Annotated in this window: 52 protein-coding genes, 2 tRNA genes, 1 pseudogene and 1 riboswitch (1 of these 56 only partly in view); of the genes and pseudogenes, 20 read left to right on the top strand and 35 right to left on the bottom strand. The window is 65.5% G+C overall.

All coding sequences use genetic code 11. The annotated features are described in order from the left end of the window. From J0M27_RS13770 to J0M27_RS13740, 7 genes are all read right to left on the bottom strand, one after another. On the bottom strand, nucleotides 1-480 hold the 5' portion of the coding sequence (locus J0M27_RS13770) for an Lrp/AsnC family transcriptional regulator (protein ID WP_294992674.1). Its footprint begins 528 nt before the window's first position; only the first 480 of its 1008 coding nucleotides appear in the window; it begins with the start codon at nucleotides 478-480; its stop codon lies beyond the left edge, outside the window. A 2-nt stretch (nucleotides 481-482) separates the two neighbouring features. Beyond that, on the bottom strand, nucleotides 483-1658 hold the full coding sequence (locus tag J0M27_RS13765; protein ID WP_294992672.1) for a cytochrome D1 domain-containing protein: 1176 nt from the start codon (nucleotides 1656-1658) through the stop codon (nucleotides 483-485). Further along, entirely contained in the window at nucleotides 1655-1984 is a 330-nt protein-coding gene (locus tag J0M27_RS13760) for a cytochrome c (RefSeq protein WP_294992669.1), read from the bottom strand. Before J0M27_RS13760 ends, J0M27_RS13765 begins: the two co-directional genes overlap by 4 nt. Next, a complete protein-coding gene (locus tag J0M27_RS13755; RefSeq protein WP_294992666.1) occupies nucleotides 1974-2264 on the bottom strand; it encodes a plastocyanin/azurin family copper-binding protein in 291 nt (96 codons plus the stop codon). Before J0M27_RS13755 ends, J0M27_RS13760 begins: the two co-directional genes overlap by 11 nt. Before the next feature lie 54 nt (nucleotides 2265-2318). Next, a complete protein-coding gene (locus J0M27_RS13750) occupies nucleotides 2319-3143 on the bottom strand; it encodes an ethylbenzene dehydrogenase-related protein (protein ID WP_294992662.1) in 825 nt (274 codons plus the stop codon). A 61-nt stretch (nucleotides 3144-3204) separates the two neighbouring features. After that, the gene (locus tag J0M27_RS13745) at nucleotides 3205-3795 is read right to left on the bottom strand and encodes a NapC/NirT family cytochrome c (RefSeq protein WP_294992659.1); all 591 of its coding nucleotides are present in this window, start codon (nucleotides 3793-3795) and stop codon (nucleotides 3205-3207) included. Between the two features lie 93 nt (nucleotides 3796-3888). Further along, nucleotides 3889-5568: a cytochrome D1 domain-containing protein gene (locus tag J0M27_RS13740; RefSeq protein ID WP_294992656.1), complete on the bottom strand. Its 1680-nt coding sequence runs from the start codon at nucleotides 5566-5568 to the stop codon at nucleotides 3889-3891. Nucleotides 5569-5782: 214 nt separating this feature from the next. Beyond that, a riboswitch (cobalamin riboswitch) is annotated at nucleotides 5783-5995 on the top strand. A 124-nt stretch (nucleotides 5996-6119) separates the two neighbouring features. Between J0M27_RS13740 and J0M27_RS13735 the strand changes: the two genes are divergently transcribed. From J0M27_RS13735 to J0M27_RS13715, 5 genes are all read left to right on the top strand, one after another. After that, a complete protein-coding gene (locus tag J0M27_RS13735; RefSeq protein ID WP_294992653.1) occupies nucleotides 6120-8087 on the top strand; it encodes a TonB-dependent receptor in 1968 nt (655 codons plus the stop codon). A gap of 55 nt (nucleotides 8088-8142) precedes the next feature. Beyond that, nucleotides 8143-9144, top strand: a complete 1002-nt coding sequence (locus J0M27_RS13730; protein WP_294992650.1) for an iron ABC transporter permease — start codon at nucleotides 8143-8145, stop codon at nucleotides 9142-9144. Next, nucleotides 9141-9923, top strand: a complete 783-nt coding sequence (locus tag J0M27_RS13725; RefSeq protein WP_294992648.1) for an ABC transporter ATP-binding protein — start codon at nucleotides 9141-9143, stop codon at nucleotides 9921-9923. Before J0M27_RS13730 ends, J0M27_RS13725 begins: the two co-directional genes overlap by 4 nt. Nucleotides 9924-10073: 150 nt before the next feature. Further along, complete coding sequence (gene dksA, locus J0M27_RS13720) at nucleotides 10074-10496, top strand: RNA polymerase-binding protein DksA (protein ID WP_294992646.1); 423 nt, start codon at nucleotides 10074-10076, stop codon at nucleotides 10494-10496. 12 nt (nucleotides 10497-10508) lie between these two features. Then, nucleotides 10509-11243 (top strand): helix-turn-helix transcriptional regulator, encoded by a 735-nt coding sequence (locus tag J0M27_RS13715; RefSeq protein ID WP_294992644.1) that lies wholly within the window; start codon nucleotides 10509-10511, stop codon nucleotides 11241-11243. A 73-nt stretch (nucleotides 11244-11316) separates the two neighbouring features. Here J0M27_RS13715 and J0M27_RS13710 read toward each other — a convergent pair whose 3' ends face one another. Then, nucleotides 11317-11730 (bottom strand): VOC family protein, encoded by a 414-nt coding sequence (locus J0M27_RS13710; RefSeq protein ID WP_294992643.1) that lies wholly within the window; start codon nucleotides 11728-11730, stop codon nucleotides 11317-11319. A gap of 42 nt (nucleotides 11731-11772) precedes the next feature. Further along, nucleotides 11773-12678, bottom strand: a complete 906-nt coding sequence (locus J0M27_RS13705; protein ID WP_294992640.1) for a cobalamin-binding protein — start codon at nucleotides 12676-12678, stop codon at nucleotides 11773-11775. A gap of 152 nt (nucleotides 12679-12830) precedes the next feature. Between J0M27_RS13705 and J0M27_RS13700 the strand changes: the two genes are divergently transcribed. From J0M27_RS13700 to J0M27_RS13690, 3 genes are all read left to right on the top strand, one after another. Next, nucleotides 12831-14042 (top strand): hypothetical protein, encoded by a 1212-nt coding sequence (locus tag J0M27_RS13700; RefSeq protein WP_294992638.1) that lies wholly within the window; start codon nucleotides 12831-12833, stop codon nucleotides 14040-14042. Between the two features lie 76 nt (nucleotides 14043-14118). Beyond that, the gene (locus J0M27_RS13695; RefSeq protein ID WP_294992635.1) at nucleotides 14119-15783 is read left to right on the top strand and encodes a long-chain-fatty-acid--CoA ligase; all 1665 of its coding nucleotides are present in this window, start codon (nucleotides 14119-14121) and stop codon (nucleotides 15781-15783) included. A 19-nt stretch (nucleotides 15784-15802) separates the two neighbouring features. After that, the gene (locus tag J0M27_RS13690) at nucleotides 15803-16084 is read left to right on the top strand and encodes a polyhydroxyalkanoic acid system family protein (protein WP_294992633.1); all 282 of its coding nucleotides are present in this window, start codon (nucleotides 15803-15805) and stop codon (nucleotides 16082-16084) included. Nucleotides 16085-16156: 72 nt separating this feature from the next. Here the strand turns inward: J0M27_RS13690 and J0M27_RS13685 are convergent, their stop codons facing one another. After that, a complete protein-coding gene (locus J0M27_RS13685) occupies nucleotides 16157-16414 on the bottom strand; it encodes an acyl-CoA-binding protein (protein ID WP_294992630.1) in 258 nt (85 codons plus the stop codon). Between the two features lie 169 nt (nucleotides 16415-16583). Between J0M27_RS13685 and J0M27_RS13680 the strand changes: the two genes are divergently transcribed. Then, complete coding sequence (locus tag J0M27_RS13680) at nucleotides 16584-18155, top strand: wax ester/triacylglycerol synthase family O-acyltransferase (protein WP_294992627.1); 1572 nt, start codon at nucleotides 16584-16586, stop codon at nucleotides 18153-18155. Between the two features lie 3 nt (nucleotides 18156-18158). Here the strand turns inward: J0M27_RS13680 and J0M27_RS13675 are convergent, their stop codons facing one another. From J0M27_RS13675 to J0M27_RS13635, 9 genes are all read right to left on the bottom strand, one after another. Next, on the bottom strand, nucleotides 18159-18956 hold the full coding sequence (locus J0M27_RS13675) for a hypothetical protein (protein ID WP_294992625.1): 798 nt from the start codon (nucleotides 18954-18956) through the stop codon (nucleotides 18159-18161). A gap of 7 nt (nucleotides 18957-18963) precedes the next feature. Continuing rightward, a complete protein-coding gene (locus J0M27_RS13670; protein WP_294992622.1) occupies nucleotides 18964-19611 on the bottom strand; it encodes a TetR/AcrR family transcriptional regulator in 648 nt (215 codons plus the stop codon). Nucleotides 19612-19680: 69 nt separating this feature from the next. Beyond that, nucleotides 19681-20919: a patatin-like phospholipase family protein gene (locus J0M27_RS13665; RefSeq protein WP_294992619.1), complete on the bottom strand. Its 1239-nt coding sequence runs from the start codon at nucleotides 20917-20919 to the stop codon at nucleotides 19681-19683. Between the two features lie 51 nt (nucleotides 20920-20970). After that, nucleotides 20971-21459: a phasin family protein gene (locus J0M27_RS13660; RefSeq protein ID WP_294992616.1), complete on the bottom strand. Its 489-nt coding sequence runs from the start codon at nucleotides 21457-21459 to the stop codon at nucleotides 20971-20973. Between the two features lie 169 nt (nucleotides 21460-21628). Next, nucleotides 21629-23926 (bottom strand): hypothetical protein, encoded by a 2298-nt coding sequence (locus J0M27_RS13655; RefSeq protein ID WP_294992613.1) that lies wholly within the window; start codon nucleotides 23924-23926, stop codon nucleotides 21629-21631. A gap of 59 nt (nucleotides 23927-23985) precedes the next feature. Beyond that, nucleotides 23986-25311, bottom strand: a complete 1326-nt coding sequence (locus J0M27_RS13650) for an iron-containing alcohol dehydrogenase (RefSeq protein WP_294992610.1) — start codon at nucleotides 25309-25311, stop codon at nucleotides 23986-23988. Between the two features lie 94 nt (nucleotides 25312-25405). Beyond that, nucleotides 25406-27004: a GMC family oxidoreductase N-terminal domain-containing protein gene (locus tag J0M27_RS13645; protein WP_294992608.1), complete on the bottom strand. Its 1599-nt coding sequence runs from the start codon at nucleotides 27002-27004 to the stop codon at nucleotides 25406-25408. 43 nt (nucleotides 27005-27047) lie between these two features. After that, nucleotides 27048-27974 carry an alpha/beta fold hydrolase gene (locus tag J0M27_RS13640; RefSeq protein ID WP_294992605.1) on the bottom strand — a complete coding sequence of 309 codons (927 nt, stop codon included), beginning with the start codon at nucleotides 27972-27974 and terminating at the stop codon, nucleotides 27048-27050. 9 nt (nucleotides 27975-27983) lie between these two features. Next, a complete protein-coding gene (locus J0M27_RS13635; protein WP_294992603.1) occupies nucleotides 27984-29429 on the bottom strand; it encodes a coniferyl aldehyde dehydrogenase in 1446 nt (481 codons plus the stop codon). A gap of 116 nt (nucleotides 29430-29545) precedes the next feature. On the opposite strand from J0M27_RS13635, the gene J0M27_RS13630 reads away from it, so the two are divergent. Both J0M27_RS13630 and J0M27_RS13625 read left to right on the top strand, forming a co-directional pair. Then, on the top strand, nucleotides 29546-30307 hold the full coding sequence (locus J0M27_RS13630) for a hypothetical protein (protein WP_294992600.1): 762 nt from the start codon (nucleotides 29546-29548) through the stop codon (nucleotides 30305-30307). 76 nt (nucleotides 30308-30383) lie between these two features. Beyond that, the gene (locus tag J0M27_RS13625) at nucleotides 30384-31196 is read left to right on the top strand and encodes a universal stress protein (RefSeq protein ID WP_294992597.1); all 813 of its coding nucleotides are present in this window, start codon (nucleotides 30384-30386) and stop codon (nucleotides 31194-31196) included. Nucleotides 31197-31235: 39 nt separating this feature from the next. Here J0M27_RS13625 and J0M27_RS13620 read toward each other — a convergent pair whose 3' ends face one another. After that, the gene (locus J0M27_RS13620; protein WP_294992595.1) at nucleotides 31236-32171 is read right to left on the bottom strand and encodes a LysR family transcriptional regulator; all 936 of its coding nucleotides are present in this window, start codon (nucleotides 32169-32171) and stop codon (nucleotides 31236-31238) included. A 131-nt stretch (nucleotides 32172-32302) separates the two neighbouring features. On the opposite strand from J0M27_RS13620, the gene J0M27_RS13615 reads away from it, so the two are divergent. From J0M27_RS13615 to J0M27_RS13600, 4 genes are all read left to right on the top strand, one after another. Beyond that, nucleotides 32303-33292 carry a TAXI family TRAP transporter solute-binding subunit gene (locus tag J0M27_RS13615; protein ID WP_294992592.1) on the top strand — a complete coding sequence of 330 codons (990 nt, stop codon included), beginning with the start codon at nucleotides 32303-32305 and terminating at the stop codon, nucleotides 33290-33292. A 60-nt stretch (nucleotides 33293-33352) separates the two neighbouring features. Beyond that, nucleotides 33353-35275, top strand: coding sequence for a TRAP transporter fused permease subunit (locus J0M27_RS13610; RefSeq protein ID WP_294992589.1), 1923 nt, complete (start codon nucleotides 33353-33355; stop codon nucleotides 35273-35275). After that, complete coding sequence (locus J0M27_RS13605) at nucleotides 35272-36594, top strand: sulfatase-like hydrolase/transferase (protein ID WP_294992586.1); 1323 nt, start codon at nucleotides 35272-35274, stop codon at nucleotides 36592-36594. The genes J0M27_RS13610 and J0M27_RS13605 overlap by 4 nt, the downstream gene beginning before the upstream one ends. A 72-nt stretch (nucleotides 36595-36666) precedes the next feature. Further along, nucleotides 36667-37131 carry a DUF3237 domain-containing protein gene (locus tag J0M27_RS13600; RefSeq protein ID WP_294992584.1) on the top strand — a complete coding sequence of 155 codons (465 nt, stop codon included), beginning with the start codon at nucleotides 36667-36669 and terminating at the stop codon, nucleotides 37129-37131. Nucleotides 37132-37160: 29 nt separating this feature from the next. Here the strand turns inward: J0M27_RS13600 and J0M27_RS13595 are convergent, their stop codons facing one another. From J0M27_RS13595 to phaC, 12 genes are all read right to left on the bottom strand, one after another. After that, nucleotides 37161-38273: an NADH:flavin oxidoreductase/NADH oxidase gene (locus J0M27_RS13595; RefSeq protein WP_294992582.1), complete on the bottom strand. Its 1113-nt coding sequence runs from the start codon at nucleotides 38271-38273 to the stop codon at nucleotides 37161-37163. 13 nt (nucleotides 38274-38286) lie between these two features. Next, on the bottom strand, nucleotides 38287-39486 hold the full coding sequence (locus J0M27_RS13590; protein ID WP_294992579.1) for an MFS transporter: 1200 nt from the start codon (nucleotides 39484-39486) through the stop codon (nucleotides 38287-38289). 52 nt (nucleotides 39487-39538) lie between these two features. Further along, complete coding sequence (locus J0M27_RS13585; protein WP_294992577.1) at nucleotides 39539-39919, bottom strand: VOC family protein; 381 nt, start codon at nucleotides 39917-39919, stop codon at nucleotides 39539-39541. Between the two features lie 133 nt (nucleotides 39920-40052). Continuing rightward, complete coding sequence (locus J0M27_RS13580) at nucleotides 40053-40904, bottom strand: MaoC family dehydratase N-terminal domain-containing protein (RefSeq protein ID WP_294992574.1); 852 nt, start codon at nucleotides 40902-40904, stop codon at nucleotides 40053-40055. Nucleotides 40905-40994: 90 nt separating this feature from the next. Next, nucleotides 40995-41070 (bottom strand) — tRNA-Glu (locus J0M27_RS13575). 8 nt (nucleotides 41071-41078) lie between these two features. Beyond that, nucleotides 41079-41154, bottom strand: a tRNA-Ala gene (locus J0M27_RS13570). 71 nt (nucleotides 41155-41225) lie between these two features. After that, complete coding sequence (locus tag J0M27_RS13565) at nucleotides 41226-42623, bottom strand: FAD-binding oxidoreductase (protein ID WP_294992571.1); 1398 nt, start codon at nucleotides 42621-42623, stop codon at nucleotides 41226-41228. Beyond that, a complete protein-coding gene (gene rimO / locus J0M27_RS13560) occupies nucleotides 42620-43978 on the bottom strand; it encodes a 30S ribosomal protein S12 methylthiotransferase RimO (protein WP_294992568.1) in 1359 nt (452 codons plus the stop codon). Before rimO ends, J0M27_RS13565 begins: the two co-directional genes overlap by 4 nt. A gap of 1 nt (nucleotide 43979) precedes the next feature. Beyond that, nucleotides 43980-44531: a polyhydroxyalkanoate synthesis repressor PhaR gene (gene phaR / locus J0M27_RS13555; protein WP_294992566.1), complete on the bottom strand. Its 552-nt coding sequence runs from the start codon at nucleotides 44529-44531 to the stop codon at nucleotides 43980-43982. A 106-nt stretch (nucleotides 44532-44637) separates the two neighbouring features. After that, on the bottom strand, nucleotides 44638-45381 hold the full coding sequence (locus J0M27_RS13550) for a beta-ketoacyl-ACP reductase (protein ID WP_294992564.1): 744 nt from the start codon (nucleotides 45379-45381) through the stop codon (nucleotides 44638-44640). Between the two features lie 79 nt (nucleotides 45382-45460). After that, on the bottom strand, nucleotides 45461-46201 hold the full coding sequence (phbB, locus tag J0M27_RS13545) for an acetoacetyl-CoA reductase (RefSeq protein ID WP_294992562.1): 741 nt from the start codon (nucleotides 46199-46201) through the stop codon (nucleotides 45461-45463). Nucleotides 46202-46285: 84 nt separating this feature from the next. Beyond that, on the bottom strand, nucleotides 46286-48022 hold the full coding sequence (phaC, locus tag J0M27_RS13540; protein WP_294992560.1) for a class I poly(R)-hydroxyalkanoic acid synthase: 1737 nt from the start codon (nucleotides 48020-48022) through the stop codon (nucleotides 46286-46288). Between the two features lie 160 nt (nucleotides 48023-48182). Between phaC and J0M27_RS13535 the strand changes: the two genes are divergently transcribed. Further along, nucleotides 48183-48407, top strand: coding sequence for a hypothetical protein (locus tag J0M27_RS13535; protein ID WP_294992557.1), 225 nt, complete (start codon nucleotides 48183-48185; stop codon nucleotides 48405-48407). Nucleotides 48408-48412: 5 nt separating this feature from the next. On the opposite strand, the gene pgeF is transcribed toward J0M27_RS13535, so the two are convergent. Both pgeF and rluD read right to left on the bottom strand, forming a co-directional pair. Next, nucleotides 48413-49138 carry a peptidoglycan editing factor PgeF gene (gene pgeF, locus J0M27_RS13530; protein WP_294992554.1) on the bottom strand — a complete coding sequence of 242 codons (726 nt, stop codon included), beginning with the start codon at nucleotides 49136-49138 and terminating at the stop codon, nucleotides 48413-48415. A 9-nt stretch (nucleotides 49139-49147) separates the two neighbouring features. Next, the gene (gene rluD / locus J0M27_RS13525) at nucleotides 49148-50083 is read right to left on the bottom strand and encodes a 23S rRNA pseudouridine(1911/1915/1917) synthase RluD (RefSeq protein WP_294992552.1); all 936 of its coding nucleotides are present in this window, start codon (nucleotides 50081-50083) and stop codon (nucleotides 49148-49150) included. Between the two features lie 55 nt (nucleotides 50084-50138). Here rluD and J0M27_RS13520 point away from each other — a divergent pair, with 55 nt between their 5' ends. The 4 genes from J0M27_RS13520 (at nucleotide 50139) to J0M27_RS13505 (ending at nucleotide 57003) form a co-directional block, all read left to right on the top strand. After that, nucleotides 50139-50963, top strand: coding sequence for an outer membrane protein assembly factor BamD (locus J0M27_RS13520; protein WP_294992549.1), 825 nt, complete (start codon nucleotides 50139-50141; stop codon nucleotides 50961-50963). Between the two features lie 82 nt (nucleotides 50964-51045). After that, nucleotides 51046-52581, top strand: coding sequence for a 3-hydroxyacyl-CoA dehydrogenase (locus J0M27_RS13515; RefSeq protein WP_294992546.1), 1536 nt, complete (start codon nucleotides 51046-51048; stop codon nucleotides 52579-52581). Continuing rightward, nucleotides 52578-53027 (top strand): thioesterase family protein, encoded by a 450-nt coding sequence (locus J0M27_RS13510; protein WP_294992544.1) that lies wholly within the window; start codon nucleotides 52578-52580, stop codon nucleotides 53025-53027. The genes J0M27_RS13515 and J0M27_RS13510 overlap by 4 nt, the downstream gene beginning before the upstream one ends. Nucleotides 53028-53391: 364 nt before the next feature. Beyond that, nucleotides 53392-57003 (top strand): PAS domain S-box protein, encoded by a 3612-nt coding sequence (locus J0M27_RS13505; protein ID WP_294992541.1) that lies wholly within the window; start codon nucleotides 53392-53394, stop codon nucleotides 57001-57003. Here the strand turns inward: J0M27_RS13505 and J0M27_RS13500 are convergent. Next, nucleotides 57000-57228: pseudogene (locus tag J0M27_RS13500) on the bottom strand (DNA polymerase Y family protein); the annotation flags it as partial. The gene J0M27_RS13505 and the pseudogene J0M27_RS13500 sit on opposite strands and share 4 nt — an antisense overlap.

Genomic DNA, 57228 nt, shown 5'->3' with positions numbered 1-57228 from the left:
GACCGGTGCAACGGACTTGTGGCCCGAAGCGAGGTCGAAGCCGAGGTCGATGTGGAATTCGTTCTCCAGCGGCAAAGCGATCACCGGACAGCCGGTGTCAAGTTCGATCGCCGTGAGCACGGCGTCCAGCGCCGCCTGGTCAGCGGCGGTGGCGACGAACCAGAGATTGTAGCGATGCTCGCGCTGGTAGTTGTGATTGATTTCCGGTCGGGCGCTGACCAGCGCGGCGATCTCCTCGATCTGCTGCGCTGGCGCGGCCAGCGCCGCCAGGGTCGAGGCGCCTATGCGGCGCGGTGCGAACACGGCGCCGACGCGGCTGATGGCGCCGCGCTCCCGCAGGCGTTGCAGGGTGGCGAGAATCGCCGTCTCGTCGGCGCCGACTTTCAGCCCGACCTCGGCAAACGGATGGGTGACGATAGGAAAGTCACGCTGCCAGTTGTTGAGCAGCGCGTATTCGAGCGGCGTGTATGGGCAGTCCATGATCAAAACCCGATGCGTGCGGCGCGACTGGTGAAGAAGATGCCGGAGGGCGCCTCGGCCGGCAGGCTGCCGAGTTCGCGGTAATTGCGTGTGTCGTAGATCAGCACGCGATTGTCGTCGCGCGCGGAAATCCAGACGGCCTCGCCGCGCGGGGTGAATTCCATGTGCAGCACGGCCTTGCCCGGTTGCAGGGTCTGCACCACCTGACCGCTGAGCGTGTCGATCACCTGCACCCAGCCGTTGTCGGGGAAGGCGAAGTTAACCCAGACCTGGCGGCCGTCCGGGCTCGCCATGACGAACACCGGTTGGCCCTTGACCGCGACGCGCGCGGTTTCCTTCCAGGTCGAGGCATCGACCACCAGCACCTCGTTGCGCCCGATCGCCGGCAGCCAGGCACGCCCGGCAGCCACCGACCAGCCACGAAGGTGCGGCATCTTGAACACCGGCAGTTTTTCCTCGCCCTTGCCGTACTTGTCGAGGATGCGCCGCGAACCTTTTTCCGGCTGCCAGAGGTCGAGCAGGGCGACACCGTCCTCGCCGAACAAGCCGGCAAGGTAGTGGCGGCCGTCGGGCGTCACCAGACCGTCATAGGGCTGACGGCCGGCGGGATAACGTTGGGTCGTCGGGCGCTTCGGATCGGAAAAATCGGTGACGCGGATTTCGCCACCGTCGAACAAGGCATAGGCGAACTTGTTGCCCGGCACGTCGGCCAGGCCGACGACCTTGGAAAACTGGCCCGGCGCATATTCGGCCGGCACCTCGGCCAGCAGTTCGAGAGTCTCGGCGTCGAAGGCCTTGATGCCACCCGGCGTGTAGTTCTGCGCCACGACGATGCGCCCATCCTGGGAGATCGAGCCGCCGATGGCGTTGCCCGACTGGATCACGCGCTTGACCAAGCGCGCTTCGAGCAGGTCGATCTTGGAGAGCCCGCCGTCACGGCCGAAGACGTAGGCATAACGCGCGTCGCGCGAATACACCACCGAGGCGTGCGACAGGTCGCCGAGCCCACCGATGCGCGCGTACGCGGAACGGGACGAGGTGTTCACCAGCGTGACATGGCCGCTGGCGCGTTCGATGACCAGGCCGAGGTCGCCGGTGCCGCGCAAAGCTGCACCGGCGCAGGCCGCCAGCAGCAGCGCCGCAGCCATCAGCCAGAGCAGGCGCACGGCGACCCTCATTTGGGAAAGCCCTCCATCAGGCGCGTGACGATCCACTGCGCTTCCTCTTCGGCGAGGAAACGATGCCAGGGCGGCATCGCGGTGCCGGGGCGGCCATGAACGATGGTCGCCACGAGGCCTTCCGCCGGCTTGTCGGCCAGTGTCTGCGGCAGCAGTGCCGGTCCCAGACCACCCTGCAGGGTCAGGCCGTGGCAGGAGCCGCAATCCTGGCGCACCATGTGGATCAGTTCTTTTTGCCGTGCCGGCGCGGGCTCGGCCGCCGCCGGCATTGCGCAGGCAAGGAGCAGCGCGGCAACCACGCGCCCGGCAATACCGCTATTCGACATGGATCACGCCCATCATTTCAGGATGCGGTCCGCAGGTGTATTCGTAGCGGCCGGGAACCGGAAAGCGACGCTCCCAGCTTTCGCCGGGAAACATGCGCGTCGACTCGAGGCTGTTCTCCGCCGGGAACAGTACCGAATGGCTGGTGCGCCGTTCGTTATTGACCCACTTCACCGTGTCCCCCGCCTTGATGCGCACTTCGGCCGGCACGTACTTGTACTCGGCCATGCTGACGGTCACCGTCTGCTGTGCGGCGGCACAAATGGAAAAGAGTGCCAGCAAGACCGGCACTCTTTTCAGCAACGAACCATTGCCGCTCACGGCGGGAACGGGTACTTACTGCTTGGTGACCTTGATGTCGCCGTCGGCGCCGATACCCAGCGTGTAGCCCATCGAAACATGATGGAAGCGGCCGCTGGCATGGTCGGCATGGATGGCGAAACCGAAAGGCACGGTCTTGCCTTCGCCCGGATTCTTGCGCGTGAAAGTCAGCGTGTAGCCATCGCCGCTCTTGCCGCCCTCGACCTTGGCGCCGGTCGAGCCGCCGCTCATCTTGCGCTCGGTGGTGACGCTGCCGTCGGATACCTTGTTGCCCTTGCTGGCCCACTGGATCAGTTCGTAGGCGCCTTCCTTGGTGTACTTGGTCTTTTTCTCGTCGGCGCCGGGCATGGTGCGCGCGTCGGTGTGGCAGGTGGCCCAGCAGCCAACCTGTGCGCCCTGCGGCACCTTGGCGTCGCCGAAGAGCAGCGTCGCCTTGACCTCATTGTCCTTGTCGCCCTTGTCCGCGCCGCCAGCGGGCGCCTTGAAGCTCAAGCGGATGTAGAGATTGGCGGCATCCGAGGCAGCCTGCACGCTGACCGGGAAGTTCATGGTCTTGGGCGCAGCCTTCGGCTCAAGTTCCTTGTCGGCCATGCGCTTCATGTTGAAGTTCAGGTTGCCCTTCTCCTCGTGGCAGCCGACGCAGCTCTCGCCCTTACGCAGGCCCGCGGTGCCGCTATGGTCGGACTTCTTGACGATCCACTCCATGGCCGTGACGCCGGGATGGAAGACCTGAATGTCGCGCTTGGGCACCTTGCTCCAGTCGGGGGCGGCGATCGCCGCCTGGGTACCAAGAGCCAGAAGGACACCGGCGACGGCGATTTGGACGATGGACTTGCTCATTTGATGCTCCTCTCGAACGATAGGTACGAAATATAACGCGGGCTCCGGTCAGGACGTTGACTCACTCTTCCTCGTCTTCCTTCATGCCCTTGGGCTTGGTATGGGCGATACCCTTGTGGCAGTCGATGCAGGTCTTCTTCTCGGCAACGCCGATCTTGTGCATCTTGGAACCGCGCAGCTTCTGCTTCTCGACATCCATGGCGTCGAAACTGTGGCAATTTCGGCATTCGCGCGAATCGTTACCCTTCATTCGCGCCCACTCGCTCTCGGCCATCTGCAACCTGTGCGCCGCGAACTTCTCCGGCGTGTCGATTATCCCGGTCATCTTTCCCCAGAGTTCCTTGCTCGCCTGGATCTTGCGGATCATCTTGTGCGTCCAGTCCTTGGGCACGTGGCAATCGGAACACACGGCGCGCACGCCGGTGCGATTGGCGTAGTGGATGGTCTTTTTGTACTCCACATAGACGTTGTCACGCATCTCGTGGCAGCCGATGCAGAACTCCAGGGTATTGGTGGCTTCCATCGCGGTGTTGAAGCCGCCCCAGAAGAAAATGCCGGAGAAAAAGCCCACGACCAGAAGGCTTAGCAGCGAATATTTTGCGCTCGGCCGCCGCAGCATTGCCAGGAGCCCCGATTTCTCATTGTCAGCCATGAAACTTCCCCTATGCGCCAGTGGTTTCTAAAGGCCTACATGATAAGGGGGCTTACGCCCCCTTATCCTTGCTGCCGATCAAGTTTCGATCGCTTAGAAGATGTCCTTCATGGTGTTGTAGACGTTGAACTTGCCGGTCGGGGTGATCATCTTCGGATCGGTGATCACCTTCTTGAGCTTCAAGGTCTTGTCGTCATACACGACGATGGCGGACTGGTCGGTCTTGCCGCCCCACAGCGAGATCCAGACTTCGGAACCATCCTTGCTGTACTCCTGATGCACCGCGCGACGCAGCGCCTTGGTCACCGGCAGGCCGGAATCCTTGGCCACATCGATCCTGACCGGCGGCTTGGAAAGATCCTTGATGTCATACACGTAGTTCACCTCGGCATTCTCACGCTCGGGGTTCATCGGCATGTCAGCCCACAGGTGCGAGGATTTCGGATGCGTCTTGACGAACAGGTTGCCCGCGCCGGCGGTCTTCAACTCCTGGACGACCTTCCAGTTGTGCTGCTTGTACTTTGCGTACTTGGGATCGTCGGTCGGGGTCGAGATCAGGGTGATCACGGCATCGCCCAGGTGACCGGTTGCCCAGACGGGACCGAACTGCGGATGGATGAAGTTGGCGCCACGACCCGGGTGGGGGATCTTCTTGGTGTCAACCAGCGCAGCCAGCTTGCCGGTCTTGGTATCAACCGCGGCAACCTTGTGGGAGGCGTTGGCCGCCACCAGGAAGTAACGCTTGGTGTAATCCCAACCGCCGTCATGCAGGAACTTGGCGGAGTTGATCGTGGTTTCCTTGAGGTTGTTGATGTCCGAGTAGTCAACCAGCTTGATCATGCCGGTTTCCTTGACGTTGACAACCCACTCCGGCTTGATGTGCGACGCGACGATGGAGGCCACGCGCGGCTCGGGGTGATACTCGCCGTCAACCGTGGCGCCACGGGTCGAAACGATCTTCAACGGCTCGAGCGTGCCGCCGTCCATGATCGAGTACTGGGGCGGCCAGTAGCCACCACCGACCAGATACTTGTCCTCGTAGCCCTTGAACTTCGATACATCCACGGAACGGGCATCGGAACCCAGGCGGATCGAGGCAACCGTCGTCGGCTTCTCGAACCACAGGTCGATCATCGTTACCAGTCCGTCGCGGCCCACGGTATAGACATAGCGACCCGACGCGGACATGCGGGAGATATGCACGGCATAGCCCGTCTTCAGGATGTGCCAGATCTGCTTGGTGTCGCCGTCGATCAGCGCCAGTTCGCCGGTGTCACGCAGGGTGGTGGCGAAGACGTTGCTCAGGTTGATCTTGTTCATCTGCTTGGTCGGGCGATCCTTGACCGGCACGATCAGCTTCCACGAGTCCTTCATGTCCTTGAGGCTGAACTCGGGCGGCACATCCGGGGTGTTCTGGATGTAGCGGGCCATCAGGTTGATTTCATCCTTGGTCAGGATGTCGTCGTAGTTCACCATGCCGCCGTCGGTACCGAAGGCGATGACCTTTTCAAGGCGCGTGGTTCCGAGCTTGAGCGTGCCGCCCTCGCTGACCTTGCCATCCTTGTCGGTCTTCTTCCAGGCCGGCTCGAGGTTCTTGCCCGTGGCGCCCTTGCGCAGCACGCCATGACAGCCTGCGCAACGCTCGAAGTAGATCTTGGCGCCCTGCGCCTTTTCGGCCGCCGTCATCGCCGGAGCGCCTTCCTGGGCAAACGCACTGCCCATGGCCCCAACCATCGCGGAAACAGCAAACATCCCCAGTGACTTACGCTTCATCCTTCTCTCCTTGTGAGTGATTTGTTGGTGACTCGATTCAGCGCCCCGCAAAAACCTCCCCGGCGCAATGGTGAAAGATTGCGCCGCAACATACCCGAAAACCTTGACCGGCATCAAGTTGCGACCTGATACGGACTTGACGCGCACGGCCAGAAATCCGGAACGTGGAATTATTGCTGAACGCGACCCGCCCCCCTACGGGCGCTAGTTTGCTACACTTTATGTCGTTCGTGGTGCCCAAACACGTTTTTGGTGAATGGGTGAAACGGGAAGCCGGTGGGAGCCTGAACAACAAGGCTCGATTCCGGCGCTGCCCCCGCAACGGTAAGGAAGTGCGGGTTCGTCACTCTGCCACTGGGCCAGGCCCGGGAAGGCGACGGACCAAGACTTTCAAGCCCGGAGACCGGCCAGGGACATTCGTTGAATGCGCTGCGGGGAAGCAGTGTGCGTCAGCCGCCGTCCCCATTCGGCCGCTCCGTTCCTTTTTCCCTTCGCGTTTTCGTTGATGCAATGTATTGGCCTGCGGGGACGCTGGCCACGAAGGGAGTCTCATGTCCATCCAGAAAATCCGCGCGACACGTCGCGTGTTCCGCTGCTTCCTGCCAACTGCCGCAGTCATTGCGGCTCTGCCGGCCTTGGCTGCCGATGAAGCCGCCGTGCTCGTATCCGGCAACCGGTTCGGCGCCGGTGCCGAACAAGTAGCTGCTGGCGTTTCCGTCATCTCGGCGGCCGACATCGCGCGCTCGTCGGCCACGACCATTCCCGAAGTCCTGGTCAAGCTCGGCGGCATGCATGTCCGCAACAACGCGGGCGACCCGAACTGGCAGGTCGACCTGCGCGGGTTCGGAATCACCGGCGACCAGAACACGCTGATCCTGCTCGACGGCCAGCGCATCAGCGAAAACGAGCTCGCCACGGCCCGCCTCACCGCCATCCCCCTCAATGCCATCGAGCGCATCGAAATCCTGCGCGGCACCGGCGCCGTCCTCTACGGTAGCGGCGCCACCGGTGGCACCGTCAACATCGTCACCCGTGCACCGGGTGCCGAAGGAAAGGCCTTTGCACTTGGCGCCAGCTACGGGACCTACGATACGGCCGCCCTGCGCGCCAACCTCGAATTCAATGTCGGTCCGGTCGGCGTGATGCTCAGCGCCAACCGGCATGCATCGGACAACTACCGCCAGAACAACCACGTCAACGAAAAAAACGTCGAAGGCGCGCTGCGCTATCGCGGCGCCGGCAGCGAACTGAACCTGAAGTTCGGCACCGGCCGGCAGGCGCTCGGCCTCCCCGGCGCACGCACCGAAGCACAACTCGCCAGCGCGCCGCGTGCCGCCACCAATCCCAACGACCATGCCGAAACCGACACCTGGCATGCCGGCATCGGTGGCCGCTTCAGCTTCGGCAACAACGAGTTTTCCGCGGAACTCGATGTGCGCAATCGCCAGGTCCGTTCAGACTTCGTCGCCTTCGCCTTTCTCTCGGAAACCGCGACGCAGCGCGTCAGCTTCACACCCCGCCTGCGCCTGCCGCACGCTGGTCCCGGCGGCGCCGGTGAACTGGTGGTGGGCTGGGACAACGCGCGCTGGAACTACCGGCAGACCAACAACTTCGGCGGCCTGACCATCGCCAGCCAGGACAGCGATGCGCTGTACGCTCAAGAGCGCCTGCGCGTGCTGCCCGGGACGTTGCTGACCGGCGGCGTGCGCTGGCAACGTTCGCTGGACGGGACGGCGGCGGTGAGGCGCACCACCAGGCTGGACGCCTGGGAACTCGGCCTGCGCCAGGAACTGACAGCGCAGCTTAGTGCATATGGCCGAACCGGATCGAGTTTCCGCCTCGCCACGGTGGACGAGAACGTTGGCCTGGCGGCGCCACTGCTGCCACAGGAGTCGCGCGACAGCGAAGTCGGCATGGAATTCGGCGGCGGCGCGAATCGCCTGCGTGCCGCGTGGTTCCTGTCGAATCTCGACAACGAGATCCATTTCATCCCTTTCCCGGCATTCGGCACGCCTCCCTTCTTCGGTGGTGCCAACACCAACCTGTCGCCGACGCGCCGCACCGGGATCGAGCTGGAAGGCCATTGGCGCGCGTTGCCGAAGCTCGACCTGGCCGCCAGCTTGCGCCAGATGCGCGCCACATTCCGCTCCGGAACCTACGGCGGCATCGACGTGACCGGCAAGGACGTGCCGCTGGTCCCCGAGCGGATGCTGAGCCTGAATGCCACCTGGCGCATCGGCTCGGGACGGCAGTTGACCGGCAACTTGCGCCACGTCGGCGAACAGCGTTACGACAACGACCAGATCAATGCGTTCCGCAAGATGCCCGCCTATGGCCTGGTCGATGTCAAGTACAGCCATGCCATGGGAAGCTGGACCTGGGCGCTGGCCGTCGACAACCTGTTCGACAAGCGTCACTACTCGTACGCCATCACCAACAGTGCCGTCGCGCCGACCAGCTTCAGCGCCTACCCCGAACTGGGTCGACGCCTGATGGTCTCGGCCGAGCTAAGGCTATGATCAGGCGATGAGTCGCATCCTGCCGATCGACCAGTGCCTGCCGGGTAGCTGATCCATGCCCAGCCGCCGCCGTGCCCTGCTGGTCATCCTCGCTCTCTGCGGGCTGGCACTGGCAAGCCTGCTGGTGGCGCTGGCGGCGGGCAGCATGGCGGTTACGCCCGGCGACGTGCTGCGTGCGCTGACAGGAGGCGAAGGCCTTGCAGCAGAGGTGATCCAGGGCCTGCGCCTGCCGCGCGCGATCGCGGCTTTCGCCTGTGGCGGCCTGCTGGCGCTGGCAGGCGCGCTGATGCAGGTGCTGCTGCGAAATCCGCTGGCCGATCCTTATGTGCTTGGCATTTCCGGCGGCGCCGCTGTCGGCGCGCTGTCGGCGATGCTGGCCGGCCTGGCCCTGGCGCTGGTCAACCTGTTCGCCTTCGCCGGCGCTTTTGCCGCCATGTTGCTGGTGTTCGGTCTGGCGCACGGCGACAGCAGCTGGACCCGCAGCCGCCTGCTCCTGACCGGCGTCATCGTTGCTTCCGGCTGCGGCGCCGTGGTCGCGCTGATCATGTCGATCGCACCCGAGACGCAGCTGCGCGGCATGCTGTTCTGGCTGATGGGCGACGCCAGTCACGCCAGCAATCCCTGGCCGGCACTCGCGGTGCTGGCCGCCGGCGTGGCGGTGAGCCTGCCCTTCGCGCGCGAACTCAACCTGCTCTCGCGCGGCGACACCCTGGCGCAAACCCTCGGCGTGTCGGTGCAGCGAGTCAGGCTGGGCGTGTATTTCCTCGCCGCGACGTTCACCTCGGTGGCCGTGACCACGGCGGGCAGCATCGGCTTCATCGGCCTGGTGGTGCCGCACCTGGCGCGGCTGGGCATGCTCAAACTCGGCTGGGGCAACGACCAGCGCCTCCTGCTGCCCGCCTCGGCACTGACCGGCGGCAGCCTGCTGGTGCTGGCCGATACCCTGGCGCGAACCATCGTCGCGCCGCTGCAGCTGCCGGTCGGGGCACTGACCGCAATCCTTGGCGTGCCCCTTTTCCTGTTCCTGCTCGGACGCCAGCGCGGGAGCGGGCCGTGAGCTCGCCATTGCTTCGTGCGGCTGCCCTGTCGGTCAGCATTGGCCGCCACGCCGTCTGCCGCGACCTGGACTGGACGGTCTACGCCGGCGAGACATGGGCCATCCTTGGCCGCAACGGCTCCGGCAAATCGACTCTGCTCAACACCCTGGCCGGCCTGCATCGGCAGGATCGGGGCGAGCTCGGCATCGGCGGCCACGCCCTGCCCGCAGCCGCTGCCGGACGCAATGCGCGCGCCCTGGCACGGGTACGCGGCTACCTGGCGCAACACCAGACCGACCCCTTCGCCTCCACCGCTATGGAAACCGCGCTGGTCGGCCGCCATCCGCACCTCGGGCGCTGGGATTGGGAATCCCCGGCCGATCGCGACATCGCCGTCGCCGCGCTGGCCGAAGTCGACCTCGCCGACTGTGCCGAGCGCGACGTGCAAACCCTGTCCGGCGGCGAACGCCAGCGACTGGCCGTGGCGCAACTTCTGGCACAACAGCCCGCGCTGTTTCTGCTCGACGAGCCACTGACCCACCTTGACCTGTCGCACCAGGTAGCCGTCATGGACCTGTTCGCGCGCCGTGCCCGGGACGGCGCCGCCATCGTCGCCGTGCTGCACGATCCGGGCTTTGCCGCGCGCTACTGCAGCAAGGTGCTGCTGTTGTTCGGCGATGGCGAATGGCTGGCCGGACCGGCCGACACGGCAATCACCACGAGCAACCTGACCCGGCTCTACGGGCATCCGCTGCGCGAGATCGGCGTCGACGGCCACCGCTGGTTCGTTCCCGGCTGAGGTCGCCGGCGGCCGCCGGGGGCAGCGCCGATGGCCGCCACACTGGCTTCAAATCGAGGCGTCCAAGATTCCCCTGACGGCTCGCCAGTCTTTCGATAGAGTAGCGGCATCGGCCACTCGCGACCGTACGGAGAATCAGGGATACCTGCCATGCCAACCACACTCAAGACACTTTCCGAAAAAGCCCTGCTGGCCATGCCCGCCAGGGCATACATGAACGCAGAGCAACTCGACTTCTTTCGCGACCTGTTGCGCAAGCAGCGGCAGGACCTGATCGACAACGCCTCGATGACCATCGACCACCTGCGCGACGGCGAAGCCGAAGCCGACCCCAACGATCGCGCCACGATCGAGGAGGAGAATTCCATCGAGCTGCGCATTCGCGACCGCGAGCGCAAGATGTTGCCGCGCATCGAAGCCGCCCTGCGCCGCATCGATGACGGCTCCTACGGCTACTGTGAGGAAACCGGCGATCCCATCGGCCTGCGCCGCCTGCTGGCACGGCCGACCACCGTGTATTCGATCGAGGCGCAGGAGCGCCACGAGTCGCGGCAGCGCATCCTGGGCAAATAGCCGGGTGCGGCCGTGAAAGGGAAACCCACCGCCGCCGCCACCACGCCACGCCGCAAGGCCGCGGCGCGGAAGGTGCCGACATCAGGCACTGCGGCGGCCATGCCGAACGAATCCGGCCTGGTGGACCAGATGCGCAACATGGCCGGCAAGGTGCTCGATGCCGGTGCCGCAACGGTGGGCGCGGCATCGACGCTGAAGACCGCGGCCGACGTGGCACGCGCGCTGGGCCGCAGCAAGCCGATGGAAGCCGCCGCCGACGTACTCAAGGCCATGTTGCCCGGCTTGTCCGAACCCGGCGTATGGATCCGCACGGGCGCCGCACTCAAGCGCCTGCGCAAGGCCACCGGCCTGACCATCACCGAAGTCGGCGCGGCGATCAATCTCAAGGACCCGTCGCTGATCGAAGCCTGGGAGAACGGCCGCATCGCCGTGCCTTTCGAACTGATCCTGCGCCTGGCCGCCGTGCTGGGTCGCAACGATCCGATCGACTTCGTCATGAAGTTCACCCGCGCGTCCAATCCCGACCTGTGGCGCAGCCTGGAAAACCTCGGCGTCGGCAAGCTGCTGATCCAGTCGGCGCGCGAGCGCGAATTCGCCAACATCTACCGTGGTGACGACGAGGCGCGCAAGCTGAACGATGCCGAATTCGCTGAGGTCCTGACCTTCACCCGCGCCGCCTTCGAAATGGCCATGGCATTTCGCGGGCGCGAGGCGCAACAGCAGCGCAGGAATACCGCGGCGGAATAGATCGCTGCGAAGGCCGTGTCGCCAGCGCCGTCCCCAAGGGATACCGTCTCCGGCTTTGCCGGGGAAATAACTTTCAGTGCTTGGCGAATACCTCGTCGGGCCGGACGAAGGCCTTGAACTCAAGCGCATTGCCGTCCGGATCGAGGAAGAACATGGTCGCCTGCTCACCCGGCTTGCCGACGAAGCGCACCGACGGCTCCATCAGGAAGCGGATGCCCAGGGCACGCAGGCGTTCGGCGAAGGCCCAGAACTCGTCCAGCGGCAGGATCACACCGAAATGCGGAATCGGCACCGCGTGGCCATCGACCAGGCCCTCGCCGCTGGCGCGGGCAGGCAGGCCGAGGTGCCCCGAGAGCTGGTGCCCGAACAGCCCGAAATCGATCCAGTGCGTGGTGCTGCGACCCTCGGTGCAACCCAGCCGGCCCACATAGAATTCCCGCGCCCGCGCGATATCGGTAATCGTAAACGCATAGTGGAAAGCGGGCATGGTTGGCTCTCCTGTGAAATCCGTCGGCAGTCCGCGGCTATGTTAGCCGCCTGTTGCCGGGCGCGAAATTGCGCCCCGCTTGCCGCGCGCCAGCTCGAGTTGCTCGCAGAGCCGCTCGGCGCCGTCGAGGATGCGCGGGGTATGGCGCTGGATGAGCTCCGGCGCCACGAAATACAGGTTGTCGCTCGCCACGGCCCGCAGTGTGTGCCAGCGCCGCCAATCGTCGAGCCATTCGGGTCGCGCCGCATCCATGCCGCTGGCGACGATGGCTTCCGGGTTGGCGGCAATCACCGCTTCGACGCTGACGGTGGGCGCCAGCGTCGCCAGTTGGGCGAACACGTTGCGGCCGCCGCACAGGCGTATCACGTCACTGATCATCTGCTCGCGATTAACCGTCATCAGCGGTTGCTTCCATATCTGGTAGAACACCGTGACCGTCGGCCGCTGGCTGTAGCGCTGGGCCAGCCGGTCATGGCGCTGGCGGAACGCCGTCGCCGCCGTACCCGCCGCTGTCTCGCTGCCGGCGAGCCGGCCAAGTCGTTCCAGTTCGCCGGGGATGTCGGCAATGCGATGGCTCTCGATCATGAAGACCGCCAGCCCCATGGCACGCAGGCGGGCCACCGCCGCCTGCGGGGTGCCGCTCTGCCAGCCGAGCACTAGGTCCGGACGCAAGGCGACAATCGCTTCGAGGTCGAGCCGGGAATAGGCGCCCACCTTGGGAATCGCCCTGGCCTCGGGCGGATGGTCGCCGTACTCGACATTGCCAACGACGCGGCTGCCGGCGCCGGCGGCAAACAGCAGTTCCGTGATGTGCGGCGACAGGCTGACGATGCGCCGCGCCGGCGCGGCAAGCCGGATGCGCGCGCCGCCGACATCGGTGAGCGCGATCTCTGCCTGCGCCGGCAGGCAAGCCAGCGCACAGAGGAAAATCAGGCAGATCCGCTGCATCTGGACTGCCGGTCGGCACCCGCGCCTGTCGGGAAGAGCATGGGATAATCGAACTATGAAGGACAGTGCATTCTAGCGGCGTACGAGCACCATTCATCCTTGGGATCCCGCCACATCGGACCCGGCCACGGCAACTCGACAGGTAGATCGCGATGACGCAGAAGGCCCATCTTCACCCCACCGACCTGCGCGGCTTCAGCCGCCTCGCGATCGATGCCACGATCGGGCTGACGCGCCTGGTGGAAAACATGCATCACAACATCTCGCGGACCCCGGGCCCCGTCGGCCGGCACAGCAAAGCGCCGACCACGGGCATCACCGGAATGGTCTATCGCACCATTCAGGGCACGACACGACTGGTCGGCAGCGGCATCGACGCCTTGCTGGGCCAGTTGATCCCGCTGCTCGACCGGCAGCCCGCAGCATCCTCCGCGGCGCGCGAAGCCCTGCTGGCCGCCCTGAATGGCGTCCTCGGCGACCATCTTGAGGCCAGCGCCAATCCGCTGGCGATTCCGATGCAGATGCGCCACAAGGGCAGGCCACTCGCAATGACCGCGGCGGGCCTCGCGAGCGAATTTCCCGCCGCCCGCGGCAGGATCCTGCTGCTGGTCCATGGCCTGTGCATGAACGACCTGCAATGGCGGCGCAACGGCCACGACCACGGTGGCGCGCTGGCGCAGGCGTGCGGCCATACCCCCCTGTACCTTCACTACAACAGCGGTCGCCACGTCTCCTGCAACGGCCAAGACCTGGATCGGCTGCTCGAAACACTGATGGCCGCCTGGCCGGTTCCCATCGAGGAATTGGCGATTGTCGGCCACAGCATGGGTGGCCTGGTGGCGCGCAGCGCCTGCCACAGCGGCGCCAAGGCCGGCCATGCCTGGCTTGCGCGGCTGCGCCGGATGGTTTTCCTCGGCACCCCTCACCTCGGTGCGCCGCTAGAGCGTGGCGGCCACTGGATCGACGTCATCCTCGGCGTCAGCCCCTACACGGCTGCCCTGACCCGCCTCGGCAAGATCCGCAGCGCCGGGATTACCGACCTACGCCACGGCAGCATCCTCGACGAAGACTGGGACCATGGCAACCGCTACGCCCATGGCCGCGCCCCGCGCCTGGTACCGCTGCCGGCGGACGTGCTGTGCCATGCTGCCGGCGCGACGCTGGCCAAGGCGCCGGGCAAGGTGGCAGACTCCTTGCTGGGCGACGGTCTGGTTCCGCTGAAAAGCGCGCTTGGCGATGGCACGGCCAGGCGGGGCAGCCTTGACATACCGGTTTCGCAGCGATGGATCGGCCATGGCATGAACCACATGGACCTGCTCGACAACGCCGCCTTATACGAGCAGTTGCGGCGCTGGCTTTGCTGAAACCATGGCGGCGCGACAGGCGATTTCAGCTTTGCGCAATGTGATTAGAATAGAGAAAACTTCAAGGAGGCTTGTCATGGAAAGGATCTGGCTCAAGAGTTACCAGGCTGGCGTGCCCGCCGAAATCGACCTCAACGAGTTCCGCTCCATTGGCGAGCTGTTCGAGAGGAGCGTCAGGCAGTATGGGCCGCGCAAGGCCTACATCAACATGGACAAGGCGATCACCTACGCCGACCTGGACAAGCTCTCGGCGGCCTTCGGCGCCTACCTGCAATCCGTGCTCAAGTTGCCCAGGGGCGCCCGCGTCGCGTTGATGATGCCCAACCTGCTGCAGTACCCGATCTGCCTTTACGGCGCGCTGCGTGCCGGCTACACGGTGGTCAACTGCAACCCGCTGTACACGGAGCGCGAACTCGAGCACCAGCTCAAAGACTCCGGCGCCGAGGCGATCGTCATCGTGGAGAACTTTGCCAAAGTGCTGGAGAACGTCGTCACGCGCACGCCGGTGAAGCACGTGATCGTCACCCAACTGGGCGACATGCTCGACTTCCCCAAGCGCATGATCGTCAATATCGTGGTCAAGCACGTCAAGAAAATGGTTCCGGCATGGCACATCGCCGATGCCATCGAACTGCGCGACGCGCTGATCGAAGGCGGCCGCTTTCCGCTCAAGCCGGTCGAGGTCGGGCACGAAGATATCGCCTTCCTGCAATACACCGGCGGCACCACGGGGGTGTCGAAAGGCGCGATGCTGACCCACCGCAACATCATCGCCAACCTGCAGCAGGCGCATGCGTGGATCAAGGACGCCGTGACCGACAGCGAGATCATCGTCACGGCACTGCCCCTGTACCACATCTTCGCACTGACGGCGAACTGCCTGACCTTCTTCAAGATCGGCGCCACCAACCTGCTTATCACCAATCCGCGCGACATCCCGGGCTTCGTCAAGGAAATCGGCAAGTATCCCTTCACCACCATCACCGGGGTCAATACGCTGTTCAACGCCATGATCAACAATCCGGATTTCGCCAGCATCGACCTCTCCAAGCTGCGCCTGACGCTGGGCGGTGGCATGGCCGTGCAGCGTGCGGTGGCCGAACGCTGGAAGCAGATCACCGGCGTCACGCTGATCGAGGCCTACGGACTGACCGAGACATCGCCGGCTGCCACCATGAACCCGCTCGACATGCCCGAGTACAACGGCTGTATCGGCCTGCCGATCTCATCCACCGAGGCGACGATCCGCGACGATGACGGCAAGGATCTGCCGATGGGCGAACCCGGCGAGTTGTGCATCCGCGGCCCGCAGGTGATGAAGGGCTACTGGAACCGTCCCGAGGAAACCACCAAGGTGATCATGGCCGACGGTTTCCTGCGCACTGGCGACGTGGCGGTGATGGATGACAGAGGCTACTTCAAGATCGTCGATCGCAAGAAGGACATGATCCTGGTCTCGGGCTTCAACGTCTATCCGAACGAGATCGAGGACGTGCTGGCCATGCATCCCGGTGTGCTGGAGTCCGCCGCGGTCGGCGTACCGGACGAGAAGACCGGCGAGGCAATCAAGATCTTCGTCGTCAAGAAGGATCCCGACCTGACGGAAGCATCGATCATCGAGCACTGCCGCGCCCACCTGACCGGCTACAAGATTCCGCGCCAGATAGCGTTTCGCACCGAACTGCCGAAGACCAACGTCGGCAAGATTCTGCGCCGCCAGTTGCGCGACGAGAAGGCCTGAGCCGGAAGGGCTCCATGCAATGAGTGAAATCCGGGTTTGCCGTCCGCACCACACCACGCTCAAGAAAGCGCGCAAGGGCGCGGAGCACATCGCCGAGGAACTCGGCGAGGAATTCGGCCTGGACCACGAGTGGGAGGGCGACACTCTGCGCTTCCAGCGCATGGGCGTGGCCGGCCACATCGAAGTCGGCAAGAAGGAGGTCGAGATCTACGTCAAGCTTGGCTTTCTGCTGACGGCCTTGGGGCCGCGCATCGAGCACGAGATCAACCGCTTCTGCGACGAGAACTTCGGCCCTGCCTGAGAGTTATGTCCCCGGCAAAGCCGGAGACGGTATCCCTTGCGGACGGCACCGGTGACACGGCGCCGCACGGCATCAATCCTTGAGCGATTTCACCAGGTCGATGTATTGCTGCATCGCGTCCTCGGCGTCGGTGCCCTTGACCGCTGCCCATGCGTCATACTTGGCGCGGCCGACCATGTCGGTAAAGCCGGGGCGCTTGCCTTCCACGTCGCCCTCGCTGCCCTGCTTGTAGAGCGCATAGAGCTGCAACAGCACGTCGTTGGAGGGCCGCTCGGGAAGCTTCTTGGAATCGGCCGCTGCCGCTTCGAACTTCTTCTTGAGATTGCTCATGTCGTCGTCACCGTCAAGGAATGGTCACCCGGATTGGGCTTCGACTATTATATGTTCCCGAGGAACGAAGGAACGGTATCCCGGCGATATGTAGCTGCATTTTGCAGGAAGGTATCGGCGCGATATGTCCGCCCATTTGAGGAAGAGCACGATGCCCCGACGCGAAAAAATGTCCGCCGTTGATACGGCCTGGCTGCGCATGGACCGGCCGACCAACCTGATGATGATCCTCGGCGTCATGGTCTTCGCGCGGCGCATGGACTTCGACCGCCTGCGCGACACCGTCGCCGCACGACTGGTGGCTCGCTACCGGCGCTTTCGCCAGTGCGCGGTGCAGGAAGTCGGCGGCGCCTTCTGGGAAGACGACCCCGATTTCGACATCGATGCCCACCTGCGCCGCCGCGCCCTGCCCAGGGGCTCGGGCAAGGCCGCGCTGCAGGCGCTGGCCGGCGAACTCGCGGTGCAACCGCTGAATGCGGGCAAGCCGCTGTGGCGCTTCGACCTGATCGAGGACTACGAAGGCGGCTCGGCGATGGTGGTGCGCATCCATCACAGCATCGCCGACGGCATCGCCCTGGTCGGCGTGGTGCTGTCGCTCACCGACCCGTCGCCCGAGGCGCCGCCGCAAATGGCACCGCAGGCATTGCGCGACGACGAAGGCGAGGTCGACGAACCCTCACGTGGCCTGCTCGAAACCCTGGCCGAATCCCTCGGCACGGCCTTCCATGCCGGCAGCGACCTTGGGGCAAAGGCGCTGAGCCTGGCGCAGGATACGGATCGCCTGCAGACCTACGGCCAGTATGGCATCGGCCTGTTGGCCGAGCTCGCCAAGCTGCTGGCCATGCCGCCCGATTCGCCGACCAGCCTCAAGGGCCACACCGGCACCGTGAAGCGCGTGGCCTGGGCCGAGCCGATGCCGCTCGCCGAAGTCAAGGCACTGGGCAAGGCGCTGGGCTGCTCGGTCAATGACGTGCTGCTCGCAGCCGTGGCCGGCGCGATCCGTGCCTATTTTCTGCAGAAGGGCGAAAGCGTAGCCGGCGTCGAAGTGCGCGCGATGGTGCCGGTCAACCTGCGCTCGGCGCGGGACGAGGGAACGCTGGGCAACCGCTTCGGCCTGGTCACGCTGTCGCTGCCGATCTGGGAGGGCAACCCCTTCGCGCGACTGTTCCTGGTGCGCGAACGCATGAACGAATTGAAGCACTCCTTCCAGCCGCCGCTGACACTGGGCGTGCTGGCCGCCGTCGGCCTGGCGCCGAAGCTGGTGCAACAGGCTTTCCTCGACATGCTGGCGGCCAAGGCCAGCGCGGTGATGACCAACGTGCCGGGACCGAAAGAGCCGCTCTATCTCGCCGGCAACCGCCTCGACCAGTGCATGTTCTGGGTGCCGCAGTCGGGTGACATCGGCGTCGGCGTCTCCATCCTCAGCTACAACGATGCGGTGCAGTTCAGCCTGATCAGCGACCGCCATTTCATCTCCGACCCGGACAGCATCACGCCGCTATTCGCCGCCGAGTTCGAAAAAATGCTCCTGGCGCTGCTGATGCTGGAATGGGACCAGCCGCTCGACCCGGTCCTGGCCGAGGAAAAGCTCTTCGGCCGGCGCATCACCGGGGTTTCCGCGACGCGCAAACCGGCGCGGCGCAAGGCGGCGCCGGAATCCGCAGCCACAGCCGCCGTATTGCCAGCGCCGACTCCTGAACCAGCGGCCGGCCGACGGATACCGAAGCGCTTCCGCAAATAAGCCCTACTCTTCTTCCAGCTCCGCCTTCGCCAGCTCGACGTCGAGCTTTTCCATGGCCTCGACCGGGGTCGCCGCGGCGGCCATTTCGTAGAAACCGACCGCGTCATCCATGCGCTTGTCGCCGAACAGCAGGACCAGCGCATTGGCATACTCGATCCGGGCGATCGCCGAATCCGGCAAGAGTTTCAATGCCGTGTCGAAATGCTTGATGGCGACTTCCCTGCTCGCGCCGTAGGTGAGCTTGCCGACCATGGCGCCCATCTTGTCCACCACCTCGGCATGGTAGGCACCCAGCGCGATATGCGCCTCGGCATGCTTCGGGTCGAGCCGTAGTGTTGCCTCCAGCGCCGACTTGATCCGGCCACCCAGGCCGTCGGTCAGGGCCTTGAGCACCGAGATGCCCTGGCTGTAACGGCCCAGCGCGTAGGCCTGGAAGTAATGCCCGTTGAGATTTTTCGGCTGTGCGCGCTGCAGTTCGTCGCTGCGCGAGGAAATGGCCTGAAACAGTTCCAGCTTGCGCCTGTCATCATCCTCCAGGTAGGTGGCGTAAATCATCGCGGCCTTGTTGGCGGCGGTGTAGCCATCGAGACCGGCGGCGAGGCCTGCCTCGAAGGCGGCCTGGAACTCGCCCTGATGATAGAGCCGCCAGGCCTCCTGCACGGCGGAATCGGCGGGGAAAGGCTCGCGATCGCCGCGATGCAGGCGTTCCCAGTTGTTTTTCAGCGCGGCTCCGGCGTAGACGAAGGACTTGTCGGCGTGCGGAAACTTCTTCCAGGCTGGACTTGCGGTTTTGGTCCTCATCGCTCTCTCAGTCGGTCAGGTAGGTCTTCGACACTTCCTCGAACAGCTTGCGCGACCGGCCCACCAGGTAGGGCGCCGCCAATGCCATGACCTGGAAGGCACCGCGCGACAGGCTGTTGCCGTCGATCTTCTTGCGCGGATCGCTGACGAACTCGAAGGATAGCCAGTAGGTCGCCACCACGGTCATGTTGACCGCCAGCGCCTGGATCTCCGCCGGCGTCGCCCGCATGTCGCCGGTGGCGACGAGCCCCTTGCAGATTGCCGACGCGGTGCTCACCTTGCGCGCCACGATGCGCTTGAAGTGGGTTTCCAGCAGACGGTTGCGCGACAACAGTTCGTTGATGTCGCGGTAGAGGAAACGGAATTTCCAGATTGACTCGAAAACCAGGTGCAGGAACAGCCAGATGTCCTCGACATTCGGCGCCCGCCGTGTCGGCGCGGCCAGGGTGTCCTCGATGTCGCGCTCGAAATCCGCGAACAGAGACTCAATGATCTCGTCCTTGTTGTGGAAATGGTAGTAGAGGTTGCCCGGGCTGATGCCCATCTCGTCGGAGATCAACTGCGTCGTGACGTTCGGCTCGCCGAAATCGTTGAACAGCGACAGCGAGGTTTCGAGGATGCGCTCGCGGGTGCGGCGCTTGGGCTTTCTTTCCATCAATCACCAATCTCAAGCAATGAACCGAGAATAGCAGAAAGCATGGGCAGGACCGTCAGCCAATCCGCTTCATGCCGCACGGGTTCTGGCCTGCATGCGCCGCACCGCCCGGGCGAGGTCGTCGAGCGTGTCGGAAAGGCGCAGCGCGGTAAGCCCCATGTTCCTGGCACGGTGCCGTTTCAGTTGCCCCATGCGCCGCGCCAGGGAACGGTGCGGATCGGCGAGGACATCGAGGTTGATGCTCACCCCATGGCGGGCCAGCCTGGGCGCCAGTTCCTCGTGGCGACGCAGCAGCTCCTCCCGCGTCTTGCGGTAGGCCTGTTCCGAGAGCCGCTTGCGGTCGGCATAGCTGAAGATGTTGGTGAAAAACATGTCGGCATCGTCGCGACCGGGCTCGAACAGGATGACGTCGGCGTCCTTGTACTCGATGTCGTACTTGGCCAGGCCGGTCTTCATGCGCGAATGGATGATGGCGCGGAAGGTCTGCGCCAGGACCACGGGCAGGCCGCCGTCGACCAGCTTGCGCTCCCGGCTATGCCGTTCGTGCGCGGCATGCCTGGCGTCGAAGGGAACCAGCGGATTGATGCAAAACACCAGGCGCGCCCCGGCCTTGAGGGCGACGGACGCATGCAGCGTCTTTTTCAGCGCGCCATCGACATACCAGCGACCGTCGATCTCGACCGGCGGGTACAGGCCCGGCAAGGCCGCACTGGCCTTGATCGCGGTGGCGATCGGCACATGCTCGAAGCCCTTGGCGCCGAAGGCGACCGAAGTTCCCGAATCGAGGTCCGTCGCGACCAGGTACAGCGGCTTCCTGACCCGGCGAAAATCGTTGCTCAGGCCGGGCAGGGAAAACAGCCGGCCCAGGAAATCGTCGATGCCGGAATTGTCGAACACCCCGGTCGGAATCGCCCGTGACAACCGCTGGAACGACGCCAGGAAATCCCGCTGCAAGGGGCTGCGGAAATAGTCGCCCAGGGATTCGAGCAGCAACGATGGAAACCGCGCGGCGCGGCGCGCATATTCCCCGGTGGCCGGCTTGAGCAGCATCTCCGGTTCGAAGGGAACCTCGGCCGAATCGCTGTCGATGAACATCCGGTACAGGTAGGCCGGGCTGAGTCCATTGGCCAGACCGGCGGCGATGAAGCTGCCGGCACTGACCCCGACATAGGCATCGAGTTCGTTGAAATCGAAGCCATCCAGCGCTTCGGACAGCGCCACCAGAACTCCGATTTCATAGACGGCGCCGAGCGGACCGCCGCCGGCCAAGGCAAGGGCCGCTTTCCGCCGACGGCCTTTCGGGCTCATTTCAGAGCACTCCGCCAGCAACCATCAGGCTCGCGTCAGGCAAATCGACGCTCAGGCAGCCGCCTTGGGTGCGGCCTTGGAGGCAGCTTTCGCCACGGCCTTGGGCGCGCGACGCACCGGCTTGGCTGCGCTCGCCGGCTTCGTGGCCTTGGCGGCACCACGATTCAGCTTTTCGACTTCGGCCTTGAGTTCCGCCACGCGCTTGGCCAGTTGCTCGACGTCGGCCTTGGTCGGCACGCCGAGGCTATTGAGCGAGCGAGCCACGCGGTTCTCGAAAACCTGCTCCAGCTTGTCCCAGGTGCCGGTGGCCTTGGCCGCCATTTCAGTCACCTTGTCCTCGGTCACCTTGCGGGTCTTCTTCTGGATCGCCTCGCCTTCGCGAATCAGCGCGTCATATACCCGGGTGCCTTCTTCCTGGGCCTTGGCGAAAGCGCCGAGGCCCGCCAGCCAAATCTGCTCCGCCGAATCGCGGATGGTGGCGGAAAGCTGGCTGTCGATGCCAACGGACTTGAGTTTCTTAACCACGAGCTTCTTGACCATAACAATCTCCAAAATTGACGTATCCCTGCTGCTTCGCCGCGCTAGTCCCCGGCGAACCCTAGTCTGTCACATGGAAAGTGTAGCGGCCAGGATTAGAGAAATCACACTAATGTCCTGGGGGAAACCCCCGCGCCATACCCCGTTGCGGCAGCGAGGCGCGGGGTGAAATCTATGAACTTGCCATCCTCTTCGCGGCCGGCTTCGGCGCGGAATTTTTGGTCGGCGCCGGGCTTGACGCGGCTTTCTTCGGCGCGGCCGCTCCCTTGGCTGGAGATTTTTTCACCGCTGCCTTCGTTGGCGCGGCCTTTTTCCCAACGACCTTTCGTGCCACGGACGTCGCCGGCACGGTCTTCTTCGCTGCCGCAGGTTTCGCCACGGCTTTCCTTGCCACCGCCTTTTTTGCCACCGGTGTTGCAGACGCCGTACCACCGGACCCCTTCCAGGTCGATCGCGCTTTCTTTGCAAGGGCCACGACCTTGGCAATGTCGTCGTCGCTGTACACGCCCTTGACGCCCGATATCGCCGCCAGCTTCATGCCGTGCTTGATGCCGAGCTTGTAGATTTCCTTGACCTTTTCCCACTCGGTGTCACGGCCGATGGTGAACACCTCGAAGCGACCCTCCAATGCCAGCACGATGGTTTCCGCCAGGCAGGCGTAAATCACGTTCTTCGGCAGGCCGATCGACTTCATGCCCTTGACCGGCGTCGGCAGTTCGATCTCGCCCGACTCGATCACCAGCACGTCCGGACGCTTGGCTACTTCCGAGGGAGGCAGGTCGAGCGGGCGCGCGACGTCGGTGATCACGCAGCCCGGCTTGACCTTGGTGATGTCGAGGATCTTCTTGCCGGCCCCCGAGGTCGAGGTGACGATCATGTCCATGTCGCCCAGCAGGCTGTCGTAATCGGTCGACGAGATGACCTTTGCATCTGGCGTGTCCTGCAGGATCGAATCGCGCAGCTCGTTGAGCTTCTTGATGTCGCGTCCGGCGATCACCACTTCGTCGAATGCCATGGCCAGCAGGCGGGCGCTGACCGAGCCGATGGAGCCCGTGGCGCCGATCACCATGGTCTTGGCGGGCACCCGCTTCGAATCCTTGCCCGGCTTGATCAGCCCCATGCGGCGCATGGCGTCGGCCGCCGCCCACAGCGCGCCGGATGCGGAGTAGCTGTTGCCGGTGGTGATGGGTATGCTCGCGCGTCGCGCCACGGTGATGCCGGCATCGCCGACCACCTTGGTGAAGGCGCCGAGGCCCATGATCTGGGCGCCCAGCCCCTCGGCGATCTTCGCCGCGTGGAGCAGGCGCCGATAGGTGAACTCGGGGCTGTGCGAGAGCATCTCCTTGGGCGTGCCGCCCACCGAGATCAGCCAGCCCTCGGCCTCGGCGCCGGTGGGAGAGACGATATTGCTCATCTTGCAATACACCATCGGCGGCATGTAGGCGGCGAGCGTTTCCACCTTGTCCATGATGAACTTGGGCGTGCCCTTGGGCAGCGGGAAGCCCTTCTTGATGTACTCCTGGCTCAGCGGATGGACGACGAAGGCGAAGCGGCGGATGTTGCGGAAATGCCCGGTGGGATGCAGCAGGCGGGGCTTGATGTCGAGCTCGTGGAGGATCTCCTCGAAATCGTGGTCGGTGAGCTCTGACTCCGCCTTGCCGGTCGCGGCGAGGATCATGGCAGTGATGGTGCTGATGCCCACCACCTGGTCGAAGAGCTTGGGCGTGACGTCCACCGCCAGATTGACTTTCTGTTTGGCGAAGAAGGCGAGAGCCTCGTCATCGACAGCCGAAGTGATCAGGGTCTTGCCTTCCAGGTTGCCGCCGGAAGCCACCGCCTGGATCTCGCGGAAGGTGCCGACGATGACATGCGACTTGGCCACGGCATTGGCCACGATCTTGTTCTTCAGGGTGCCGAGGACGGATTTCAGGAACTCCCCGGGGACGCCGTCGGGCAGGAGTTCCTTGCCCTTGGCGAAGAGCTCGAGCTGGTCCAGCGAACCCAGCAGCACCGGGGATGCCGCATGGAATACCGGATCGGCGAAACTCAAATTCTTGGTGTAATCGGACAGCGCGACCGCCATGTCGTAGTTGCGCATGCCGGAGAGGAATAGCACCAGGTTGTTGTTGAAGTAGTGACCCAGTTCCTTCTGCACGTAACGGACGGCACGCACCTGGAGCAGCCGGCGCAGGCTGGCGCCGGTCGTCACCGGCACGCGCGTGACGACCTGCATCAGGTGCTGCGATTTCTTGTTGATCACCGTGCGCAGGCCGACGTGGTAGTGGTCGGGCATGTCGCTCAGGGCAATGGCATCCGCATACGCCTGCTGGCGCCGCATCAACTCCCAGGCCTTGCTGCTGTCCTTGTCGGCGCCGAAGCGCCGCACCTGGAATTCCTGGCCTAGAAACTTCGTCTTGAACTCGAAATCCTTCTTGGAAGAACCCAGGGTAACGGTAACGACTTTTTTCATCACTTCATTCCTCGTCTGTTGGATTGGCCGCCATCATCAAGGCATGGCGATCCGGGGCATCAGGCCGGCTTCTTTGCGCGCGGAGCCGGTTTCCTTGTCGCCACGGCAGGCTTCCTTGCCGTTGCCGCTTTCCTTGGCGCCACCTCGAGTTCAGTCTGGGGCGGCAGCACCTGGCGGATCAGATCCTCGCACTGCGCCTGCGTCATGTAACGCGGCACCGGGTAACCGGTATGCGCCTCGCGGCAGGCGGCTTCCGCCAGTTGCGGAATGTCCGCCTTCTTCAACGCGGCGAGGAAGGTCGGTATGGCAAGGTCGCGATTGAGTTGCACCACGGCATCGAGGAACTTCTGCGCCAGGGCGTCTTCGCCTTCGCTTTCCTTGCCGAGTTTGGCGCGCACCGCGAGCAGGGCCAGTCGGTCGGTAACGGCCGGCAGCGAATACCTGAGCACCAGCGGCAGCATGATGGCGTTGGCCAGGCCATGCGGCGTGTGGTAACGGCCGCCGAACTGGTGGGCGATGGCATGCACGTAGCCGACGTTGGCCCGCGTGAAGGCCAGTCCGGCATAGGTGGCGGCCAGGGCCATCTTCTCCCGCGCGGCGAGGTTCTTGCCGTCGCTGTAGGCCACGCGCAGGTTGTCGAAAATGAGGCCGACCGCCGACAGGGCCATGTCATCCGTGTAGGGGTTGGCCCACTTGCCGATGAAGGACTCGATAGCATGCGTCAGGGCATCGATGCCGGTCGCCGCGGTGATATGCGGCGGCAGCCCGGTCATCAGGCAGGGATCGAGCGCCGCCATCTTCGGCACCAGGCGGGTATCGACGATCACCAGCTTGGCCTGCCGTTCCGGATCGGAAATTACGGCAGCCACGGTGACTTCCGAACCGGTGCCGGCGGTGGTGGGCACGGCATAGATCTTGACCGGCGTGCTCAGGCCCTTGAAATAACCCGCCAGATCCCGCAGCGACTTGCCGGGATTGGAGACCGCGGCGGCAATCGCCTTTGAGGCGTCCATCGAGGAGCCGCCGCCGAAGGCGACGATGGCATCGCAGTCGTGCGCGGTGTAGAAGTCGATACCTTCTTCGATCAGCGGAATCGGCGCGTCGGGCGTGATCGCATCGAATACCACGAACTCGGCGCCCCCCGCCGTCAGGGCCGAGGTCAACTCGTCGAGCAGGCCCAGCTTGGAGATGATGCTGTCGGTGACGATGAGGATCTTCTTGTGGCCGAAGCCGGCGATGGTCTGCCCCAGGCGGCCGCTGGCTCCCGGCCCGACCAGGATGGTCGGCTGCGGTATGGGCAGGAAGCGCACGGCCAGGCCGGCGCCCTTCATGGCGGCACCCAGTGCCGTGGTGCGAAGCGAATCGCTGATGAAATCCGAAATCAAGGAATCTCTCCTCCAAAACGTCCGCCCGCCGGGTTCTTTCCCGTGTTTGCGCCGGGCATTGCCCTTCCCGAAGCTGGAACTCTATCATCCAACATCAGACTGCGGCATCGCCGCGAATCATGTCGGCGGCTTTCTCCGCGATCATCAGGGTTGGCGCCGTCGTATTGCCGCCGATCAGGGTCGGCATGATCGAGGCATCCACCACGCGCAGGCCCTCGAGTCCATGCACCCGCAGGCGCGAATCAACCACCGCCATCGCATCGCTGCCCATCTTGCAGGTACCGACCGGGTGATAGATGGTGTCGGAGCGATTGCGAAGTTCCTCGCGGATCGCGTCGTCGGAATGTATCCCTTCGGTGTAGACCTCGCCGGTACGGATACCCGCCAGGATCGGCGCATCCATCAGTTTCCGCGTCAGCTTGAAGCCATCGACCATGGCTTCGAGGTCGTCGGCATGGCCGAGGAAGTTCGGATCGATGCGTGGCGCCGCCAGCGGGTCGGCGCTGTCGAGGCCGAGCGTGCCGACGCTCTTCGGCCGCAGCAGGCAGATGTGGCAGGAGTAGCCGTGTCCCAGATGCAGCTTGCGCGCATGGCTGTCGATCATGCCGACCACGAAATGCAGTTGGTACTCCGGCGCAGGCGAATCCGGGAAGCGGCGCAGGAAGCCGCCGCCTTCGGCGCCATTCGAAGTCATCATGCCGGTGCGTTCGCGCCGATAGCGGCCGATCTCCTTCATCATCTGCAGGCCACCGCCCAGGGAAATGCCGAGCAGGTCCAGCGACTTGGCGCGGTAGTTGAAGACATAGTCGGGATGGTCCTGGAGATTCTTGCCGACCCCGGGCAGGTCGCGGACCACCGGAATGCCGAATTGCCGCAGTTCGGCGCCGGCGCCGACGCCCGAAAGCATCAACAACTGGGGCGACTGGATCGCGCCGGCCGCCAGGATCACTTCACGTTTTGCATGGATGGCCCGCAGCTCGCCGCCCTGCTCGAACTCGATCCCGCTGGCCCGCCTGCCGGCGAAAAGCACGCGCCGGGCCCTCGTCCCGGTGAGCACCGTCAAGTTGGGGCGGCTGGCCCGATGCGGGGTCAGATAGGCGCGCGCCGCATTCCAGCGTTCGCCGTTCTTCTGCATCACCTGATAGATCCCTATCCCTTCCTGGTCGGCGCCGTTGAAGTCATCGACCAGCTTGAATCCGGTCTGGCGCGCGGCCTCGAGATAGATCCGCTGGAAGGGGTTCATCGAGCGCAGGTCGGCAACGTTCAGGGGCCCGCCCTGCCCGTGGTACTCGCCGTCGAATTTTTCGTTGTGTTCCGATTTCCTGAAATACGGCAGGACCTCGCGCCATGACCAGCCGTCATTGCCCAGCGCCCCCCAGTGGTCGTAATCCCAGGGATGGCCGCGCGTATAGACCATGGCATTGATCGAGGTCGAGCCGCCCATGGCCTTGCCACGCGGCATGTAGCCGCGGCGGCCGTTGAGGCCCGGTTGCGGCACGGTTTCGAAGGCCCAGTTGTTGATCGGTGTCGGCAGCATCAGCGCCGTGCAGAAGGGCACCTTGATCAGCAGTTGGTCATCGCCTTTGCCTGCTTCCAGAAGGCAGACGCTGACTGCGGGGTCCTCCGAAAGTCGTCCCGCCACGGCGCAACCGCCGGCACCGCCGCCTACTACGATGTAATCGAATTCCTTCATGCGTTTTCCGATCCTCCAAGTAATCAAGCAGCAGCCCGGCGCGCTAGTTTTGCCCGGCCCGGGGAGCGGGGCCCTCCAGCGACTGCAACAGCATGCGGCGCAAGCTTGCCGAGAACGCCATGCCCAGGTGGCTAACGCCGCCGATGGCGATGTTGGTCGCCCCTGGCAGCGTCGAACAAGTTTGCTGCGGAAACACGTAGTTGTCGTGGCAGCTGTAGATGGACACGGACGCCGCCGGCAGCGGTGCCGCCAAGCCGCGCAGCCACGGGCTGCCCACGCGCATCTGGCGGGCATTGGGCCCCAGACCCAGGCGCGCCAGCTCGGTACCCTGATGCGGCGAGCCGAGGGTGATCAAGCGCGCCACTTTCCCCGCGCCATGGCGTCGCAGGTAGGCGCGCGACGCCAGGCCGCCCATGCTGTGGCCGACCAGGATTAACTGGCTCGCCCCCGTGATGGCCAGCACGTCGTCCACGCGCCGGGCGATTCCGTCCGCATAGGCATCGATGTCCGAGAACACCGGCTCCAGGCTGTGCGTCGCCACGGTCCAGCCGGCGCCTTCGAGCCGCGGCCGCAGCCAGAACCAGAAACCCCGATTGCACTGGTAGCCGTGGATCAGCAATACCGGCAGGCGCCCGGGTGCCGGTTTCGGCAGGCGATCCGGACCCAGCCAGAACGCCTCGAAGGGTTGTATCACGGCAAACAGCAGGATCATTGCCGCGTATTCCTCGAGCACCATGCGCAAGCCCCCGACGATGCCGATGCGCAGTTCCGGCGGCACCTCGCCGCTTCCTTGCAGCATCAGGACAAAGGTCAGGCCGACGATGAGCAGGCGTACCGCGAGGAAACCCGCCAGGGCGAGGCCGGCCGCCTGCGCCAGCGTCCAGCCTGCGCGCGACGTCAGCCAATAGCCGAGCACGCCGTAGATGAAGAGTTCGCCGTACAAGAGCCAGCGGAATTGCCGTGCCGCCATCGCCGACTTTCAGCGAATCAAAAACTTCGTCAGGCGCTCGAACAGCGCGCCATAGGGCGGATTGAACAGCGACATGCCGTTGAGCCCCGACTGGTAGAACACGGACTTCTGCTTGCTGAAGGTCTTGAAGCCTTCGCTGCCATGGTAGTGGCCCATGCCGCTGGGACCCACGCCACCGAAGGGCAACTCCTCCTGCGCGATGTGAAGGATGGTGTCGTTGATGGTAACGCCACCGGCCACGGTCCCGCTCAGCACCCGGTCACGCTGTTCGCTGTCGTTGCCGAAGTAATACAGGGCCAGCGGGCGCGGATGCTGGTTCACGTGGAATATCGCAGCATCGAGGTCATGGTAGGGCAGTACCGGCAGTAGCGGCCCGAAGATCTCGTCCTGCATCACGCGCATGCCGTCATCCACCTGGAGCAAGGCCAGCGGTGGCAGGCGGCGGCGCGCAGCATCGGCCTGCGCCGTCGACAGCGGTTCGACGGTCGCGCCGCGTTGCTGCGCGTCCGCGACATAGCCCTGCAAACGCTGGTAGTGGCGCTCATTGACGATCGCGGTGTAGTCGGGCGAGTTCGCCATGTCCGGCCAGCACTTCGCCACGGCGGCGCGCGCCGCTTCGATGAAGGCCTGCTCGCGGCCGGCGGGCACCAGCACGTAGTCGGGCGCGATGCAGGTCTGGCCGGCATTGAGCAGCTTGCCGACCATGATGCGCTCGGCCGCCTTGGCCAACGGGTAGTCGGCGCCGACAATGGCCGGCGACTTGCCGCCGAGTTCCAGGGTAACCGGCGTCAGGTTATCCGCCGCCATGCGCATGATGTCGTGGCCGACCTTGGTCGAGCCGGTGAACAGCAGGTGGTCGAAGGGCAGGCGCGCGAAATCGGCGCCCACCGCGGCATCGCCCAGCACCACGGCGACATCCTCGGCGGCGAAGTGCTTCGCCACCAGTTCGGCCAGAAGTTCGCCGGTGTGCGGCGTGAACTCGGACATCTTGACCATCGCACGGTTGCCGGCCGCCAGCGCCGCCGCCATGGGCGAAATGGCGAGGAACAGCGGATAGTTCCAGGGCACGATGATGCCGACCACGCCCAGCGGCTGGCTGATGATGCGCGCGCGGCCCGGGCGGAACCAGATCGAGGCGGGCTTCTTCTGCGGCTTCATCCAGGCGCCGAAATGCGAGCGCGTGTGGCGCAGGGCTTCAAGGCTGGGAAAGACTTCCAACAGGCGCGTTTCATGCGCGGAACGGTGGCCGAAATCGGCCGCGATCGCCTCGACGAAGCGCTCCCCGTTGTCATGCACCAGCGCCAACAGCGCGTTGAGCCGCGTCAGGCGACGATCGCGGTCGGCCGACGGATTGCGCCGGGTAGCGGCATGCATCGCGGCGAAGGTACTCTTGAAGGCGGGCGGGTCGGCCACCGGCGCATTCGCGCCCGGATTGGCGGGTTCCATGGCGTTCATTGCGGGGCTCCTCCTGCATTGGACAGCGTAGCGGTTCAGTTTATGCGTCACGGCTTTGCCGGATTAGGCAGGGTACTCTAACGAGGCCGCGCCGCGGCGGCGGATAATTTGCCGAAATGGATGACAATCTGGACAAGGATGCGATAGGCCGTGAACTGGCGGCGTGCATAGCGGTGGCGCGCGAATTGCGCGCTTCGCGTGCCACCGATCCTGCCGCAGCGGATTACCCGGTACTCAAGGAATGGCAGTCGGCACGCTTGGCTCGCACCTATGCGGATCTGCTTGCCAGCGAGCGCTACCGGCCGGCAGCGGAGTTTTTCCTCAGCGACCTCTACGGACCCAAGGACTTTCGCAGCCGCGATGAGGAACTCGCGCGGGTGGTGCCGGTGATGGTGCGCGTGCTGCCGGCGCGGGCGCTGCTGACCCTGCTGCAAGCGGTGCAGATGGACATGCTCTCGGAATCGCTCGACACCGACATGGTGCTGGCCCTGCGCAAGGCGCAGCGGCAGGGCAAGATAGACTGGGACGCCTACGCTGCGGCCTACCGGACCTGCGATCGACGCCAGGATCGGGAACGGCAGATCGCACTGGTGGACACGATAGGCAAGACCCTCGATCGCCTGACGCGCATGCCGCTCATCCGCGTTTCGCTGCGACTGATGTATGGTCCGGCCCACCTCGCCGGCCTCGGCGGATTGCACTCCTTCCTGCAGCGCGGATTCGACGCCTTCAGCTTCATGAACGGCGCCGACGAGTTCCTCGCCATCGTCACCGAAAGAGAAACCGCACTGATGCGGGAGTGGCTGGCCAGGCCGGGTGGAGACAACAAGGCCTCGCGCGAGGGCGCGCTCCGAATTCAGAATCGGTCGACGGAGTGACTGGTTCTATACTTCGCCCGATCCCCGATCCACCGGGGAAGGATCGTCCATTCATCTTCGCAGGGGTTTGCCTACCATGTCTATAAAGAACCTGTTGGTTCATCTCGATTCCGGCGAGCGCGCCGCCGTCCGTCTTGAACTGGCGGCCAGCCTGGCACGGCAGCACGGCGCCCGACTGATCGGCGTCTTCGGCCAGCGCGCCGCGGCGCAGCGCGTCGGCGTCGTCGCCACCTGGCCCAGCCCCGAGTACGTTGTGGCCCGCGATGCCAGCCAGGCAGCCTTCGCCAAGGCCAGCGCCGGCCTGGCACGGGCCGAATGGATCGACGTCAACCGCGGCAGCGATGCCGAGGTGCTGCGCCAGGTCACCAACCTGGCCCGTCATGCCGATCTGGTCGTCCTCGGCCAGCGCGAGCATGGCGGCAACACGCTGCTGCCCGAGGACTTCGTCGTGGAGGTGATCGTCGACTGCGGGCGCCCGGTGCTGGTGGTTCCCTATGCCGGCGACTTCAAGGATGTCGGCAAGCGGCCAATGATTGCCTGGAACGACGCCCGCGAGGCCGCGCATGCACTAAACGACGCGCTGCCGCTGCTGGCCGGCTGCGAGGATGCCTGGGTGCTCAGCTTCGCCAGCCGCCACGAGGACGGCGACGCCTCCTGCGCCCATGTCGTGCGCCACCTCGCGGACCACGGCATCACGGCGAAGCCCGAGGTATTGGTGGTCGAAGACTTCGGCATCATGGACCTGCTGCTCAACCGCGTCAGCGACCGCAGCGCCGACCTGCTGGTGATGGGCGCCCACGGCCAGATCGGCTTCCCCTTCGTCAGTCGCGGCGCCGGCACGCGCTACATCCTGCAACACATGACCGTGCCGGTGCTGATGTCGAGCTGATTCAGGCCGCGGCGGCGGCCCGCCGGTCACCGTCCGGGTTCAGGTCAGTGTCGACTGCAATCCGAGGGGACCCTCGTGCGGTGCCACCAGTTCATGGGCTATCCCGGCCAGGGCACACAAGCCCGGTTCGGCGCGCAGTTCCGAACGGCTCCAGATGTACAGGTCCCGCTGCGTCGGACCCGCGGGGATGGCGAGCTCGATGAAGGGATAGGTCTGCGCCATCAGGCGCAAGGGCATCCGCGGCAGGACGGCGAGATGCCGGCCCCGCATCAGCACCTGCAGGAGGATCACTGCGTCACCCACCGTGGCGAACTGCGTCCGTGTCCGGCGTATGCCGCTTCTCCGAAGCAACTCGAGTTCGGAGTTCTGGAACGGCGAGGTGGTGCCAACGTTCATCCATTCGGAATCGCTGAGCTCCTCGGCCGAGGGATTGCGCACTTGTGCCAGGGGATGCCCCGGGCCGCAGAAGACCGAGATAACGTCCTCGCACAGGCGCTGGCGGTCTATCCCCGGCGGCACCTGGGCGAACACCGCCGGCGCGATGATCACGTCAAGGTCGCCATCGATCAATTGCTCCATCAGAGCCGACGGGCGCGACGTGGTGACGCTGAGCGCCAGATTGGGGTGATCGCGCAGCACGCGCTCGCTCAGACCGGGCACCAGTGCCATGCCGATCAAGGGCCCGGCACCCAGCCGCAACTGCGTATGAATGCCAAGCCGATGGCGGGCGACCGCCTCGTTGGCGGCTTGCATCTGGCGGGCCAGCGAGCGGCCGATGCGGGCCAGGCCTTCGCCCAGTGGCGTACTGCGCACGCCGAAGCGGCTGCGGCTGAACAACTGGGCGCCAGCCTGCATTTCCAGGGTGGTCATGTTGCGTGTCAGCGTCGGCTGGGTCAGCAGCAACTGCTGTGCCGCCGCTGTGATGGAACCCTTGTCGAGAATGACGGCCAGTTGCATCAGGTGTCGCGGATCCATACGTTTTCTTTTGTTTGGGACGACAAATCGGAATTTTACTCTATAACAATTGCAACCTAAACTGCTTTCAAGGCAGCGGTCGTCACGGCCACCGCGCGACACAAAAGACCCATAACAGAGGAGACCAAACCATGAATACAGCTCATCTTAGGCGCACCCTGGCAATTGCGACGCTCGGTCTGGCGGCCAGTGCGCCCGGTTGGGCCGCCAAAGTATCCATGGAGTCGGCCACTGCGGGCGCCGTCACGGGCCTATTGCCACAGTCGATGGCGCCGATCTGGTCCAAGGCCGGCGTGGACGTGGAATTGGCGCTGGGCCAGACGCTGACCAAATCGCTGCTGAAGTTGGGCCAGGGCGGGTTGGACACCTCCGTGATCCCGCCCTCGGCCTACGCCGACCTGCTCGCCGGCAGGGGGCCCTATGCCCAGATGGGCGACAAGGGCAAACCAATCGCCGAGAAGACCCGTGCCCTGTTCGGCTTCACCGCCAGCAGCTACCATGTCATCGTTACAGTTGACAGCGGCATTTCCGACTGGTCAAAGATCAAGGGCAAGCGGGTCTATATCGGGCCGCCGGCGGGTGCGGCGAACGCCCAGATCACAGCGCTGGTCAAGCGTGGTTCCGGCTACGAGGCGGGCAAGGATTTCGAGGGCATCAAGGCCCCCTGGGGCGTGTCAACGCAAAGCTTCCAGGATGGCCAGTTCGACGTGCATGTATTGACCGGCGGTACGGGCAGCGCCGTCGTCACCGAACTGTCCCTGGCGAGGAAAATCCGCCTGTTGCCGCTGCCGGCGGATGCCATGCCGCCGGCCGACCTGGGCATGGTCATGGGCGTGATCCCGAAGGGCACCTACAAGGGCGTCAACGATGACGCCGACGTACCGGTGTGGAAGACCGTTATGATGTTCATGGCCAAGAAGGACCTCAGCGATGATGTCGCCTACAAGCTGACGAAGTCCTACATCGAAAGCCGCAACGAACTGGCCAAAGGCAATGCCCTGCTACGCGACCTGCCCGGCGACGACCCCTTCATCGGCGTCACGGCGCCCCTGCACCCCGGCGCCGCCCGCTACTACAAGGAAGCCGGCATCAGGATACCCGCCGAATTGATGCCCAGGTAAGCCCTTCCACCCTGTTGCCCGGTGCGACCCGCCGGGCAAACCCACGAGGAGTCCATCAGGATGTCCACCTGGCTCGGTCGTCTGCACAAGGGGATCACCTACGCACTGGCGCTGGCGGTGTCGCTCTACGGTCTCGCCAACGTCATGCCGGCGGTTGGCAGCTTCCGCCTGGGGCCATTCCCGATGGAGCTCTTCCGCGCCAGCTTCTTCGCCATGTGCGTGGCGGTGGTCGGCCTGAATGTGCGCGGTCCGCGCGGCCAGGCGCCCGGCATCTGGCTCGCCGTGACATCGGCGATCAGCGTCGCGGTGCTGATGTGGGCCAGCGTCTCCTTCTACCGGGTCAGCATCAGCTTGAACGACGCGATGGTCCTCTTCGGCGCCTATGAGGCGACCGTGGCGGTCGTCGCCAGTGCCGCGGTGCTGTTTTTCTGCTGGCGCATCTGGGGTAGCGCCGTCGCCCTGCTGGGAATCCTCGGCGTCATCTACCTGATAACCGGCCCCTACTGGCCCGGGCCGCTGGCAACGATACCGGGTGACCTCAGCGAACTCCTGGCGCAAAACCTCTGGTACAGCCTGGACACCGGCATCCTCGGCGCGACCTTCGCCATCGTCATCACCACGGTGTTTCCGTTCATCGTCCTTGGCGCGGTGCTGGATGGTGTCGGCGCTGCCGACTCGATGATCCGTATCGCCTTCGCGCTGATGAAGCGCACCGCCGGCGGCCCGGCCCATGCCGCTGTACTGGCTTCAGCCCTGTTCGGCACTGTGTCCGGTTCCGCGGTGGCAAACGTCGTCGGCACGGGCGTGGTCACCATTCCGATGATCAGGAAGCGCGGTTACACCAGGGAATTCGCCGGCGCGGTGGAAGCGGCGGCATCAACCGGCGGACAGATCATGCCGCCGATCATGGGCGCCGCAGCCCTCGTCATGGCGGATTACGTCGGCGTCAGCTACCTGACCGTGGTCGTCGCCGTCCTGATCCCCTCCATCGCCTACTACCTCAGCCTGTTCCTGATGATCATGTTCGAGACGCGCAGGCTCGGCATCCAGGCCGATGCGTCCGCATCCGGCATCGCCGAGCCCAGCCTGCAGGACTACCTCAACATGGTCCTGATCTTCGGCCCCCTCATTCTCATCGTGATCCTGCTGGTGGCCGGTGCTTCCGCGTCTGGCGCCTCGATCGCCGCCATCGTGCTGCTGTTCCCGCTCAGCTTCATCAATCCGGCAATCCGCGCCAGGCCCCATTTGCTGATCACCGCCCTGCGCAACGGCGGTGCGACGTTTGCCGAACTGCTTACTGCCATCGCGGCCATCGGCATCGTGATCTCGACGCTCTCCGCCACCGGCATGCCGGTGAAATTCGGCGTGCTGATGGATGCCGCCCTGAACCAGTCGCTGTTCGTCGCCTTGCTGGTCGTCTTCGCCGGCTGCACGCTGCTGGGCATGGGCATGCCGACCCTGCCCGCCTATCTCACCGTGGCGGCGATCGCCGTGCCGTCGATGCAGTCGCTGGGACTGGAGCCGCTGACGGCGCACATGTTCGTATTCATGATCGCCGTCGCCTCGGCCATCACGCCGCCGGTGGCGATCGCGGCCTACGCGGCGGCCTCGATTTCCGGCGGCAAACCCATCGCCACGGCAGTGGTTGCCTCCCGCATCGGCATCATGATCTTCCTGATCCCCTTCGCCTTTGCCTACGACCCGCTGCTGCTCACGGTCAAGGAAGCCGGCGCCATCTTCACCTGGCCGGCCTACATCCAGATACTGGTGGCCCTGGCCTTCGCCATGTACATGTGCGCCAGCGCCCTGAGCCTGTATGAGCTGGGGCCGCTACCCTGGTGGCAGGTCGTGCTGCGCCTGCTTGCCAGCGTCCTGCTGCTGGCCCCGGGCGATGGCATCACCTGGGCGGGCATCGCGCTTTCGGTCGTGCTGCTGGCGCAGCACCGGTTTGTTCACTCTCGTCGGCAACAGTTTCAGACATGAAGCCCAACATCATCTACATCGTCTCGGACGATCTCGGCTTTGCCGACCTCGGCTGTTATGGCGGCCGCGAGGCGCAGTTCGGCAACGTCTCGCCCAACATCGATCGGCTCGCGGCCGGCGGCATGCGATTCACCGAGGGCTACGCAAATTCGCCGGTGTGTTCGCCGACGCGCTTTGCGCTGATGACCATGCGCTACCAGTACCGCCTGCGCGGCGCACTCGAGGAGCCGATCAACTCGCGCAGCAAGGGCAATGCCGAGCTGGGCCTGCCGGCCAGTTTGCCGACCCTGCCCTCGCTGCTGCGCGACGCCGGTTACCGTACCGCACTGGTCGGCAAATGGCACCTCGGCTACCCGCCGGCCTTCGGCCCGCTGCGATCCGGCTATGACGAGTTCTTCGGCATCATGGCCGGCGGCGTGGATTACTTTACGCATTGCTCACCCAAGGGCGATCACGACCTCTACCTCGGCGAGGACGGACACAAGGAAGTCGGCTACCTGACGGACATCTTCTCGCTACGCGCGGTCGACTATGTAAATCGCATGGCCGATGGCGCCAGGGCCGGCACTCCCTTCTTCCTCAGCCTGCACTACACCGCGCCCCACTGGCCTTGGGAAACCCGCGACGACGCTCACATCGCTCCGGACGTGGCGAAGAACCTGTTCCACCTCGACGGGGGCAACATCCACAGCTACCGGCGCATGATCCATCACATGGACGAAGGCATCGGCTGGCTGATGGACGCCCTGCACAGGCACGGTCTGGCGGAGAACACCCTCGTGGTGTTCACCAGTGACAACGGCGGCGAACGCTTCAGCGACAACTGGCCGCTGGTGGGCGGCAAGATGGATCTCACCGAGGGCGGCATCCGCGTGCCCTGGATCGCCCACTGGCCGGCCGCCATTCCGGCCGGGGCGGTCAGCCGTCAGCATTGCATGACCATGGACTGGTCCGCGACGATGCTGGAACTCGGCGGCGGCCAGCCCCATGCGGACTACCCGCTGGACGGCATCTCCCTGCAGTCCGTGTTGCGCGACGCCGGACACCACTTCGAACGGCCGCTGTACTGGCGCATGAATCACCGCAGCCAGCGCGCACTGCGCATCGGCGACTGGAAGTACCTCAAGGTGGACGACAACGAATACCTGTTCAACATCACCGCGGATGCCCGCGAGCGCGCCAACCGGGCAAAGCGCGAACCCGAACGCATGGCGCGTATGCGCGAACAATGGCTGGCCTGGAACGACAGCATTCCGCCGATTCCGCCCGACGCCACGGTAAGCCTCGGCTATTCGCTCAAGGACATGCCGCAGCGATAGGTTGCCTGTTCAGCCTCGCGAAATGCTTCGGTCGCCAATCACCAACGGACTTCGAACCAGGACGGCACGCAGATGCAAGAACTACCGACCCCCCACCTGACCTGGTTCGCCGACCTGGCGGTCGAAGTCTCCGCAGCCCAGGAGATCGGCCTTGCGGTACACGGGCGGCGGCGCCTGATTCCGATAGTCGGTGGCGAGGCCCGAGGCGACGGCTGGCGGGCCCGGGTACTGCCCGGTGGAGCTGACTTCCAACTGATCGTCAACGACCGGATGGCCGAACTGGACGCTCGCTACACGCTCGAGCTGGACAGCGGCGAGCTGATCTATGTGCAGAACCGGGCCGTCCGCGCCGGCGCGCCCGAGGACATGCAGCGCCTGGCCAGGGGCGAGCCCGTCGATCCTTCGCTGATCTACTTCCGCTGCAGCCCCAGCTTCGAGACGGCCGCACCGCGCTTCGCCTGGCTGTCCGAACGCATTTTCGTCGGCACCGGCATGCGCTTGCCCAGCCAGGTGCGAATGCGCTTTTTCGTGGTTTGAGTCGGCAGGGCGTGCCGATCCGGACAGGGTCAGCGCTGCGCGGTACGGATCTCGCCGAACAACTTCTCCAGACCGCGCGGCGGACAGCGCCAATACTGCGGCGGTGCGCTCACCGTGGCGCCGAGTTCGGCGGCGGCATGCCAGGGCCAATGCGGATCGTAGAGGATGCCGCGCGCCAGGGCGACCATGTCGGCCTGACCAGAGGCGATGATGCCTTCGGCCTGCTTCGGATCGGTGATGAGGCCGACGGCGATGGTCGGCAGGCCGGTCTCGCGCTTGATGCGCTCGGCCAGATGCACCTGGTAACCCGGCCCCAGCGCGATCTTCTGCATGGGTGAAACGCCGCCGCTGGACACGTGGATGAAGCCCAGCCCGCGCTCGCGCAGGGCGGCGGCAAACACCATGCATTCCTCGATGTCCCAGCCGCCTTCGACCCAGTCGGTGGCCGAGACGCGAACGCCCAGTTCGCAGCGCCCCGCCACCGCCGCGCGCACGGCATCGATCACTTCCAGCGGATAGCGCATGCGCTTGTCGAGCGAACCGCCGTAGGCATCGTCGCGCCGGTTGGCCAGCGGCGAAAGGAACTGGTGCAGCAGGTAGCCGTGCGCCGCATGCAGTTCGATGGCATCGAACCCGAGGCGCAGGGCCCGCTCCGCTGACGCGACGAAGGCATGCTTGATGCGTTCCAGGCCGGCCGCGTCAAGTGCCTGCGGCGGCGCCTCCTGCGGCGCATGCGGAATCGCCGAGGGTGCCACGGGCGACCAGCCGCCCTCGGTCGGCGGGATCAATTGGCCGCCGTCCCAAGGCTTGTGGCTGGACGCCTTGCGCCCGGCATGGGCAAGCTGGATGGCCAGCGGCATGCCGCTGATCTTGCGCGCCGCGTTGACCACGCGCTGCAGCGCCGCTTCGTTGGCGTCGTTCCACAGGCCCAGGCAGCCCGGCGTGATGCGTCCTTCCGGCTCGACGCCAGTGGCCTCGACGATCAACAGGCCGGCGCCCGACAGCGCCAGCTTGCCGTAGTGCATCAGGTGCCAGTCGTTGGCATTGCCCTCCTCGGCCGAGTACTGGCACATCGGCGCGATGACAATGCGGTTGGGCAGCGCGATGCGGCCGATGGAGAATGGTGAAAACAGTGACGACATGACAGGCTCCGGTTCAGGGATGCGCGGCGGCCAGACGCCGGCGGTGCAGCATCAACGCGCCGACGCCGATCGAGATCACGATCACCGCGGGGATGGCGTACAGGTTCAGGGTGTACCAGCCGCCGCCGAGCACCAGCGCGCCGGCCGAGAGCGAGGACACGGCCTGCACGCCGAAGACCAGGAAGTCGTTGCCGCCCTGCACCTTGGCGCGCTCGGCCGGTTTGTAGGTTTCGGTCAGCAGCGTGGTGCCGCCGATGTAGAGGAAGTTCCAGCCGACACCGAGCAGGAACAGCGCCCACCAGAAATGCATCAGCGTGACGCCGGAAAGTGCCAGCGCAATGCAGGCGAACATCAGCACCACGCCGGCCATCAGGATACTGAGAACGCCGAAGCGCTTGATCAGGCTGCCGGTGAAGAAGGACGGCCCGTACATGCCCAGCACATGCCACTGCAGGACAAAGGCGGCATCGCCGAAGGGCAGGCCGCAGATGTCCATCGCCAGCGGGGTCGCCGCCATGAGCAGGTTCATCGTACCGTAGCCCAGCGCGGCGGCCAGCACGGCGACGACGAAAGCCGGCTGGCGGGCGATCTCGGGCAGTGGCCGGCCCGAACCCTGCTGCCCGGCATCGGCCATTTCCGGCACCCGCAGGCGGCTGGCGATCAGCAGGGCGACGACCGCGAAGACCGAAAGCGAAGCATAGGTGGCGGCGAACTCGACGGCCCAGATGTCGCGCGTGATCTTGCCCGCCCAGGGGCCGATGAAGCCGCCGAGGATGCCGCCGGCCAGCGTCCAGGAGATCGCCTTCGGCTTCCAGTCGGCCGGCGCCATGTCGGCGGCGGCGAAGCGGTATTGCAGGCCGAAGGCGTTGTAGGTGCCGGCACACAGCGTGCCCAGGCACAGCAGCCAGAAGCTGCCGATGCTCACCGCCACGGCGCAGGTGAGGCCGCCGAGAATGCCGAGCAGGGCGCCGACGATGAAGCCGGCGCGGCGGCCGTAGTGCTTCATGAACCAGGAAGCCGGCAGCGTCATCAGCGCCGTGCCGATGACATAGCCGGTGACGGTCAGCGTCGCCAGCGTCGGCGTCGGCGCCAGCTTGGCGCCGGCCAGGCCATTGACCGCGATCAGGGTCACGCCATTGCACAGCAGCAGCGCCTGGCAGCCGGCGAGCAGGCCGACGTTGCGCTTGATTTGCGGAGTGACGGCTTCGCTCATCGCAGGCTCCATTTCAAGAGTCGGCGCTGGCGGTACGGCGATTTTCTGTTGGTCATGGATAGTTGGAGACTTCGATCAGGTTGCCATCCGGGTCGCGGAAATACACCGAATGGATGGGGCCGGTGGCACCGGTGCGCGGCACCGGGCCTTCCTCGATGGCGATGCCCTGCGCCGCGAGTTCGGCGATCACCTCGGCCAGCGGCGTCGCCGCGATCAGGCAGAGGTCGGCCGTTCCCTGCCCGGGCTGCGCCGCGTGCGGCTTCAGCGGCGCGGCGGCGGGATGCAGGTTGATTTTCTGCCGGCCGAAGGACAAGGCGCGCCGGCCGGCACCGAAACTCACCGGCTCCATGCCGAGCACGCGCTGGTAGAAATCGACGGTGGCGTCGACGTCGCACACCGTCAGCACCAGGTGGTCGAGGCGGTCGATCTTCATGGCCGTCGCATGACGATAGGCACGAAGCCGCCGATCCCGTCGTCGCGGCGATGCGCGCAAGCTTGGCCCACCGCTGCGCGGATCGCTCGGCAGGCCGCATCGTCCTTCTGGATCATTTCCATATTCCCGATTCTCAGGCGAGAGTCACCTGCATGTCCATGGCCAGGTGGTTCTCGCTGTCGCGGGCCCACAGCCTGACGGCCCTGCCGTCGGCCTCGGGCCGGCCGCAGACGAAGAAGGGCGCGATGTCGAACACCGGCTTGAGGGCGCGGAACGCGAAGGCGGCGATCGTCGCCCCGGGCAGGTTCCGGCGCAGCAGGTCGACCAGCAGCGTGGCGATCAACGGCCCGTGCACGATCAGGCCGGGATAGCCCTCGACCTCGGTGACGTAGCGGCGGTCATAGTGGATGCGGTGGCCGTTGAAGCTCAGCGCCGAGTAGCGGAACAGCAGCACGTCGTCGGGGACGATCTCCCGTTCCCAGGCCGCACCGGCGGGCGCCGGCTGGCAGGCTGGCGGTGCCGCATCGGCTGCCGGCAGGTCGCGATAGACGATGTCGTGTTCCTCGGTGACGCACAGCCCCGCCGGCCCATGGAACTCGTGGCGCACCATGACGAACACCAGGTCGCCGCTGCGTCCGCTCTTGTGTTCGACCGACATCACGCGCGAGCGACGCTCCACGCGCTCGCCCACCCGCAGCGCCTGCGGGAAGCTCAGCCGGCCGCCGGCCCACATGCGGCGCGGCAGGGGCACCGGCGGCAGGAAGCCGCCGCGCGCCGGATGGCCGTCGGGCCCGATCGCCGATTGGCGTGCCGCCGGCAGGCACAGCGTCCAGTGCCATGGCGGCGGCAGCGGATCGCCAGCGATCGGCCAGGCATCGTCGCGGTCCAGCGTGGCGGCCAGGGCCGCGACTTTCGACGGTGCGACGATGTCCTCCGCCGACTCCGTGTGTCCAACCCAGGTACGCAGGTGATCAAGGTCGATCATGGAATCCTTCTGCTTCGCCCATCTTGCGTTGAAGTTCGCCGCGCACATCCCGGAAAAAAAAGCCACCCCGGGGGGTGGCTTTTCTTTTTGTGGCGTCCCCACGGGGATTCGAACCCCGGTTCATACCGTGAAAGGGTATTGTCCTAGGCCTCTAGACGATAGGGACTTATCGTTTGGTGGAGGTACGCGGGATCGAACCGCGGACCTCTTGCATGCCATGCAAGCGCTCTCCCAGCTGAGCTATACCCCCACAAGAGAGCGCGCATTATAGGGAGGCGGACCGGGCCTGTAAAGCGTTTTTCGGGACTATTCAGCACGGTCTCAGAGCAGCTTTCCGGGGTTCATCCGGCCGCGCGGATCGAGCGCCTGCTTGACCGCGCGCATCAGTGCCATTTCGGTGTCGCTCTTGTAACGCAGGATTTCTTCGCGCTTGAGCTGGCCCAGCCCGTGCTCGGCCGATATCGAGCCGCCCAGTTCATGCACCAGGTCGTGCACGATGCGGTTCACCGCGCCGGTGCGGGCAATGAATTCAGTATTGGATTCGGCGTCGGCCTTCGACTGGTTGTAGTGCAGGTTGCCGTCGCCGATGTGACCGAAGCAAACGATGCGCACCGCCGGGAAGGCCGCCCGCAGGGCGACATCGGCGCGGGCGATGAATTCGGCGATGCGCGACACCGGCACGGCGATGTCGTGCTTGATCGAGATGCCCTCGATCTTCTGCGCTTCGGAAACGTTCTCGCGCAGGGCCCAGAGCGCGGCAGTCTGCGCCTCGCTGGCGGCGACCACGGCATCCGCGATCACGGCGGCGTCTGCCGCCGCGTCGAGCGCCGACTCCAGCGTCGCCGCGAGGTCGGCGCGGGCGCCGGAAAGCTCGATCAGGACTTGCCATTCGGGCTTGTCCGTGAGCGGATCGCGCGCGCCCGGAATGTGCTTGAGCACCAGTTCCAGCGCCGGCCGCCCGACGATCTCGAAAGCCGTGACATTGTCGCCCGCGACATCGCGCAGGCGTCCGAGCAGGGCGACGGCGGCGGCCGGATCGGGCACCGCCACCCAGGCCGTGGCCCGCGCGCGCGGGCGCGGAAACAGCTTCAACGTCGCCGCCGTGATCAGACCCAGGCTGCCTTCGGCGCCGATGAAAAGCTGCTTGAGGTCGTAGCCTGTGTTGTCCTTGCGCAGGCCGCGCAGCCCGTTCCAGACGCGTCCGTCGGCCAGCACCACTTCCAGGCCCAGGCAGAGTTCGCGGGCGTTGCCGTAGCGCAGCACCTGCACGCCGCCGGCATTGGTCGACAGGTTGCCGCCGATGGTGGCGCTGCCTTCGGCGGCGAGCGAGAGCGGGAACAGCCGGTCGGCCTCGCGCGCCGCTTCCTGCACGGCATGCAGGGTGCAACCGGCCTCGACGGTGATGGAATTGTTGTCGGGATCGATGGCGCGGATGCGGTTGAGGCGCGTCAGCACCACCACCACCTCGCCGCCGATCGGCGTGGCGCCGCCGCACAGCCCGGTATTGCCGCCCTGCGGCACAACGCTCGCCCCGGCGTCGGCGCAGGCGCCGACCACCGCGGCAACTTCCTCGGTGCTGCCGGGCAGCACCACGCAACGCGCGTTGCCGGTGTAGCGGCCGCGCCAGTCGGTGCAGAAGGGGGCCACGTCGTCCGCCTGCGTCAGCACGCGCGACGCACCGACGATGCCGCGCAAACGATCCTGAAAGTCGGCGCTCACGGTACGGCGATGGTCGGGCCCAGTTGCGCGTAGAGATCGTGCACATCGCAATCGATCACGCTCACCTCGGCAAATTCACCGATCTCCAGATCATGGCCGTCGGCGATGTACACCAGGCCATCGACATCGGGCGCATCGCCCTGCGAGCGGGCGATGACGCCTTCCTCGTCGATGTCATCGACCAGCACCTGGATGCGACGCCCGATCATGCGTTCCAGACGCTGGGTGGAAATGTCTTCCTGGTGGCGCAGCAGGCGCGCCTTGCGCTCTTCGCGGATCGCGTCGGGCAGCGCGCCGGGCAGCGCATTGGCGCCGGCGCCCTCTACCGGGGAATAGGAAAAGGCGCCGACGCGATCGAGCTGTGCCGCATCGAGAAAATCGAGCAGTTCGTTGAACTCGGCCTCGGTTTCGCCGGGGAAGCCGGTGATGAAGGTGGAGCGGATCGCCAGGTCCGGCACTTCGCGGCGCCAGGCGGCGATGCGGTCGAGCACCTTCTCGGCCGAGGCCGGTCGCTTCATCAGCTTGAGGATGCGCGGGCTGGCGTGCTGGAAGGGCACGTCGAGGTAGGGAAGGATCTTCCCTTCGGCCATCAGCGGGATCAGGTCGTCGACGCTGGGATAGGGATAGACGTAGTGCAGACGCACCCAGAGGCCGAGCTTGCCGAGTTCGCGGCACAGCTCGAGCAAACGCGTCTTCACCGGCCGCCCGCCGTGAAAGCCGGTGCGGTACTTGACGTCGACGCCGTAGGCGCTGGTGTCCTGCGAGATCACCAGCAACTCCTTTACCCCGGCCGCGGCCAACACTTCGGCCTCGCGCAGCACCTCGCCGATCGGCCGCGACACCAGGTCGCCGCGCAGCGAGGGAATGATGCAGAAGCTGCACCGATGGTTGCAGCCTTCGGATATCTTCAGGTAAGCGTAGTGGTCGGGCGTCAGGCGGATGCCCTGCGGCGGCACCAGATCGACGAAGGGGTCGTGCGCGGGTGGCAGATGGGCGTGCACGGCTTCCATGACTTCCTGCGTCGCGTGCGGGCCGGTGACGGCCAACACCTTCGGATGCACGCTGCGCACGATTTCATTCCCAGCGGCATCCTTCTTCGCGCCGAGGCAGCCGGTGACGATGACCTTGCCATTCTCGGCCAGCGCCTCGCCGATGGCGTCGAGCGATTCCTCGACCGCGGCGTCGATGAAGCCGCAGGTATTCACCACCACGAGGTCGGCACCGTCGTAGGTGCCGGAGATCGCATAGCCCTCGGCGCGCAGGCGGGTGAGTATCTGCTCGGCGTCCGAGGCCGCCTTGGGGCAGCCGAGCGAGACGAAGCCGACGGTTGGCGCCTTGGCCTTACGTCGCGCCAACTTACTTCTTTTCGGCCTTCTCGTCCGGCTTGGTATAGATGCCGGGAAAGATCTTGCGCGTCTGTTCCTGCATGGTGTCCTGCATCTGCTGGAACATCTTCTGGCTCTGCTCGACGTAGGCGCCCATCATGTGCTGCATCGCCGGTCCCTGGAACTTGAGGAACTGGGCCCAGAGATCCTGGCTGTCGCCGCTGGTTTCGCCATAGAGCGACTTGGCCTGCTCCTTCAACTTGGCCTGGACCTCGGTGAAAGACCTGATGTTGTTTTCGATGTAACTCCCCATCATGCCCTGCATCGCGTTGCCATAGAAACGGATCATCTGCGACAGCAGGTCGGATGAGAACATCGGCGCGCCGCCGGCTTCCTCTTCAAGGATGATCTGCAGCAGGATCGCGCGCGTCAGGTCGTCGCCGGACTTGGCGTCGACCACCTGGAACGGTTCATGTCCCAACACCAGTTCCTTGACATCGGCCAGCGTGATGTAGGTGCTGGTGCGGGTGTCGTAAAGGCGGCGATTCGGGTACTTCTTTATGAGTCGGCTCTGTGTGGCCATCTTTAACTCCCCTCCCTCAGTAAACCCATTTTACTACCAAGGCACTGCGGACCCGTTCCGGCCCTGCCGAGGGGCAGGAACCGGAACGGCATTGCCGCCGGCAAGGTCAGCTGTAATGCAAGCCGCCGTTGATGTTGAGCGTGGCACCCGTCATGTAGGCCGCCAGGTCGGATGCGAGATAGGAGCAGATGCCGCCGATCTCCTCGGGCTTGCACAGCCGCTTCATCGGGATGGTGTCGACGATGCCCTTGAGGATGTCCTCGCGGATCGCCATGACCATCTTGGTCGCGACGTAGCCCGGCGCGACGGCGTTCACGGTGACACCCTTGGCCGCCAGTTCCTGCGCCAGCGCCTTGGTGAAGCCGATCACGCCCGCCTTCGCCGCCGAGTAGTTGGACTGGCCGGCCTGGCCCTTGACGCCGTTGACCGAGGAGATGTTGATGATGCGGCCCCAGCCGCGTTCGGCCATCTTGGCGGAGACCTGCTTCGTCATGTTGAACAGGCTGGACAGGTTGGTATTGATCACCGCGTCCCACTGGTCCCTTTCCATCTTGGCGAAGAACTTGTCACGCGTGATGCCGGCGTTGTTCACCAGGATGTCGACCGGGCCGGCCTGGGCCTCTGCTTCAGCCACCATGCGCTGGCAGTCCTCCAGTTTCGAGACGTCCCCGGCGACGCAGGCGAAATCCTTGTAGCCCGCGGCGGCCATTTCCTTCAGCCATTCGTCCCTGTTGTCGAACTCCGGGTGGTAGGCCGCAACGACAGTGTAGCCATCGTCGACGAAGGCCTTGCAGATTGCCGTGCCGAGTCCGCCCATTGCTCCCGTTACCAATGCAATTTTTTTTGCCATGATTGCTGCTTCCTATATGACTAATGAAACCGTGCGGACCGACGGCGCGCTGCAAGCCGCTGCCGTCGGACCGTGGCGATCAATACATGTGCTGACCGCCGTTGATGGAGATGTTGGCGCCGGTGACGAAGGCCGCCTCTTCCGAAGCCAGGTAGGCCACCAGGCCGGCGACTTCCTCCGGCTTGCCGAGGCGACCCTGGGCGATCAGCGGCAGGATCTTGCTGTCGAGCACTTCCTGCGGAATCGCCATGACCATCTTGGTGCCGATGTAGCCCGGGGAGATGGTATTGACCGTCACGCCCTTCTTTGCCACTTCCAGCGCCAGCGCCTTGGTGAAGCCGTGCATGCCGGCCTTGGCCGCCGAGTAGTTGGTCTGGCCGAAGGCACCCTTCTGGCCGTTGACCGAGGAGATGTTGATGACGCGACCCCAGCCGCGCTCCATCATGCCGTCCATCACCTGCTTGGTCATGTTGAAGGTGGAATCGAGGTTGGTGTGGATCACCGCGTCCCAGTCGGCCTTGGTCATCTTCTTGAACGTCATGTCACGGGTGATGCCGGCGTTGTTCACCAGCACCTCGACCGGACCGATTTCACTGCTTACCTGCGCAACGCAAGCCTTGCAGGAATCGAAATCGGCGACGTCGCAGGGATAGGCCTTGAAGCCGTAGCCCATGTCGTTCATGGTGCGCAGCCATTCGCTGGCCTTGGTGTTGCTGGGGCTGTAGGTGGTGACCACCTTGTACCCGAGCGCCGCCAGCTTGATACAGATTGCTTCACCAAGACCACCCATTCCGCCCGTTACCAGTGCTACTCGCAGCATGTTCTACTCCTCTCGATTGTTGTTGGGTCGGGGCTTCGATTGCATCGCCGACGACTGCGCCCCGCACAGGCGCCGGCTTTTTAACTATGCTTTTTCCTTCACGTAGCTTCCGGGCGCTGGCTCACCCGGTGCGTATGACTTGCTGCCCAGGCGCACGCGCGCCGGGACTTCGCCGCCGGCATGGCTTTTCAGCCAGTCGGCCCACACCGGCCACCAACTGCCCTTGGTTTCGGTCGCGGTATCGAACCACTCGTCGGCGTTCGCCGTGGTGCTGTCGTTCAGCCAATGGCTGCGCTTGTTCTTGGTCGCCGGGTTGATGACGCCGGCGATGTGGCCCGAGGCGCCGAGCACGAAGGTCGTATCACCGCCAAGCAGGCTGCGGCTCTGGTAGGCGGATTTCCACGGCACGATGTGGTCTTCGCGGCTGGCATAGATGAAGGACGGCATGTCCACGCGGCCCAGGTCCGCCTTGACGCCGCACATCTGCAACTTGCCCGGCACGCGCAGGTTGTTCTCCAGGTACATGTTGCGCAGGTACCAGGCGAGGAAGGGGCCCGGCAGGTTGGTCGCGTCGGCGTTCCAGTAGAGCAGGTCGAAGGCCGGCGGCTTGTTGCCCTTCAGGTAGTTGCCCACCACGTACTGCCAGATCAGGTCGTTGGCGCGCAGCGAAGAAAATACCTGCGCCAGCTCGGCGCCGCGCAGGAGTCCGCCCTTGCCGATCGTCGCCTCGCGCGCCTGCACCGCGGTTTCGTCCACCAGGCAGCCGATCTCGCCGGAATCGGCGAAGTCGAGCAGCGTGGTGAGCAGGGTCAGCGATGCCACCGGGCTTTCGCCGCGCAGGGCCGCGACGGACAAGGCCGAGGCGAGGATGGTGCCGCCGACGCAGAAGCCGAGGGCATTGATCTGGTCGACGGCGCAGATCTCCTGCACCACCTTGACGGCCTGCAGCGCACCCTTCTCGATATAGTCGTCCCAAGTCAGGTGCCCCTGGTCCGCCTGCACGTTCTTCCAGGAAACCAGGAACACCGTGTTGCCCTGCTCGACGGCGTAACGGACAACCGAGTTCTCCGGTTGCAGGTCGAGGATGTAGTACTTGTTGATGCAGGGCGGTACCATCAGGAAGGGCCGCGCCGCGACCTTGTCGGTGGTCGGCGAATACTGCAGCAGCTGCATCAGCTCGTTTTCATACACCACCGCGCCCGGCGTGATCGCCAGATTGCGGCCGACCTCGAAGGCCGTGTCATCGGTCATCGAGATGCGGCCCTTCTGCATGTCTTGCAGCAGGTTCTGGATGCCGCGCTGGATGCTCTCGCCCTTGGTTTCGAGGGCGGTCTTGACGAATTCCGGATTGGTGGCGAGGTAGTTGGACGGCGCCATGGCATCGACCATCTGTCGCGTCATGAAGCGCATGCGGTCCTTGGCCTGGCCATCGGCCACGGGCGCCGCGTCGGCCATGCGCTTCATGTACTCGGCATTGATCAGGTAGGCCTGGCGCAGGTAGTCGTAGATCGGGCTCTCGGTCCACGCCGGGTGGTCGAAGCGCTTGTCGCCGGCCGGCGCACTCGCGACCTGCGGCGCCTCCTGGCCCGGAGCCTTGCCCAGCATGCCCTGCCAGAGTTGGGCGTGGCGCGCCATCCATTCCTGCTGCAGCGTCTTGAGCGCTTCCGACTCCGCGCTCCATGCCGCGGGATTCACTCCCTGTTGCGACGCCGCCATTTTCTGCTGCTGGTCCGCCAGAAACTGGCTGAAGCCCTGAGCCATGGAATTTCCGGCCTGGAACATGGCCTGGAAAGCAGCGTTCTGATCGGTGGGAAACGGCATACGGACTCCTGAGAACAACGGTGGTTCCGGCACAGGCCGACGGCCGTCCGGTCGGCGTCAGTTGCAGAGGCCACAACCCCAAAAAATTCTATCTTTATTTTGCACTGCACAATAACCGCTGTCAAGCTGGATGCACCCTTCCCTGCCCTAGAATCGGCGCATGTACGTAGTCGCGATCGGGTGGCTCTATGTCACCCTGCTGATGGCCGCCACCGAGCCGAATCTCACCGCGGGCGTGCTCACCTTCGCCTTTTACGGCCTGGCGCCGCTGGCGCTGCTGCTATGGCTTTTCGGCACGCCCCAGCGGCGGCGCAACCTGGCGAGCAAGGAAGCCGAGGCGGCAAAAGCCGCGCCCGAGGTTCCCGTCAGGCCGGCCGACGAGTAATTCTGTTATTCCAGCCAGACCAGGCTCGCCATGCGCCCGGTGACGCCATCGCGCCGGTAGGAAAAGTAGCGCGTCGCGTCGGCCACGGAACAAGCGTCGGCGCTGGCGATACGGCGAATTCCCAGCGCCGATAGCCGCTGGCGCGCCAGGAGGGCGATGTCGCACAGCCATTTGCCGCCCGGCGCGGCGACAAAGGCCCCGGCCGCCGCGGCATCGACGGCCAGGAAGCACTCCCGCACCTCGTTGCCGACCTCGAAGGCCTGCGCCCCGATGGCGGGACCGAGCCAGGCCATCAGGCGTTCGCCGGGGACCGCCATGGCGCCCACCGTCGCCTCGACCACGCCCGCCGCCAGCCCGCGCCAGCCGGCATGGGCGACGCCGACCACGGTCGCCTCGTCGTCGCACAGCAGCACCGGCAGGCAATCCGCGACCAGCACGGCGCAGACCACGCCGCGTTCGCGAGTGACGCTGGCATCGGCCTCCGTGCCGGGCGCCGCCCGCGCCGCATCGACGCAGCGCGTGCCATGCACCTGCTTCAGCCACACCGGATCCGAAGGCAGTTCGCGGCGCAGCCGCGCGCGATTGCTGGCCACGGCCTGAGGATCGTCGCCTACGTGGTCACCGAGGTTGAAACCCTGCCACGGTGCCGTGCTGACGCCGCCGGCGCGTGTGGTCGACAGCGCGCCCACGCCTCGCGGCGCCGGCCAGTCAGGAAAAATGAAGTCGCTCACGGCGCCGGGTCACTGCGCCGAATCGCGTCGCAGTTCAGCGAGCAATTGCGCGAAATCCTGCGGCAGCGGCGCTTCCCAGGCCATCTCCGCGCCACTCCCGGGATGCCGCAGCGCGAGTCGCCGGGCGTGCAGGGCCTGGCGTGGAAAGGCGTCGAGCCGCGCGTCGCCGCACTTGTTGCCGCGATACACGGCGTCGCCGGCCAGCGGATGCTTGAGCGAGGCGAGATGGACGCGGATCTGGTGCGTGCGCCCGGTTTCCAGCCGGCATTCGAGCAGGGTTGCCCTCGCAAAGCGTTCCAGCACCGCATAATGGGTGCGCGCCTCCCTGCCGCCGGCGCGCACGACGGCCATCCTGGTGCGATGAATCGCATGCCGCCCGAGCGGGGCATCGACCATGCCGTCGCGCTCGACCCGGCCCAGCGCCAGCGCCAGGTAATGGCGGCTGACCGTATGCGCCTGCAACTGGCGCACCAGGTCAGTCTGCGCGGTCAGCGTCTTCGCCACCACCAGCAGGCCGCTGGTGTCCTTGTCGAGGCGGTGCACGATGCCGGCGCGCGGTACTCCGGCCAGCTGCGGCGCGTGGTGCAGCAGCGCGTTCATCAGCGTGCCCGAGGCGTTGCCGTTGCCCGGATGCACCACCAGCCCGGCGGGCTTGTCGATGACGATCAGTTGTTCGTCCTCGAACACCACCTCGAGCGGAATGTCCTCGGCGGACTCCGCAAGAGTCGGCGCCGGCGGCACGGCGTCGGCGATGTCGAACTCGATGCGTTCGCCGCCGTACACCTTGCGCTTGCCTTCCGCGCTGCCGCCGTCGAGGCGGATCAGGCCGTCCTTGAGCCAGCCCTGCAGGCGGCTGCGCGAGTGTTCGGGAAACAGCTTGGCGAGGGTCGCGTCGAGGCGCCAGCCGGCGCATTCCGCTGGCACGTCGAGGGCCGCGCGGGTCAAGGGCGGGACGGGGCTTCGGCTATAATCGGCCGGAAATTCATGCGAGGTTTTCACCATGCGTAGTGTAGCGGCATTCCTGCGGGCGCTCGCCCCCATCGTGTTCCTCGGCGCGGCTGCCGGTAGCACCCTGCTCGGCGGTTGCGGCCTGCTGCCCGACGTGATCGACGAAACCGCGAGCTGGTCCGCCAACCGCCTCTACAGCGAAGCCAAGAACGCCATGGCCGACGGCTCCTACGACAAGGCGATCAAGTATTTCGAGAAACTCGAAGCGCGCTTCCCCTACGGCCGCTACGCGCAGCAGGCGCAGCTCGAAGTCGCCTATGCCTACTTCCGCCAGGCCGAGCGGGCTTCGGCCATCGCCGCCTGCGACCGCTTCATCCGCCTGCATCCCAACCATCCCAACGTCGACTACGCCTACTACCTGAAGGGCCTCGCCAACTTCAACGAGGACCTCGGCCTGCTCGGCCACATCAGCATGCAGGACCTGACCGAGCGCGACCCCAAGGCCGCGCGCGATTCCTTCGAGGCCTTCAAGGCGCTGGTCGCCAAGTACCCGGAAAGCCGCTACACGCCGGACGCCACGGCGCGCATGAAATACCTGGTCAATGCCATGGCCTCGCACGAGGTCCACGTCGCCCGCTACTACATGAAGCGTGAGGCCTATATCGCCGCGATCAACCGCGCACAGACCGCGATCAAGACCTATCCCGATGCCCCGGCCAACGAGGAAGCCCTGTTCGTCATGGTCAAGGCCTACGACCTGCTCGGCATGAACGACCTGCGCGACGATGCCGAACGCGTGATGCGCAAGAACTTCCCCACGAGCGTCTACTACGAACGGGGCCTCGACCGCGCCGTGCCGTGGTGGAAGCTCTGGTGATCCCGGCCGCCGGCGCCGCCTGAGCGCCGGCCATCCCGCCCGCGACGCGCGACATCCTCCCCCGCCCTCTCAGAGGAAACCCATGTCCCCAGATATCCAGTCCCCCGATCTTTGCATCGGCATCGTCGGCACCGGCGCCATGGGCCGCGGCATCGCCCAGATCGCGGCGCAGGCCGGGATCCGCGTGCTGCTCTACGACGCGTTGCACGGCGCCGCCGCCAACGCGCGCGAAGCCGTGGTCGGCACGCTGGCCAAGCTCGCGGAGAAGGGCAAGATCACCCAGGACGCACTTGACGCCGCAGCGGGCAAGCTGGAAGTCGTCGCGCGCCTCGACGGCCTCGCCTCGGCGCAGGTCATCGTCGAGGCCATCGTCGAGAACCTCGACGTCAAGAAAGCTTTGTTCCAGCAACTGGAAGACATCGTCGCCGCCGATTGCGTCCTCGCCACCAACACCTCCTCGCTGTCGGTAACCTCGATCGCCGCCGCCTGCAACCGGCCCGAGCGCGTCGCCGGATTCCACTTCTTCAATCCCGTGCCGCTGATGAAGATCGTCGAGGTGATCGACGGCCTGCTCACCGCGCCCTGGGCCTGCGATGCCCTGCTCGGCCTCGGCCGCCGCATGGGCCATACGGCGGTGCGGGCGAAGGACACACCGGGTTTCATCGTAAACCACGCCGGGCGCGGCTTCGTCACCGAGGCCCTGCGCGTGCTGGGCGAAGGCGTCGCCGACTTCCGTGCCATCGACCGCATCATGCGCGAGCTGGCGGGCTTTCGCATGGGGCCCTTCGAGCTGCTCGACCTGACCGGGCTCGACGTCTCGCACCCGGTCATGGAATCGATCTACAACCAGTACTACCAGGAGCCGCGCTACCGGCCTTCGCCGCTCGCCGCCCAGCGGCTGGCCGGCGGCGTGCTGGGGCGCAAGACCGGGCGCGGCTTCTATGACTACGGCAAGGATGCCGCGGTCGTCGCCGAGCCGCCCGCGCCGACCGCCCTGCCGGCCCGAGTCTGGGTCAGCCAGACCCATCCGGAATGGGCCGACGTGCTGCGCGAGATCGCCGCCGCCGCCGGCGTCGAAGTCGAGACCGACTACCTGCCCGGCCCCGACGCGCTGTGCATCGTCACGCCGCTGGGTGGCGACGCCACCAGCGCCTGCGTCGAACAGGGCCTCGACCCCAGACGCTGCGTCGCCATCGACTGCCTGTTCGGCATCGATGCCGGCAAGAGCGCGCGGCGCAACCTGATGACCACGCCGCTCACCGGCGCCGCGATGCGCGACGCCGCCCATGCGCTGTTCGCCGCCGACGGCACGCCGGTCAGCGTGGTCGCCGACAGTGCCGGCTTCGTCGCCCAGCGCATCGTCGCCTGCATCGTGAACATCGGCTGCGACATCGCCCAGCAGGGCGTCGCCAGCCCGGCCGACATCGACCGCGCCGTGACTCTCGGCCTGGGCTACCCGAAGGGCCCGCTGGCCTTCGGCGACGCGCTGAAGCCGAAGCTGGTGCTCGACCTGCTGGAAGCCATGCAGAAGTTCTACGGCGACCCGCGCTACCGCCCCAGCCCCTGGCTCAAGCGCCGCGCCCTGCTCGGCGTCTCCCTACTGACCGAAGCGACTTGAAGCCACCCGAGCCCTCGCCGCTCACCGCCTTCCGCCTGCGTCATCCGCTGCGGGTGCGCTGGGCCGAGCTCGATCCGCAGAACATCGTCTTCAACGGTCATTATCTGACTTACTTCGACATCGGCATCACCGAGTACTGGCGCGCGATCGGCCTGCCCTACCCGGAGGCCATCGCCGGCAGCGGCGGCGACCTGTTCGCGGTGAGGAGCCTGCTCAATTACCACGCCCCGGCCGGCTATGACGACGTCCTGGCGGTTTGCGTGCGCGCGGCCAAACTCGGCAACTCCAGCATGAGCTTCGAAATGGCCGTGTTCCGCGGCGAGGAAAGGCTGGTCAGCGGCGAAATGGTCTATGTGCACGCCGACCCGGAAAGCCAGACCTCGCGTCCCCTGCCGGAAAAGCTGCGCGCGACGATCGAGGCTTGGGAAGCGGGTGGCGGCGCGTAGGGCTGCAAAAGTCGGCGCCGGCGACACGGCGCCGGGGAGCGGCGGGGCGTCGCGCAGACCCCGATCCGGCAAATGCGGTGGAGTTCAAGAAGCAAAAACGGGAGCTGCGGCTCCCGTTCAAGCTGGATCATTGCGTGACTCTCGGGAGTTCAGCTTAAGCCTCCGGCGCCTTGCCGTCAGGCCGAGCAGACCCCTACCAGCCAGCGTCATGGCATTTCCTCGCGTAGCGTAGCTGCGACAACACCCGATTTGACAGCGGTCAACTCCGATGGCGGGCTTTCCCTGTAGCGTTGAACGTAGCGGCGTTTTTCGCCGAGGGTCGAGCGATGCGCCGGATCACGCAGCGACCGGAGTTCACGCGACATTGGAAAACGGAACCGACACCACCACCATGAATCCCCGGCATTCGCTCAAGTCCCGGCTGACGCTGCTGATGCTCGCCGTGTTTCTGGCCAGCCTGTGGGGATTGACGTTCTTCGCCAGCCGGGTTCTGCGCGCGGACATGCTGCGCCTGCTGGGCGACGAGCAGCTCGCCACCGCGTCCTTCATCGCCGCCGAAGTCAATCAGGAACTCACGCTGCGGCAGCGCGCGCTCGAAACGGTTGCCGAGACAGCGGCGCCAAGCCTGCGCAAGGGTCCTGCCGCAATGCAGGAGATGCTGGTGCAGCGCCCGGTGTTTCGCGGCCTGTTCAACGGCGGCGTCCTCGCCCATGCGGCGGACGGCACGACCATCGCGGAAGTTCCCCTTTCCGCCGGCCGGATCGGCGTCAACTACATGGATATCGACACCGTCGCGGCGGCGCTGCGCGAAGGCAGGACCACGTTCGGCCGGCCGGTGATGGGCAAGAAACTCGGCAAACCGGTTTTCGGTGCCACCGCGCCGATTCGCGATGCCGACGGCAAGGTCATCGGGGCGCTGGCCGGGGTGACCAATCTGGGCCTGCCGAATTTTCTCGATGTACTGACCAGCAGCAGCCTGAAAAATGGCGGCTATGTGGTGCTTGTGGCCCCGGCACAAAGGCTGATCGTCACCTCGTCGGACGCACGCCGCGTCATGGAGTCCTTGCCGGCACCGGGCATCAACCCGGCGCTGGACAGTTTCGTGAACGGCCGCGAGGGTGTCGACATCCTGCAAAACCCCGGCGGCATCGAGGTACTGGCGGCGGTCAAACGCATTCCGGCGAGCGGCTGGTACGTTGCCGTCGCGCGCCCAACCGCCGAGGCATTCGCGCCCATCCATGCCATGCAGCAGCGCCTGCTGACCGCCGCGCTGCTGTTGACGGTGCTGATCGGCGGGCTGATCTGGTGGCTGCTGACACGGCAATTGGCGCCGATGGTGGCGGCGGCGAACTCGCTCGCCGCCCAGGCCGAGTCGGGCACGCCGCCACGGGCGCTGGCCCAGGCCGGCAGCGACGAGGTCGGCCAGCTGATCGGCGGCTTCAACCGGCTGCTGCATGTCGTCGCCGCCAGGGAGGATGCCCTGCGCGAAAGCGACGACCGCTGGAAATTCGCCGTCGACGGATCGGGTGACGGCCTTTGGGACTGGAAGGTGGCGGAAGGAAGCGTCTTCTACTCGCGCCGCTGGAAGGAGTTGCTCGGCTATGCCGAGGACGACATCGGCGCGACGCCGGAATCCTCCTTGCAACTGATCCATCCGGATGACCTGGCGGAAACCCGAAACCAGATCCAGGCCTGTTTCGACGGCCGCGCGCCGACTTACGCGCGCGAGCTTCGCTTTCGCTGCAAGGACGGCTCGTACCGCTGGATGCTCGCCCGCGGCAAGGTGATCGCCCGCGACGCCGCCGGCAAGCCGCTGCGCATGATCGGCACCCACGCCGACATCACCGACCGCAAGAATCATGAACGCCGGATCGAGCGCCTGTCCCTGCTTTACGCGGCGCTGAGCCAGTGCAACCAGGCCATCGTGCGCTGCGCCAGCGCGGCCGAGCTGTTCCCGCAAATCTGCCGCGACGCGGTGAATTTCGGCGGCATGAAAATGGCATGGATCGGCATGGTGGACGCGGCGACGAAGGATGTCATGCCGGTCGCCGCCCATGGCGCGGGCGTGGAGTATCTCGAAGGGATCAAGATTTCGATCACCGCCGACAGCCCCTACGGCAACGGGCCCACGGGCACCGCCATCCGTGATGGCGAACCCTACTGGTGCAAGGACTTCGCCAACGATCCGCGCACCGCGCCCTGGCGTGAACGCGGCGCCGGACGCGGCTGGGCCAGTTCGGCGGCGCTGCCCTTGCGCCTTGAGGGCAAGCCGGTAGGCGCCTTCATGATCTACTCGGGTGATGTCGACGCCTTCGATGACGAGATTCGCCGCTTGTTGCTGGAAATGGCGGGCGACATCAGCTTTGCGCTCGATAATTTCAAACGCGAGGCCGAGCGCCGCGAAAGCCGCGACCGTTATCAGGCCTTGTTCGAATGCGCCGCCGACGGCATCCTGATCGCGGACCATCAAAGCGTCTATGTCGACGCCAATGAAAGCGTCTGCCGCATGCTGGGCTATGCCCGCGACGAACTGATCGGGCGCCATGCCCGCGACATCGTCGCGCCGGAGGAGATTCAACAGGTGGCGCCGGCGCTGGACACCATCAACTCCGGAAAGGTGTATTCCCGCGAGTGGCGCTTCCGGCGCAAGGACGGTTCGGAATTCACCGCCGAAGTCACGGTCAACACCATGCCCGACGGACGGCTGCTGGCGATGTTGCGCGACGTGACGGCAAAAAAGCAGATCGAGCATGAGCTGGAAGCGCATCGACATCATCTCGAAAGCATCGTCGCCGCGCGCACCAACGATCTGGTCGCGGCAAGGGAGCAGGCCGACAACGCCAATCTCGCCAAGAGCAGCTTCCTCGCCAACATGAGCCACGAGATCCGCACGCCGATGAACGGCATCATCGGCATGGCCCACCTGCTGCGCCGCGACGGCGTCACCCCAAGGCAGGCGGATCGGCTCGACAAGATCGACAGCGCCGCCGAGCACCTGCTGAACATCATCAACGACATCCTCGACATCTCCAAGATCGAGGCCGGCAAGTTCGTGCTCGACGCCGCGCCGGTCGCCATCCACCAGATTCTGGAGAACGTGAGTTCGATCCTGTTCGAGCGCGTCCGCGCGGCCGGCATCGAGCTGCGCACGGAGATGGACTCCTTCCCGCCCATGCTCACCGGGGACCCGATGCGCCTGCAGCAGGCGCTGCTGAATTTCGCCACCAACGCCGTCAAGTTCACCGAGCACGGCTCGGTGACGCTGCGCGCCCTGCGCCAGGGTGAGGGCGCCGATTCGATACAGGTCCGCTTCGAGGTCGAGGACACGGGCATCGGCATTCCCGCGGAAGCCCTGCCGCGCCTGTTCCATTCCTTCGAGCAGGCGGACAATTCGACCACGCGCAAGTATGGCGGCACCGGTCTCGGCCTCGCCATTTCGCGGCGCCTGGCGGAACTGATGGGAGGCATGGCGGGTGTCGAGAGCACGCAGGGGAAGGGAAGCCGTTTCTGGTTCACCGCGACGCTGATGAAGGGTGGCGATGCCGTCGCGGGGCAAGCCCTGGCGCGTATCGACGCGGAATCCGGAATCCGCGAACGGCATGGCGGGCGCAGCGTCCTGGTCGCGGATGACGAACCGCTGAACCAGGAGATTGCGCGCATCCTGCTCGAAGATGTCGGGCTGACGGTGGACACGGCGAATGATGGCGCCGAGGCCGTGGCGATGTGCGCGTCGCGGCGCTATGCCGCCATCCTGATGGACATGCAGATGCCGAACATCAACGGGCTGGATGCGACGCGGCAAATACGCGCGATCGATGGCTATCGGGAAGTACCGATCATCGCCCTGACCGCCAACGCCTTTGTCGAGGACAGGGTGCGCTGCATCGAAGCCGGCATGAACGACGTCCTGATCAAGCCGGTGAATCCGCAAGCCCTGTTCGCCATGCTGCTGGCGGAGCTTGATGAAAGCGGCTAGGCGAAAATGCCATGCAGGAACCACCCGCCCGGCGGGCGCGGGTCGCGGAAGATCCATAGCCAGCGTCCGGCGCCGTCAATGGCGATGAAGTAGTCGCGGCGGGCGTCGGCGCCGTCCCACCAGCCGGATTCGATGCGTTCCGGGCCGGCGGCAAGGCGCAGCGGGCCGGCGCGTTGCGGGCGGCCGCGGTTTTCGCGCAGCGCTTCGGGGGGATCGAGCAGCCAC

This window comes from Sulfuritalea sp., from assembly GCF_017302275.1.
Lineage (GTDB): Bacteria > Pseudomonadota > Gammaproteobacteria > Burkholderiales > Rhodocyclaceae > Sulfuritalea.
The sequence above is the reverse complement of the archived record's forward strand: the minus strand, read 5'-3'. Positions and strand labels throughout refer to the sequence as shown.

Coding starts and splice junctions, on each gene's coding strand:
- J0M27_RS13765 (WP_294992672.1), bottom strand. CDS start 1,658: ATGAGGGTCGCCGTGCGCCTGCTCTGGCTGATGGCTGCGGCGCTGCTG.
- J0M27_RS13760 (WP_294992669.1), bottom strand. CDS start 1,984: ATGTCGAATAGCGGTATTGCCGGGCGCGTGGTTGCCGCGCTGCTCCTT.
- J0M27_RS13750 (WP_294992662.1), bottom strand. CDS start 3,143: ATGAGCAAGTCCATCGTCCAAATCGCCGTCGCCGGTGTCCTTCTGGCT.
- J0M27_RS13745 (WP_294992659.1), bottom strand. CDS start 3,795: ATGGCTGACAATGAGAAATCGGGGCTCCTGGCAATGCTGCGGCGGCCG.
- J0M27_RS13740 (WP_294992656.1), bottom strand. CDS start 5,568: ATGAAGCGTAAGTCACTGGGGATGTTTGCTGTTTCCGCGATGGTTGGG.
- J0M27_RS13735 (WP_294992653.1), top strand. CDS start 6,120: ATGTCCATCCAGAAAATCCGCGCGACACGTCGCGTGTTCCGCTGCTTC.
- J0M27_RS13730 (WP_294992650.1), top strand. CDS start 8,143: ATGCCCAGCCGCCGCCGTGCCCTGCTGGTCATCCTCGCTCTCTGCGGG.
- dksA (WP_294992646.1), top strand. CDS start 10,074: ATGCCAACCACACTCAAGACACTTTCCGAAAAAGCCCTGCTGGCCATG.
- J0M27_RS13710 (WP_294992643.1), bottom strand. CDS start 11,730: ATGCCCGCTTTCCACTATGCGTTTACGATTACCGATATCGCGCGGGCG.
- J0M27_RS13705 (WP_294992640.1), bottom strand. CDS start 12,678: ATGCAGCGGATCTGCCTGATTTTCCTCTGTGCGCTGGCTTGCCTGCCG.
- J0M27_RS13700 (WP_294992638.1), top strand. CDS start 12,831: ATGACGCAGAAGGCCCATCTTCACCCCACCGACCTGCGCGGCTTCAGC.
- J0M27_RS13695 (WP_294992635.1), top strand. CDS start 14,119: ATGGAAAGGATCTGGCTCAAGAGTTACCAGGCTGGCGTGCCCGCCGAA.
- J0M27_RS13690 (WP_294992633.1), top strand. CDS start 15,803: ATGAGTGAAATCCGGGTTTGCCGTCCGCACCACACCACGCTCAAGAAA.
- J0M27_RS13685 (WP_294992630.1), bottom strand. CDS start 16,414: ATGAGCAATCTCAAGAAGAAGTTCGAAGCGGCAGCGGCCGATTCCAAG.
- J0M27_RS13680 (WP_294992627.1), top strand. CDS start 16,584: ATGTCCGCCGTTGATACGGCCTGGCTGCGCATGGACCGGCCGACCAAC.
- J0M27_RS13675 (WP_294992625.1), bottom strand. CDS start 18,956: ATGAGGACCAAAACCGCAAGTCCAGCCTGGAAGAAGTTTCCGCACGCC.
- J0M27_RS13670 (WP_294992622.1), bottom strand. CDS start 19,611: ATGGAAAGAAAGCCCAAGCGCCGCACCCGCGAGCGCATCCTCGAAACC.
- J0M27_RS13665 (WP_294992619.1), bottom strand. CDS start 20,919: ATGAGCCCGAAAGGCCGTCGGCGGAAAGCGGCCCTTGCCTTGGCCGGC.
- J0M27_RS13660 (WP_294992616.1), bottom strand. CDS start 21,459: ATGGTCAAGAAGCTCGTGGTTAAGAAACTCAAGTCCGTTGGCATCGAC.
- J0M27_RS13655 (WP_294992613.1), bottom strand. CDS start 23,926: ATGAAAAAAGTCGTTACCGTTACCCTGGGTTCTTCCAAGAAGGATTTC.
- J0M27_RS13645 (WP_294992608.1), bottom strand. CDS start 27,004: ATGAAGGAATTCGATTACATCGTAGTAGGCGGCGGTGCCGGCGGTTGC.
- J0M27_RS13640 (WP_294992605.1), bottom strand. CDS start 27,974: ATGGCGGCACGGCAATTCCGCTGGCTCTTGTACGGCGAACTCTTCATC.
- J0M27_RS13635 (WP_294992603.1), bottom strand. CDS start 29,429: ATGAACGCCATGGAACCCGCCAATCCGGGCGCGAATGCGCCGGTGGCC.
- J0M27_RS13630 (WP_294992600.1), top strand. CDS start 29,546: ATGGATGACAATCTGGACAAGGATGCGATAGGCCGTGAACTGGCGGCG.
- J0M27_RS13625 (WP_294992597.1), top strand. CDS start 30,384: ATGTCTATAAAGAACCTGTTGGTTCATCTCGATTCCGGCGAGCGCGCC.
- J0M27_RS13620 (WP_294992595.1), bottom strand. CDS start 32,171: ATGGATCCGCGACACCTGATGCAACTGGCCGTCATTCTCGACAAGGGT.
- J0M27_RS13615 (WP_294992592.1), top strand. CDS start 32,303: ATGAATACAGCTCATCTTAGGCGCACCCTGGCAATTGCGACGCTCGGT.
- J0M27_RS13610 (WP_294992589.1), top strand. CDS start 33,353: ATGTCCACCTGGCTCGGTCGTCTGCACAAGGGGATCACCTACGCACTG.
- J0M27_RS13605 (WP_294992586.1), top strand. CDS start 35,272: ATGAAGCCCAACATCATCTACATCGTCTCGGACGATCTCGGCTTTGCC.
- J0M27_RS13600 (WP_294992584.1), top strand. CDS start 36,667: ATGCAAGAACTACCGACCCCCCACCTGACCTGGTTCGCCGACCTGGCG.
- J0M27_RS13595 (WP_294992582.1), bottom strand. CDS start 38,273: ATGTCGTCACTGTTTTCACCATTCTCCATCGGCCGCATCGCGCTGCCC.
- J0M27_RS13590 (WP_294992579.1), bottom strand. CDS start 39,486: ATGAGCGAAGCCGTCACTCCGCAAATCAAGCGCAACGTCGGCCTGCTC.
- J0M27_RS13585 (WP_294992577.1), bottom strand. CDS start 39,919: ATGAAGATCGACCGCCTCGACCACCTGGTGCTGACGGTGTGCGACGTC.
- J0M27_RS13580 (WP_294992574.1), bottom strand. CDS start 40,904: ATGATCGACCTTGATCACCTGCGTACCTGGGTTGGACACACGGAGTCG.
- phaR (WP_294992566.1), bottom strand. CDS start 44,531: ATGGCCACACAGAGCCGACTCATAAAGAAGTACCCGAATCGCCGCCTT.
- J0M27_RS13550 (WP_294992564.1), bottom strand. CDS start 45,381: ATGGCAAAAAAAATTGCATTGGTAACGGGAGCAATGGGCGGACTCGGC.
- phbB (WP_294992562.1), bottom strand. CDS start 46,201: ATGCTGCGAGTAGCACTGGTAACGGGCGGAATGGGTGGTCTTGGTGAA.
- phaC (WP_294992560.1), bottom strand. CDS start 48,022: ATGCCGTTTCCCACCGATCAGAACGCTGCTTTCCAGGCCATGTTCCAG.
- J0M27_RS13535 (WP_294992557.1), top strand. CDS start 48,183: ATGTACGTAGTCGCGATCGGGTGGCTCTATGTCACCCTGCTGATGGCC.
- J0M27_RS13520 (WP_294992549.1), top strand. CDS start 50,139: ATGCGTAGTGTAGCGGCATTCCTGCGGGCGCTCGCCCCCATCGTGTTC.
- J0M27_RS13515 (WP_294992546.1), top strand. CDS start 51,046: ATGTCCCCAGATATCCAGTCCCCCGATCTTTGCATCGGCATCGTCGGC.